The organism is Sphingobium ummariense RL-3, from assembly GCF_000447205.1.
In the GTDB taxonomy this organism is placed as follows: Bacteria; Pseudomonadota; Alphaproteobacteria; order Sphingomonadales; family Sphingomonadaceae; genus Sphingobium; species Sphingobium ummariense.
Map to the genome: position 1 here is coordinate 1 of NZ_AUWY01000123.1, position 57671 is coordinate 57671.

Consider the following 57671-nt stretch of genomic DNA (forward strand, 5'->3'; position numbering starts at 1 on the left):
CCCCCGCACGATCAGCGCGGGCGGCGCGCCCTCCATCTGGTCGAGCAGGAAGGGATAGTCCGGGTCGCCCATCAGCAGGTAGCGCCCGCCGAGCTTCCGGCTCGCCGCGATCTCCCTTTCGACCGTGGCTGCGTCGGCGACGCTCGCCTTGCCGCCGCCCCGCGCGGCGAGGTCGGGCAGCGCGCGCAGCGCCTCCCCCGCCGTGCCGAAGCGCGCCAGCAGCTGGCGATAACTGACAGGACCGATGCGCGGGGAACGGATCAGCCGCAACCGATCGAACCGCTCCCGCTCGCTCATTCGGCGGCGGCGTCCCTGGACTTGCCGACCTTGGGTTCCTGGCCCTTCGCCAGCCGGGCGATGTTGGCCCGGTGCCGCCACAGCACGATCAGCGCCAGCGCCAGCGTCACGGGCACGAGGTCGATCCGGCCAAAGGCCGCCATGGCGACCGGCGCGCTCACCGCTGCGGACATGCCGCCGACCGACGACCATTTCGTCCCGAACAGCGCGCCCAGCCATACGACCGCGAACACGATTCCGGCGGGCCAGTAGAGCGCCGTCACCACGCCCATCATCGTCGCCACGCCCTTGCCCCCGGCAAAGCGCAGCCAGACCGGATAGCAATGGCCGATAAAGGCCATCGCCCCCGCCATCGGCCCGCCGCCGTCAACCAGCGCGGCGCCGATCAGCACCGCCGCCGCGCCCTTCAGCAGGTCCAGCAGCAAGGTCGCGGCCGCCAGCCCCTTGCGCCCGGTGCGCAGCACGTTGGTCGCGCCGATATTGCCCGATCCGATCTGCCGCAGGTCGCCCGCGCCCGTGACCCGGGTCAGGATCAGGCCGAAGGGAATGGAGCCGAGCAGATAGCCCAGCAGCAGGAGGGACGCAGGAAGGAGCCAGGGAGGAATCATGATCAAACCGCCAAAGCGATTTCGAGGCAGGCGGGAACCGCCTGCCGGTTAAGAAATCGCGACAAACCAATGACCCTGATCGGTCGATCGATGAATCGGCTCGATCGATCAGGATTGCGGCGCGATCATAGCGGGAACGGCGCGGCGGGCAATGCCGAAGACGCGCGCCGAGAGCCATGAACGCAGCGGTCGCTCCACATGCCGCTCGACCGCCAGCGCGAACAGGAACAGGCCTCCGACGAAGGCCAGGCCCAGCATCGGCGAAGCGTGGACGTCCCACGCCCCCAGCGCCTTGGCCACGAACGCGGCGAAGGGAACCTGGAAAATATAGACGGGATAGGATGATCGCCCGAGGAGGATCGCGATCCGGCTTTCCCCTATGCCTGTCCGGCATCCCGCGCCGAGCAGGACTAGCAGTGGGCAGACCAGCATAGCCACCGTGAGGTCATAAACCGTCCGCGCGCCGCCCGAAACGTCCACAGCCAGCACGGCCAGCGTAAAAGCGCAGAGCAAGGGAAAGGACGGGCGCCATCGGACCGGCCCGACATGCGCGATCGCTATGCCCGCGCAAAAGGCGAACAGCGCCCGCGCCATCCCACCCGGCATCTGTCCCGCGCTGACGCCCAGGTTCAGCTGGCCGTAGTGCAAACCGGCGAACAGCATCGGCACGGCCGCGGCCGCCATCGTCCACCTCGTCCGGCGCGGATCTACGAAGGCTGCGCTGAAAGCGGCGAAACCCAGGCTCGCCCCGATTTCCAGCAGGATCGACCAGGCGACGAAGTTGAGTGGAAACAGGTCGTCCGACAGGCTCCATTCCAGCGGCAGGGGAAACAGCAGCAGGTTGGCGACGAACGACACAAGCCCATGGCCCTGAAGGTTGCTTTCTTCCCCCAGCAGCAGGACGTAGGCGAGGGCGCTGAGGCCGGAAACGAGATAGAGCGGATAGAGGCGCACGGTCCGCCGCAGCAGGAACGCGCCGATCCCCATGCCCTTCCGCAACCGGTCGGCATAGGCATGGAACAGCACGAAGCCGCTGATGCAGAAGAAGAGATCGACTGCGAGATAGGCGCTGGACATCACCGTCCCGCCGACGAAGGCCGGAACATGATAGATCGCCACCGCCAGCGCCGCGATGCCGCGCAGGCCATCGAGCGCCACGAACTGGTGGCGCCTCCCGCCGTCCCTGCCGATCGTCGAATGCATCCGTTCTCACCCCGCCCCTCCACCTAGCCCAGGCAGGGTTAATTTCCGGTAGTGCCCTATGCCACCGGTCCAGGCCGGCTGCCATGGCCCCGGCTTGACAGGTCCGTTATCGACCGCGACATGAATGCCGATAATGACGGTCGCTTCGGACGCTCCCATCCTCTTCTTCGATTCCGGTGTCGGCGGGCTCTCGATCCTCGCGCCGGCCCGCATCGCCCTGCCGACTGCGCCGATCGTCTATGCCGCCGACAGCGCCGGCTTCCCCTATGGCACCAAGAGCGAGGCGGAGATCGCCGCCCGCGTTCCTGCCCTGCTCGGCCGGCTGGTGGAGCGCTATCGCCCTCGCCTTGCCGTCATCGCCTGCAACACCGCCTCGACCATCGCCCTCCAGCATGTCCGCGCGGCGCTCGACATTCCGGTCGCCGGCACCGTGCCCGCGATCAAACCCGCCGCGCTCCAGTCGAAGAGCCGGGTCTTCGGCGTGCTCGGCACCGACGCCACGGTGCGCCAGCCCTATGTCGATCGTCTGGCGGCGGAACATGGCGCGGACTGCACCGTGCTGCGCCACGGCTCGGCCGCGCTGGTGCAACTGGCCGAGGCGAAACTGCGCGGCGAGCCGCTCGACCCCGCCGTGGCGCGCGACGCGCTTTCGGGCCTGCTCAATCAGCCGGGCGGCGACCGGATGGACACGGTGGTCCTCGCCTGCACCCATTTCCCGCTGGTGGAGGCGGAGCTGGCAGCCGCCGCGCCCCGTCCGCTGGCCTTTCTCCATGGTGGCGAAGGGATCGCCCGGCGCATCGCCTGGCTGACCCAGGGCCAGGACTGGCCCGCCTCGCCAGCACCCGGAACCGCCGTCTTCACTCGGCTGGACCAGGGGATCGAACTCTTGCGTCCCGCCCTCGCCGGCTACGGACTCGCCCGGATCGAAGCGCTCTGAAAGGGTGGGCCATTTGTCCAATGGCGCGCTGCGTCGATCACCCCGATAGGTATTTCTCCTGAAGGTTGCGAACGGTTATCGCTGGTAATGCTCTCCTCGCGCCTGTAAATGCCCGCTTGAGAGAGAGGGTGGCGCGCAGGGCGCGGCAAACGGAACGGAAGCGCGAGTGAACTACAAGCATATCTTCGCCCAGGCGATCGACCGGCTCCACAGCGAGGGCCGCTACCGGGTCTTCATCGACATCCTGCGCAACAAGGGCGCCTATCCCAACGCCCGCTGCTTCCACGGCCATAACGGCCCCAAGCCGATCACCGTCTGGTGCTCCAACGACTATCTCGCCATGGGACAGCATCCCAAGGTGATCGCCGCGATGGAGGAAGCCCTCCATGACGTCGGCGCCGGTTCGGGCGGCACCCGCAACATCGGCGGCAACACCCATTATCATGTCGACCTGGAGGCAGAGCTCGCCGACCTGCACGGCAAGGAAGCGGCGCTGCTCTTCACCTCGGGCTATGTCTCGAACGAGGCGACGCTCTCCACTCTCGCCAAGCTGCTGCCGGGCTGCATCGTCTTCTCCGACGAACTGAACCACGCCTCGATGATCGCGGGCATCCGCAATTCGGGTTGCGAGAAGCGCGTCTTCCGCCACAACGACGTCGATCACCTGCGCGAACTGCTCGCGGCCGAGGATCCCGACACGCCCAAGCTGATCGCGTTCGAAAGCGTCTATTCGATGGACGGCGACGTCGCGCCGATCGCCGCGCTGTGCGACCTGGCCGACGAGTTCAATGCCCTCACCTATCTGGACGAGGTCCACGCCGTCGGCATGTACGGCCCGCGCGGCGGCGGCATTTCGGAGCGGGACGAGGTGGCGGACCGCGTCACCATCATCGAAGGCACGCTGGGCAAGGCGTTCGGCGTCATGGGCGGCTATATCGCGGCCGACCAGATGATCGTCGACGTAATCCGCAGCTATGCCCCCGGCTTCATCTTCACCACCTCGCTCTCGCCCGTGCTGGTCGCCGGCGTGCTGGCGAGCGTGCGCCACCTCAAGGGGTCGAGCGAGGAGCGCGAGGGCCAGCAGGCGTCGGCCGCCCTGCTCAAGCAGCTCATGCGTGACGCCGGCCTGCCAGTGATGGACTCGGTCACGCATATCGTGCCGCTGATGGTCGGCGATCCGGTCAAGGCCAAGCGGATCAGCGATATCCTGCTTGCCGAATATGGCGCCTATGTGCAGCCGATCAACTATCCCACCGTTCCCCGCGGAACGGAGCGGCTGCGCTTCACCCCGGGTCCGGCGCATACGCCGGAGATGATGCAGGATCTGGTGAACGCGCTGGTGGAAATCTGGGATCGGCTGGAACTGGAGCTGATGGAACGCGCTGCGGCCTGACGCTTCGGCTCAGCCGCTGCGGGTACGGTTATAGTAAATGGAAAGCCCGCTCAGCGATCCGTTGCGCGTCTGGAACAGCTGGCTCGGCGTCTGTTGCAACAGCAGCCGCAACTTGCCCTTCCCTTCGAAGGCGGCGCGGAACACCGGCTCCAGGTGCCGGCTGGCGATCCGTTCGAACGCCCATCCGCACAGATAGATTCCATCCCAGGCGGTGAAGGTCAGCGTCACCGCCGCGCTGTACCGCCCCAGCAGGGTGGCGAACATCTCCTCCAACTCGCTTCCTGCCAGCGGCCGGTGCAGCGAATGGCCGTCCATCAGGTCGAACAGGATGTGCTCATAGGATAGGTCGCCATGGCGGGCGATGCACGCCTTTGCCATCGCCCAGTCGTCCTCGCTCTGGACGGCGAAGGGGGTATGCCCCGCTTCGCTTTCGATGATTTTCAGAAAGCCGTCACGCCGGTCCACGCAGGCCGCGCCCAGCCCGCCACGCCAGGCCGAGATGATCGCGTGCCGCCCCTTCTCGGACCGCGCTTGGTCGAGCGCCGAGCCGAAGGGCACGGCCTTGGGGCAGTCCGCCGTCGCCCATGCTGTTGCGGCCACATCGTTCAGCACGATCGGCTCGCCACCCGTCACGGCGCGCAGGCCCGACATGGAAATGAACCAACGCCCGTTGGTGGTCCGCACCGTCGTGCCGTTCACCGCGCCAGCGATGGACATGAACAGCCGACTGTCCCGCAGGCTCAGCCCGTGCATGGCCGCATAGCGCATCAGCGCGTCCGTAAATGTCGGACAATCCCCGGCGCCGAAGCGTTCGATCCCATGCACTTGCCCGGGCGTGATTGAAGGCAGGGCGAACTCCACCCCATCGGATCCGACGCAGGCCAGTATCGCCGGATTTCCCTGCCCTATGGACACTATCGCCGGCCGCACTGGCCACCCTCCCCCTGTTGCCGGCTATATGGCCGGGTAAGGGATGTGTAGCGATATCACCAGCCAAGGCAAATTGTTACAGCATAATGTATGGGAAATGCCGGTCGGATCATGATCTCGATTCAGGTCAGTTGGAAAGCGCCTGGCTTCAGGTCGCGGCGATCCGAGGGGTATCGGAAAGGATCAGCGTGCTCCGCACCGTATAGCCCCGATAGAGCGAGCGGTTCTCGCATCGGCCACCCCAATCGCGGGCGACGGCCTCCACGGCCGCGTTCATGTTCCGCCGCGGCGATACATGGAATTGCCCAAGCCATCCGAACAGCGCTCGCTTCCAGATTGCCGGCAACCCTTCCTGCTGCCCGAAATCGACGACCTCCAGCCGCCCGCCCGGCGAGACGCAGCGCGCAGCCTGGCGCAGCGCCGCCTCCCATGCGGGGATCATCGACAGCGCATAGCTGATGAACACCCGGTCGAAGGTCGAGTGGCCGAACAATGCCTGCGGATCGAAGTCGCAGGCGTCGCCCTGCGCCAGCACGACACGCCCGGTCATGCCGGCCTTCGCGACGGAGGCCCGCGCCGTTTCCAGCATCGCTTCCGAAATGTCGACGCCATACAGCCTCGCCCCTGGCCAGGCGTTGCCGGCGGCGATCAGGTTGCGCCCGGTGCCGCAGCCGATCTCCAGCACCGTCCCGCCGGGCGGTGGGGCGAGGTCGGCGATCAGCCCGTCGCGGCCGAGCAGATAATATTTGCGGGTCAGGTCATAGATATGGCGCTGATAGCGATAGACGCCGTCCATCAACCCGCCATGGCCCCCCGCCGCTGCCCCGGCCGTCACGCTCAATCCTTCAGCACATAGAGGTGGACGCCGCCATAGATGGCCGATCGGTCGCGCGCGGTATAATCCTTCGACGCCTCGGCCTGATAGGCCCAGCGGCCCAGCACCTCGTCCTTCACGCGACCCGGCAGGATGCTGGGCTCGCCCGCGGTGCGGAACAGCACCCGGGCGCCCGGCTTGGCCGTCCGCGTGATCTGCCCCCACAACGCGTTGAGCTGGTCGTCGTCCATCCAGTCCTGGGCGTCGAGCAGGATGTAGCGGTCGGCCGACTGCGCCGGCTGCGACGCCAGGAAATCGGTGAAGTTGACGTGGCGCACGTCCACCCGGTCCACCCGGTCGACCACCGCCTTGTGGTTGCCTGCCTGCAGATAGGGCGGCAGCGGCCCTTCCCCGCCGGCATAGCCGCGACCGAAGGCCTGCACCGCGAAATAATTGTCCTTGAGGTCGAAGTCGCAGGCCAGCTTCTCCAGCCGCGCCTTCAGCACGCCGTTCATCCGCTCGTCGCCGGCCAGCGCCTCGAACTGCGCGGGCGGGATGCCCAGGCCGAACAGCGAGGCGGGCTGGCTGGTAAGCCACCGGGTGAAGGGGCTGTCGAACACCGGCGCGAGTTCCGCCTCGAAGATCGCGCGCTGCTCCTCGCGCGACTGCGCGTCCAGCATCCGCTTCGGGTTCACCCCGTGCAGCCGCGCCAGCAGGTGCGCCGCGCCGATGAAACTGCCGAGCAGCCCATGCTTGTAGATACCGCGCGCGAAGCCGCCGATGCGGCGGCGGCCGATCAGGTCGCGCCCTTCCCAGTAGCGCCGCGTCGCCTCGTCCAGATGCGGCGCGACGAAGCTGCGATAGGCCGCGACGTTCAGCTTGCTGTCCGCCTGCGCGAAGAAGCGATGGAAGCGCGCATGGTCGGGCAGGGTCTTGGCCGCCGTCAGCTTCAGCCTGTTGAGCGCGATATGCGCGGTGTTGAGGTCGACCGCGGTGATCTTCGCCGGGTCGGCGGTCAGGTAGGACAGCACGTTGCAACCGCCCGAAGCGATGGTGACCACATGGGAGTCAGGCGTGATCGCCAGCGCTTCCATGTCGACTTCGGGATCTTCCCAGATCTGGGCATAGACCAGGCCCCGGAAGGCGAAGGTGAAAGCGCGCTCCAGCAGGCCCTGCCGGGAAAGATGCCGGTGCCGGTGCACCGCCTGCGCCACGCCCTTATGTGCCGAAGAAGCCATGTTCTACCCTTTGGTCCGCTCGATGGATCGCGTGGCCATAGGGCAATGGCGTGTCGCGGGCATGACGGACGCGTTACGATCCGGTGACGATGCGACCGGACTTGCGGAACCGCGGGCGCCGGTCCCATCTTATGCCTGCATGTCCGCCCAGCACTGGATCGAGCCGCATCCGACCGGCATCTACGTCCGCCCCGCCGACGCCTGGATCGATCCATCCACGCCCCGCGATCGGGCGCTGGTGACGCACGGCCATGCCGATCACGCGCGCGGGGGCCACGGCCATGTCTGGGCGACGCGCGAGACGCTGGCGATCATGGCGCTGCGCTACGGCACGGCGTCGGGCACGGCGGTCGATTATGGCGAGGAAATGCGGATCGGCGGGGTGACGATCCGTTACGTGCCCGCCGGCCATGTGCTCGGCTCGGCGCAGATCGTACTCGATCATGCGGGCGAGCGCGTGGTCGTGACCGGCGACTACAAGCGCCGGCCCGACCCCACCTGCACCCCGTTCGAGCCGGTGCCCTGCGACATCTTCGTGACGGAGGCGACCTTCGGCCTGCCCGTCTTCCGCCATCCCGATACCGGCAGCGAAGTCGACCGGCTGCTCGGCGCGCTCCACGCCCATCCCGACCGCTGCGTGCTGGTCGGCGCCTATGCGCTCGGCAAGGCGCAGCGCGTCATCACCGAATTGCGGGCGCGGGGCCATCGCGATCCGATCTATATCCACGGCGCGCTGGAGCGCATGTGCGCGCTTTACCAGGACTTCGGCGTAGAGTTGGGCGAACTGCGCGCGGCGACCGGCGTGCCGGCGAAGGAGATGCGCGGCCATATCGTGATCGCGCCGCCTTCCGCACTCAACGACCGCTGGAGCCGCCGCCTGCCCGATCCCATCACCGCCATGGCCTCGGGCTGGATGCGCGTGCGCCAGCGCGCCCGACAGAAGAATGTCGAGCTGCCGCTGGTCATCTCCGACCATGCCGACTGGGACGAACTGACGGATACCATCGCGGAACTGGCCCCGACGGAGACCTGGATCACCCACGGGCGGGAGGAAGCGCTGCTCCACTGGTGCATGACCCGCCAGATGCGCGCCCGCGCGCTGGCGCTGGTCGGGCGGGAAGACGAGGACGAGGGATGAGGGCCTTCTCCCAGCTCCTCGACGGCCTCGTCTACACCCGCTCGCGCAACGGCAAGCTGGACCTGATCGCCGACTATATGCGCCGCGCGCCCGATCCCGACCGGGGCTGGGCCTTGGCGGCGCTCACCGGCAATCTGGACCTCAAGGCGGTGAAGGCCTCCGCCATCGGCGAGATGATCCGCGACCGCACCGACCCCGTGCTGTTCGAGATGAGCCGGGACTATGTGGGCGACCTCGCCGAAACCGTCGCCCTGCTCTGGCCCAAGGCGGAGGACCAGCCGCCGGAGATCGACGACGGCTCGCTCACCCTGTCCGCCATCGTCGACCGCCTCCAGGGCGTGAGCCGCGCCGGCGCGCCCGCCGCGCTCGCGCAGATGATGCATCATCTCGACGCCTCGGGCCGCTTCGCCCTGCTGAAGCTCGCGACCGGCGGCCTGCGCGTCGGCATCTCCGCCCGCCTTGCCAAGACCGGCTTTGCCCAGGCCTTCGGCCTCGACGTCGACGATGTGGAGCAGGTCTGGCACGCCCTCTCCCCGCCCTATGCCGCGCTGTTCGACTGGGCGGAGGGGCGCTGCGAGCGGCCCGACCCCGCAGGCACCCCGCATTTCCGTCCCTTCATGCTGGCCCATCCGCTGGAGGCGGACAGCGTCGACCTGTCCGACTATGCCGCCGAATGGAAATGGGACGGCATCCGTGTCCAGATCGTCGGCACCGGCCAGGAAACGCGCCTCTATAGCCGCGCGGGCGACGACATCACCGGCAGCTTCCCCGACATAGCCGGGGCTTTTTCCGGCCATGCCGTGCTGGACGGCGAACTGCTGGTGAAGGGAGAGTTCCAGGGAGCCAAAGAGCATGGCGGCGCTGCAGCGAGCTTCAACGCCCTGCAACAGCGCCTCGGCCGCAAGGCCGTCAGCGCGAAGATGATGGTCGACTATCCCGCCTTCGTCCGCCTCTACGACCTGCTGCTGGAGGGCGACGAGGACGTGCGCGCCCTCCCCTGGACGCAGCGCCGCGCCCGACTCGAAGCCTTCCTGCCCACGCTCGATCCCACCCGCTTCGATCTCTCCGCTCTGATCGACGCGCCCGATTTCGACACGCTGGCCGACATCCGCGCCGGTGCCCGCGACGCCGCGATCGAGGGCGTGATGCTCAAGCGCCGCGACAGCCCCTATGTCGCCGGGCGCAAGGCGGCGCTCTGGTACAAGTGGAAGCGCGATCCGCTGACCGCCGACTGCGTGATGATGTACGCCCAGCGCGGCCACGGGAAGCGCTCGTCCTTCTATTCCGACTACACCTTCGGCTGCTGGACCGAGGACGGCGAGTTGCTGCCGGTGGGCAAGGCCTATAGCGGCTTCACCGACGAGGAGCTGAAATGGCTCGACCGTTTCGTGCGGACCAGCACCGTCAACCGCTTCGGCCCGGTGCGGGAGGTGGAAAAGACGCTGGTGCTGGAAGTAGCGTTCGATTCGATCCACGACAGCAAACGGCACAAGTCCGGGCTCGCCATGCGCTTCCCCCGCATCGCCCGCATCCGCCGGGACAAGCCCCCGCACGAGGCCGACCGCATTGAGACCTTGCGCCGGATGATTGCTTGAGGCAGATTGGAACAAAAGGAGATCATGCCATGACCTATCAGGGAAGCTGTCATTGCGGCGCCGTCACCTTCACCGTCGACACCGATCCTCCTGCCGAGGCGATGACCTGCAACTGCTCCCATTGCGCGCGCAAGGGCCTGACGCTGACCTTCGTGCCCGCCGCGCAGTTCACGCTGGAAAGCGGGCAGGATCATCTGCGTTCCTATGAATTCCACAAGCACAGGATCGATCATCAGTTCTGCGCGACCTGCGGCACCCAGCCCTTCGCCGCCAGCACCATGCCCGACGGAACCGAGATGCGCGCCGTCAACCTGCGCTGCGTACCCACGGTGGACATCGACGCGCTGACGATCACGAAGGTGGACGGCGCCAGCTTCTGATCGTCGCTGTCAATCTCTTGAAGCCGCAGGCCCCCTGCTCTAGGGCCCGGACATGCATGGCACGGGAACGGCAGGCGAATTGGATGTCGATGCGTTCCAGTCCTATGGCTGCTACGACCTGCTGACTCATGCCGGCGGTCGCCCCGAACTGCTGATCGCCGTCACGTCCATGGGCGTCCGGGGGGTACGGCCCGATTTCGAATGGGTCGGGACCACGCTGCTGAACGCGGCCGGGCGGCATGTCATGTTCCTGCGCGACAACGGCCAGTCATGGTTCAACGACGACAATGGCTGGGAAGAGCTGATCGCGGCAATCGGTGCCTATCGGATTGCCCATGGCATCGAACGGATGTTCGCCTTCGGCCTCAGCCTGGGCGCTTTCGGCGCAGCCCTGCTCGCCACGCGGCTGCCGCTGACCGGCGTGCTGCTGCTGGCGCCGCAGGCGAGCATCGGCCGGGAAGAAGCCGGATTCGACAACCGCTTCGCTGCGATGTGGGAAAGCATCGCCAGCCGCAATCGGCCGGACCTGTCCGGACTGCGCCACAGCGCGACCCGCATCATATGCTGTTTCTCCGTGGACGATGTGTTCGACCTCGCCCATGCCGAACTGCTGCGGAACTATGCCCCTCATGCCGAACTGCTGCCGATCCGCGGCGACCATAATCTCGGCAACGAGCTTCAATGGCGCCACCAGCACGATGCGATGCTGCACTATCTGATGGATGACGGCGCGCGGCCGGATCTTCGCCTGTTCCAGGGCGACCTGGACTTCGCCTTCAGCGTGGCGCCTCGTGTGCTGGCGGAAGATCGCTCCGGTTTTCAGGAGCATGTCGCCCATATGGTGCGCACTGACCGCGCCCATCATATTCCCGGCGCCCTGTTCCCGGAACTCAACCGCGCGCTGCGGCCGCCGCGCGGTTCGCTGCGCGCCGGCTTGCACAAGCTGCTCGGCTGGCGGGCCTATCCCGCCCAGCGCGGCATGTCCTTCCTCCTTGCAGCGCTGGAACCCTATCTGCATGACGGCTGGTCGGCCATCGACGACGGCGGCTTCTGGGCGGAAAGCCCACGGGCGCGCCTGCGCCTGCGCATGATCGATCCCGATCGGAAGTCTCCCTTCCGCCTCGCGATCGGCGGCAGGCTGAGGGCCGCTGGAGAAGAAGGCCGCATGCTGCGCGTCCGGCAGGGCAGGCGCCTGCTTGGCGAGGTGCAGGCGGCGGCAGGCGAGCCTTCCGGCGTCGGGTTGGTGGTCGAGGCGCGCGGACCGCTGATCGACCTGCGGTTCGAGACGGACCTCGACGCGTCCGGCGCCCCGCTGTTCTGGATCAACGAGCTGCGGGTCCTCTGCGATTGAGGCGCATGGGGTCGCGCCTTTGCGCTGTCACATGAAGATCCTATATGGGGCGCTTCGCGCGTCCGGCGCGTCCAAGCTATGGAGAAAAGATTGAGCAAGGTTCTGGTCATCGGCGCGGGCGGCGTCGGTTCCGTCGCGGTCCACAAGATGGCGATGAATCCCGATATTTTCAGCCATATCACGCTCGCCAGCCGCCGGATCGTCAGCTGCGAGAAGGTCGCCGAATCGGTGAAGGCGCGCACCGGCGTGACGATCGATGTGGCGCAGGTCGACGCCGACAATGTGGACGAGACCATCGCCCTCATCCAGAAGGTGCAGCCCAAGCTCGTCGTGAACCTGGCCCTGCCCTATCAGGACCTCGCGATCATGGACGCATGCCTCGCGACCAAGACCGATTATCTCGACACGGCCAATTACGAACCGCGCGACACCGCCAAGTTCGAATATGGCTGGCAATGGGCTTATCAGGATCGCTTCAAGGAAGCGGGCATCATGGCACTGCTCGGCTCCGGCTTCGACCCCGGCGTCACCAGCGTCTTCGCCAGCTACATCAAGAAGCATCTGCTCGACCGGATCGACACGCTCGATATCCTGGACTGCAATGGCGGCGACCATGGCCAGCATTTCGCCACCAACTTCAATCCGGAAATCAACATCCGCGAAGTGACCGCGCCCTCGCGCCACTGGGCCGACGGCGAATGGGTCGAAGGGCCGGCGCTCAGCCACAAGCAGGTGTTCGACTTCGACCAGGTGGGCGAGAAGAACATGTACCTCATGTATCATGAGGAACTGGAATCGCTTGCGAAATTCTATCCTGAGATCAAGCGCATCCGTTTCTGGATGACCTTCGGCGACGCCTATCTGAAGCATCTGGAGGTGCTCCAGAATGTAGGCATGACGCGGATCGACCCGGTCATCTACAACGGCCAGGAGATCATTCCGCTCCAGTTCCTCAAGGCCGTCCTCCCCGAGCCGTCGAGCCTCGGCCCGACCACCAAGGGCAAAACCAATATCGGCGACATCGCGACCGGCGAGAAGGACGGGCAGCAGAAGACGGTCTATGTCTACAATGTCTGCGACCATGAGGAGGCTTACGCCGAAACCGGCAACCAGGCGGTCAGCTACACCACGGGCGTGCCCGCGATGATCGGCGCCGCCATGATGCTGACCGGTGCCTGGCGTGGCGAAGGCGTGTTCAACATCGAGCAGTTCGATCCCGATCCCTTCATGGACATGCTGAACAAGCACGGCCTGCCCTGGCAGGTGAAGGAACTGGATAAGCCACTGGATTTCTGACCAAAATCCCCTCTCCCCTTCAGGGGAGAGGATTAGGGAGAGGCGGCCGCGAGAGCCGCTCTTTCCCGTTCATTCCCCTCTCCCAGGCCCTCTCCCCTGAAGGGGAGAGGGAGATTGGACGTGATATGGAAACCAGAGCCGGCGACCCCGCCGCCTTCGCCCGTTTCGACCTCGCCCGCGTGCCCTCGCCCGCCTTCGTGGTGGACGAGGCTGCGGTGCGTCGCAACCTCGCGATCCTGAAGGACGTCCGCGACCGCGCGGGTATCCGCATGCTCGGCGCACTCAAGGCCTTTTCCATGTGGTCGCTGGGCGGCGTGGTGGCGGAATATCTGGACGGCGTCTGCGCCTCCGGCCTCTACGAGGCGCGCCTTGGCCGGGAGGAATATGCGGGACCGGACGGCAAGCGCGAGGTCGCGACCTATTGCGCCGCCTACAAGGGCGAAGACCTGCCGGAAATCCTGCGCCTGTCGGACCATGTCATCTTCAACAGCCCGGGCCAGATCGCGCGCTTCCGCCCCATCCTCGACGCGGCGCGCAGCGACGGTGTGAACTTCGACATCGGGCTGCGCATCAACCCCCTCCACGCCGAGGGCGAGGTCGCGAAATACGACCCCTCCCAGCCGCACAGCCGCCTGGGCTTCCCCGTCGACCAGTTGAAGGCCGAGCATCTCGAAGGGGTCGATGGCCTTCATTTCCACAATCTGTGCGAACAGGATTTCCTGCCGCTGGAGCGCACCTGGGCCGCGATCGAATCGCGGATCATGCCCCATGTCGGGAAGCTCGCCTGGCTGAACTTCGGCGGCGGCCACCACATCACGCGCGCGGATTATCAGCGCGACCAGCTCGTCGCCTTTCTCCAGAGGATCAAGGCGCAGACCGGCGCCGAGCTCTATCTGGAGCCCGGCGAGGCGATGGCGCTCGACACCGGCATCCTGGTGGGCGAGATCCTGGACGTGATCGAAAACGGCATGCCCGTCGCCATCACCGACATCTCCGCCACCTGCCACATGCCCGACGTGATCGAGGCGCCCTATCGCCCCGCGATGCTGTTCGAGGAAGAGCATGGCCAGCCCACCCGACTCGGTGGTCCATCCTGCCTCGCGGGCGACATCATCGGCGACTATCGAGTCCCCGGGGGGGCCATTGCCGGCCGCCGCATCGCCTTCCTCGATCAGGCGCATTATTCGATGGTGAAGACCAACACCTTCAACGGCGTGCCTCTTCCCGGCATCTGGCTGTGGAACTCGGAAACCGATCAACTCACGGAAATCCGGCGCTTTTCCTACCAGGACTTCAAGTCCCGTCTCTCGTGACGCACATTTGATAGCCTCCCGCGCAACAAAATTTACACACGCGCTTTACAGGGGGGACCCCTCGGCATATATCGCTCGTCCGCTGCCCCATGGGACTTCCACCGCAAGGCAGCTTGTTTGCCACGACTACACTGGAGGTCCCTTGAGTTGCACAAGCATCATAGCGCGCTGGGGGTAGCGACCGCCCTCAAACCGGCAGCACCGGTAACGCTGATTCGTCCCCAGGCTGCGGCCCGGGCCGCCCGATTCTTCGCTGAGAAGTTTCCGGGCCGGTCCCTGTACGCTGTCAAGGCGAACCCGTCTCCCGACCTGATCCGTACGCTTTTCGATTCCGGGATCACGCATTTCGACGTGGCCTCGATCGCGGAAGTGCGGCTGGTGTCGGAAGCGCTGGATGGCCGGGGCAAGCTCTGCTTCATGCACCCGGTCAAGGCCGAGGAAGCGATCGCTGAAGCCTATCGCGACCATGGCGTGCGCACCTTCTCGCTCGATTCGATGGACGAGCTGGAAAAGATCATGCGCGCCACCGGCGACGCGACCGATCTGGAGCTGTGCGTGCGCCTGCGCGTCTCTTCCGAGCATTCGGAGCTGAGCCTGGCGTCGAAGTTCGGCGTCGAGCTGGGCGAGACCCGCGAGCTGCTCATGGCCACCCGCCAGGCGGCCGACGCGCTCGGCATCTGCTTCCACGTCGGCAGCCAGGCGATGAGCCCGCAGGCCTATAGCGACGCCATCGAGCGCGTCCGCGCGGCGATCGTCGACGCGGCGGTCACGGTCGACATCATCGATGTCGGCGGCGGCTTCCCGTCCGTCTATCCCGGCATGGAGCCACCCTCGCTGGAGCGCTATTTCGACGCGATCCATCGCGGCTTCGAAAGCCTGCCGATCAGCTATTCGGCGGAGCTGTGGTGCGAGCCGGGCCGCGCGCTGTCGGCGGAGTACAGCTCGGTCGTGGTGCGCGTGGAGCGCCGCCGCGGCGACGAGCTCTACATCAACGACGGCGCCTATGGCGCGCTGTTCGACGCGGCCCACATCGGCTGGCGCTTCCCCGTCGCGCTGCTGCGCGAGGAGGACAGCGAGGAGGAACTCACCGGCTTCTCCTTCTACGGCCCGACCTGCGACGACATGGACCATATGGTCGGTCCCTTCATGCTCCCTGCGGACGTGAAGGCGGGCGACTATATCGAGATCGGGATGCTCGGCGCCTATGGCGCGGCGATGCGGACCGGCTTCAACGGCTTCACGTCGGAAGCGGTGGTCGAGGTCGAGGACGAGCCGATGGCCAGCCTCTATGCCGAACGCATGCCGGAACGCCGCCGCGCGACGGTGATCAAGCTGGGCTGATACGGTTTCGCCTCCAGGAAAGAGACCCCCGCCGGTTCTGCCGCGCGGGGGTTTCCTTTGTTCAGCGCCGGAATATCCCCACCAGCTCGACATGGGTCGACCAGCGGAACTGCCCCACCGGTTTGACGCTCTCCAGACGGTAGCCGCCGGCAACCAGATGCACCGCATCCCGCGCAAAGCTGGCGGGATTGCACGAGACATAAGCGACGACCGGCACTCGCGCGGCGGCAAGCTGCATTGCCTGTTCCCGCGCACCCGCGCGTGGCGGATCGAGGACGATGGCGGCGAACCGATCCAGTTCCGCCGGTACCAGCGGCCGCCGGAACAGGTCGCGATGATCGGCCGCCAGCCGCCGCTGCGCCCGGTTGGCCCCCGCCTTCAGCGAGAGAACAAGGTCGCGCGCGCCCTCCGCCGCATAGACCGGCCGCGCCGTCGCCAGCGCCAGCGCGAAGGTGCCCAGGCCGCAGAACAGGTCGGCGATCGGCCCGGAAGGCGGCAGCGCAGCCGCGACCGCGTCCACCAGTGCCGCCTCCCCGTCCGGCGTGGCCTGGAGGAAGGCGAAGGGTGGAAAGCCCACCGCCACGCCGCCGAAGCTGACCGTGACCGGCTCTGGCTCCCAGCGCGTCTGCGGCCCGTCGCCCTCGTCGATGGTCAGCCGCGCCAGCCCATGATCCTGGCCGAAAGCGCCCAATGCCTCGTCGGCCGCCAGCCCCCCGACCCGCACGCCTTCCAGCAGCAGGTCGACGCCCTGGTCGGTCAGCGACATCTTCACATGCGCCGCCCGCTTGTCGGGCAGGATGGCGCCCAGTAGGCCGCGCAACGGCGCGAGCAGGGCGAACAGCCGAGAATCGAGGATTTCGCACACCGAAAGATCGACCAGCGCATGGCTGCCGGACTCGGCGAAGCCGATGACCACCCGCTTGCCCTGCCGGACGGCCCGCAGCGCAGCGCGGCGACGGGCACGAGGCGGCGAGATATGCGGTCCCAGCACGGTACCGGCCGCGATTCCCTGCCCTGCCAATGCCCCGATAACGCGCGCGCTCACGAAATCGGCATAGCTCGGATCGTCCACATGCTGGAGCGCGCAGCCCCCGCAGGCCGGGAAGTGAATGCAGGGCGGCGCGGCGTGATGCGGGCCAGGCAGCACGGCGCCGTCCGCCGCGATGCGGTCCCCCGGCGCAGCGAGCGGAAAATGGCGGCCATCGGCGGTCACGCCGTCGCCCTTTGCGGCGATGCGCAGGATGATGTCGGGATCGGTCACAGCCGCGAGGCGATAGCCGCTGGCAGCGTTCCGATCAAATCGTCCGCGATGAAGGCGGGGCCGGCACGCCGCGCCGCCTCGCCATGCAGCCACACCGCCTCGCAGGCGGCGCGGAAGGGATCGCCCGTCACCGCCAGCCTTCCGGCCGCAAGGCCCGCAAGCACGTCCCCGGTCCCCGCCGTGGACAGCCAGGAGGAAAAGCCGCGCGTCACCGCCGCCCGGCCATCGGGCGCGGCGATCACGCTGTCCGGTCCCTTGTAGATCACCACCGCCTGCGTCAGCCGCGCCGCCTCCAGCGCCCGGTCGATCTTGCTGCCCGGCAGATCGCCGAACAGCCGGACGAACTCCCCCTCATGCGGCGTGAGGATCGCTCCGGCGGGAATGGCGTCCCGCCCCTTCTCCCCGAGCAGGGTGAGCGCATCCGCGTCGAGCACGATCCGATGCCCGCTCGCCAGCGCCGCCTCCATCCGTGCGCGCCCATCTTCGTCGCGGCCAAGCCCCGGTCCCACCAGAACCGTGGCAATCCGCTTGTCGCTCACTGCCTCGGTGATGTCGGCGGGCGCAACAACGTGGCGGTGAACGATGGCATCCGGCCCGGAGCCGGCCACCACTGCGGCAAAATGCCGGATCGACCCCGCGCCCGAATGCGCCGCCGCGCGCGCCGCGAGCAAGCTCGCCCCGGCCATGCCCCCGCCAATGACGGCAACCAGCCCACGCGTATATTTATGCGCCTCCGGCTCAGGCGCTTGCAGATCGGGCACCGCAAGGCTGTGGATCGCGGAAGGAACAGGGATGCCGATATCCGCACACACCAGCCGATCGAACCGATCTGCCGCCGGGTGAAGCAGATGGGCGGGCTTCAGCGCTCCCAACGCGATGCAGGTGCCGAAGTGCGGCACCGGTGACAGGAGGGCGCCATCATCGGTCGCCACGCCGCTTGGCAGGTCGATGCTGTGGCTGAGACTCGCCCGGCAGACCAGTTCGTCCAGCTTTCCGGCGACCTTCTCGTCCAGCCCGCGCGTCAGGCCCGTGCCGAACAGCGCGTCGACCAGCTGAGCCGCCGGAGCAGCATCGGCCAGGCTCTCTACCGGCCCATCCCACGCCCCCCGCGCGCGCTTGCTGGATTCCGTACGGCTCTCGCCGAGCGCCGCCACGCGCACAGGCACGCCCCGCCCGCGCAGCAGCCGGGCGATGACGAAACCGTCTCCGCCATTATTCCCCGGCCCGCACAGGACCAGCGTCTCGCGCCTGCCCCCGGCTCGCCAGATCACCTCCGCGGCGGCGGCCCCCGCCCGCTCCATCAGGTCATATTCGGGAACGCCGGCATCGAACGCCGCCTGCTCGGCCGCCCGCATCGCCGCCGCCGTCAGCACGGGCAGGCCCTGCATCACTGTCCCTTTGCAATGGTGGCGGGCAGCCGATAGCGATCCCCGCCCACGCTCACCTCGATCCGGCCCTGCCCGACGATCTTCACCTTCGCCTGCTCCGCCCCGTCGGCAGGCATCAGTCCGTGGCCATCATCGACGATGCGGAACCGGCGGAAGCCCCCATCCGGGTGCCGCAGGGTCAGCAGCTTGCCGTCGCGCTCGATCAGGCAGTCTCGCGCCCAGTCGGCCTCCGGCCCGATGGCGCATTCGGCGTGTCCGTCGTCGGGCTCACTACCGTTGCCCACCACAGGCGCCTCGCCGCAGGCCGAAAGGGCGAGGCACAGCAGCCCCGCCCCCAAGATCGTCTCAGATATCCGCGAATACATGGGTTTCGGCCTTCGCTCCGGGATGCGTCACCGCACCCTTGTAGGCCGGACCCACATTCTGTGCATAGCGCCACAAGGCGCCCGCCTGATAATCGTTGCGGCGCGGCTCCCAGGCCTTGCGGCGCTCCTCCAGCACCGCCGGATCGACCAGCAGGTCGATGGTGCCGGCTTCCGCGTCGATCGCGATCTGGTCACCATCCTCGACGAGCGCGATCGGGCCGCCATCCGCCGCCTCCGGCCCGACATGGCCGATGCAGAAGCCGCGCGTGCCGCCGGAAAAACGCCCGTCGGTGATAAGCGCCACCTTCTCCCCCAACCCCTGGCCGTAGAGTGCAGCGGTCGTCGACAGCATCTCGCGCATGCCCGGGCCGCCCTTGGGGCCTTCATAGCGAATGACGACCACGGTGCCTTCCTTGATCGCGTTCGCCTCGACGGCGGCGAAGGCGTCCTCCTCTCGCTCGAACACCTTGGCCGTGCCGGTGAACTGGAGCCGGTGCATGCCGGCGACCTTCACGATCGCACCCTCGGGCGCCAGCGACCCCTTCAGCCCCACGACGCCGCCGGTCGGGGTGATCGGCGTCTTCGCGTCATAGATTACCTTCTGGTCGGGGTTCCACGTGACCTCGTCGATATTCTCGCCCAGCGTCTTGCCCGTCACCGTCATGCAGTCGAGGTGCAGGAAGCCCTCGGCCGCCAGCGTCTTCATCAGCATGTAGATGCCGCCCGCATCGTGCATGTCCCTCGCGACATAGCGCCCGCCCGGCTTCAGGTCGGCGATATAGGGCGTGGTCTTGAAGATCTCGGCCACGTCGAACAGATCGAAATCGATGCCGCACTCGTTCGCCATGGCAGGCAGGTGCAGCGCGCCATTGGTGGAGCCGCCGGTCGCCGCGACGATCCGCGCCGCGTTCACGAACGCTTCCTTCGTGCAGATGTCCCGGGGACGCAGATTCTTCGCAATCAATTCCATGACCTGACGCCCTGCCGCCACCGCGATCTCCTCGCGCGACTTGTAAGGAGCCGGCGCCATATTGCTGTTCGGCAGGGATAATCCGATCGCCTCGCCGACGCAGGCCATGGTGTTGGCGGTATATTGGCCGCCGCAGGCGCCATGGCCGGGGCACGCCGCCTTCTCGATCGCCGTCACCTCGGACAGCGGGCAATTGCCGGCGGCATAGCGCCCCACCACCTCGAACACGTCGATGACGGTCAGGTCGCGCTCCTGATAGCGGCCGGGCAGGATCGACCCGCCATAGACGAAGATCGACGGCACGTTGAGCCGCAGCATCGCCATCATCATGCCGGGCAGCGACTTGTCGCAGCCCGCGAAGGTGACGAGCGCATCATAGCAATGGCCGCGCACCGACAGCTCGACCGAATCCGCGATCACCTCGCGGCTGACCAGCGAGCTCTTCATGCCCTGGTGCCCCATGGCGATGCCGTCAGTGACGGTGATGGTGTTGAACCGGCGGGGCATCCCGCCCGCCTCGTTGACGCCACGGCGGCACCAATCGGCCTGCATGTCCAGCGTGGTGTTGCATGGCGCGCTGTCGTTGCCGGCGGACGCGATGCCTACGAAGGGCCGGGCGATCTCTTCTTCGGTAAGGCCCATCGCGTAATAATAGCTGCGGTGCGGCGCGCTCTCCACGCCGACCGAGACGTAGCGGCTCGGCAGCTTGGACTTGTCGAATGTGTGAGACATGAGAAACCTACCCTTCTGGAGCGCGCGCTATTTCCAAAAATATGCGATTCACGCAAGTCTGTTGCGACATTCCAGCGCAATGGGACCCAAAATTTCCGCAAAGCGCTTCTGTCCCGCAGGATCGCCGACCAGATCCTGCCGCATTTCCACCCCCAGATAGGGAATGCCGCCCGCTTCGGCATGGCGGTTCATGGTCGCGTTGAGCAATCTGCCGGAATAGGGCTGCTGGTCGCCGACCTTCAGGCCCGCCGCTTCCAGCAGCGGGATGGCGATCCGTGCTGCGCGGTCGTCCTCATTGTAGAGCACGCCGATGTCCCACGGCCGCTTCTGATCGGGATCGCTGGCGAGCCGGGGCGTGAAGCTGTGTACCGACAGGATGAAGGGTGACGTCATGCCGTCGAGCAGTTGCTCGACGCGCTGATGATAGGGGTGGTGGAAGCGCATCATCCGCTCCGTCAGGTCGGCGTCGCGATTGCCGGGAACGGCATGGCCATCGCTCATCACGGGCAGCAGGCCGGGCGCATCCTCCTCGCGGTTGAGGTCGATGACGAGGCGCGATACGCCGCCCAGGATCGCCGTGCAGCCCAGCTGATCCGCCAGCGCGGCGGACACCTCCGCCACGCCGATGTCGACGGCGATGTGCTCGCGCAGCAGCGCCGCTTCTATGCCAAGGTCGATATCGGCCGGCACATGCGAAGAGGCATGGTCGGCGATGATCAGCAGGTCCAGCGTCCCGCCGTCGATCTGCGTGAAGGCCTCGCTCATCCCTTGATCCTCGTCGCCATGGTCCACCAATCGGGATGCGCAGCGCGTATGTTCGTCGTAGCCGCATCCCGCTGCGCCGCATCGTCGAACAGGGCAAAGCAGGTCGCACCGGAACCCGACATGCGTGCGAGCCGCACCCCCGCTTGCGAGCGCAACCGCGCCAACACGTCGGAGATAACGGGCGCAAGCGCAATTGCAGGATTTTCCAGGTCGTTACGGCCCATCTCTACCAACTCATCGAATCTCTCTGCGACAAGAGCGCCGCGATCCTTCCGGTCCCAGACGGCAAAGACTGGTCCGGTCGGCACTGCCACGCCAGGATTGACCAGCAGCATCGGCCGCTCGCTCAACCCCTCGATGGCGCAGGCCTCCAGCCCTTCGCCCCGCCCCGTCACCCGCTGCGTGACGCTGCGCAGGCAAGCCGGCACGTCCGATCCCAGCTCCAGCGCCAGCCTTTCCAGCACGATCTGGTCCACGGAAGCATCCCACAGCCGCACCAGAAGCCGCAGCGCCGCCGCGGCGTCGGCCGATCCGCCGCCGATGCCCGACGCCACAGGCAAGCTCTTGAAAAGATGTAGCTTTGCACCTCTCCGCTCCCCCAGGAAGGCCTGCAGTTTAATGGCCGCCTCGCTGACCAGGTTGCCCGCACCATTTCCCAGCCCGGCCCCGAACGGCCCGTCGACGCTGAGCGCGATCATCCCGTCGTCCGTCGCGAAACCGCTCAGCCGATCGCCGTCTTCGGCAAAGACGAACAGGCTCTCCAGTTCATGAAAGCCATCGTCCCGCCGCCTCCGCACATGAAGCGCCAGGTTGACCTTGGCATAGGCGATTTCCGTGATTGGATCGGCAACAGTCACGACGGATGCGCTGTCCGCTTCAGGGTGCGGCATATTCGGGCTTCATTCCCTCTCTGGCCTTGGCCGCCAACCGCTCGGCGGCGTCCCCCTCGGCGAACACCGCCGCCGCGCGCCACGCATAGCGCGCCTCATAGCGCCGTCCGGCCGCCCACAGTGCATCGCCCAGATGCTCGTTGATCGTCACATCGGTGGGCGCGCCGGCCGCCGCGCGCTCCAGCACGGGCACCGCCGCCTGGACGTCACCGGTCACGAACTGCGCCCAGCCCAGCGAATCAGTGATCGACGAATCCGTCGGTTTCAGCGCACTCGCTCTCTTCAGCAGCGCCAGCGCCTCCTCCACATTCTGCCGCCGCTCGACCTGCGCATAGCCCAGATAATTGAGCAGCACCGGCTCGTCCGGCGCCAGCTTCAGTGCCCGCTGCAATACCGCGCGCGCCTCCTCCCAGCGCTTGCCCTGCTCCAGCGCGCTGCCCTCGAACAGCAGCAGCAGCCAGGGGACGGCGTCGGGCTGGTAGCGCGCCTGCGCCTGGCGAAAGGCGGCCGCCGCGCCGTCGAAATCACGCACATCCGCCAGCAGGCGGCCAAGCCGCACATACCGCTCCGCCTCTGCGCCGGGTACGGCTGCAAGCGATTGCGCCAGCGCGATCGCGCCCGGCTTGTCACCGGCTTCGGCCATCGCATCGACCATCTCGCCCTGGGCCAGCGGCGCATGCCAGCTCTTCGCCGGTACCTTGCGCGCCTCTTCGGCGCCAAAGACCGGCAGCCCCCCGGCGGTCAGCAGACGCGCGGCGACGATATGGGGTTCGGCGCCCAGAGGATCCGCAAAGGTCGCGATCCGCGCCAGTCTCGTGCCCATCGCCCTCCCGCTGTCGTCGGTCGCTATATCGACGCCCAACCGCGCGAGCAGCTGTGCAAAACCCCGGGCCGGCGAGAAGGGCGCGCCGGCCGCATTCTTTCGGCCGCGCAGGATGTCCGCCCGTGCCACTGCATAATTGGCATCGTCCCCCGCGAGCAGCGCCAGCGCCTCCGCCTTCGCGCCCCGCGCGGCGAGTTGGCCGGCAAAGGTCAACCGTAATGCCGCGGCATCGCTGATCCGCAACGCCAGGGCTCGCTCCATAGCCGGCCGCGCCGTGTTCAAATCTCCCTTGGCCAGAGCCAGCAGCGCCGTCTGCTCGTCCGCATATCGGCGCGCGAGCGGGGCGAAGCGATCCTTGGGATCCAGCACGGGCGGCGCATAGGCGCCAGTGGCGCCGGCCGTAATCCAGCTCCGCACCATCGGCGCCAGGAAGGCGAAATTCCCTTCCTCCACCATCCGATCGGTGAAGGCGCCCGCCGCCGTCCAGTCCTTGCGTTCCAGCGCGTCGCCGATACGCAGCAGTGTGCCGTCCCGCGGCAGCAGCCCTTCGTCGTCCAGCAGCGCGGCGGACTTCAGCGCCAGCGCCTTGTCCCCGCTTTCCAAGGCCTGGAAATAGGATCGGCGCGCGATATCCATGCTGGTTGGATCGGCGGCCAGCGCCTGGCGATAGCTGGACACCGCCAGTCCCAGCTCTCCCTCCCCGTCCGCCAGCCGCGCACGCGCATAGGTACGCAGCGCGCCGTCGGGATCGACCGATGCGCCGGCCGCGGCCGGCAGCACCAGCAGGCAGGACAGGATCAGGCGCTTACATGTTCGGATAATTCGGTCCTCCGCCGCCCTCTGGTACTACCCAGTTGATGTTCTGGGTCGGATCCTTGATGTCACACGTCTTGCAATGGACACAATTCTGCGCGTTGATCTGGAACCGGGGCTCGCCTTCGTCCAAACCCACCACCTCATAGACGCCTGCCGGACAATAGCGTTGCGCCGGCTCGTCATAAAGGGGGAGGTTGTAGCTGATCGGGATCGTCGGGTCCTTCAGCTGCAGGTGGACCGGCTGATCCTCTTCATGATTGGTGTTCGACAGGAACACAGAGGACAGCCGGTCGAAGCTGATGATGCCGTCGGGCTTGGGATAGGCGATCTTCTCACACGCGTCCTTGGGCCAGATCTTCTCATTGTCCGGCTTGTGCTTCATCGTGAAGGGCAGGCCGATCTTCAGCGTGCGCATCCACATGTCGATGCCCGCGAGCAGCGTGCCGATCGTGTTGCCGAACTTGCTGAGCAGCGGCTCGGCATTCTTGACCAGTTGCAGTTCCGTCGCGATCCAGCTCGACCGCAGCCGGTCCTCATAGTCGTGCAGCACGTCGCGCGACCGTTCGTCCAGGATCGCCTCGAACGCCGCCTCCGCCGCAAGCATACCCGACTTCATCGCCGTATGCGTGCCCTTGATGCGCGGCACGTTGACGAAGCCCGCCGAGCAGCCGATCAGCGCCCCGCCGGGAAAGACCAGCTTCGGGACCGATTGCCAGCCGCCTTCATTGATCGCGCGCGCGCCGTAGGAAACGCGACGTCCGCCTTCCAGATATTCGCGGATCGCCGGATGCTGCTTCCAGCGCTGGAACTCCTCGAACGGGTAAAGGTGGGGGTTGCGGTAGCCAAGGCCCACCACGAAGCCCAGCGCCACCTGCCCGTTCGCCTGGTGATAAAGGAAGCCACCGCCATAGGCGTCGGTCAACGGCCAGCCTTGGGTATGGATGACGAGGCCGGGCTGGTGCTTTGCGGGGTCGATGTCCCACAGTTCCTTCATGCCCAGGCCATAGACCTGCGGCTGGCTGTCTGCGTCCAAGTCGAACTGGCGCTTGAGGATCTTGGTAAGGTGCCCGCGCGCGCCTTCCGCGAAGAAGGTGTATCGGGCATGCAGTTCCAGCCCCGGCTGCCAGTCCGGCTTCTTCTCGCCGTCGCGGGCGATGCCCATGTCGCCGGTGGCGACCCCCTTCACGCTGCCATCCTCGTTGTAGAGGATCTCGGCTGCGGCGAAGCCGGGGAAGATCTCGACGCCCAGCCCCTCGGCCTGCTCGGCCAGCCAGCGGCAGAGATTGCCCAGCGATCCGGTAAAGGTGCCCTTGTTGTGCATCCAGCCCGGGGTCATGATGTGCGGCATCGTCATCTTGCCGCTCTTGGTCAGAAACCAGTGGCGGTTGTCCGTGACGGGCACCTGCCCCATCGGGCAGCCGTCTTCCTTCCAGCTCGGCAGCAGCTCGTCGAGCGCCTTGGGATCGACCACCGCGCCGGACAGGATATGAGCGCCGATCTCGGACCCCTTTTCCAGCACGCACACCGTCAGCTCGCGCCCAGCCTCATTCGCCAGCTGCTTCAGCCGGATGGCCGCGGAAAGGCCCGCCGGGCCGCCCCCCACAATGACGATGTCATAAGGCATCGATTCCCGTTCGCTCATAATCCCTCCATAGCGAGCGTCCCCGATGGCCTTCCCTCTCCCATCCGGTCGCCGTGTTACACTAACATTCTGCCACAAGCGGCGATGAAGATTCTTGACCACGGCGTCAACCTCTGGCCCTAGAGGAGGATGCGGGGTGCAATGCAGGTTACCGAGGCCGCGGCTGCCGGCGCCTATCTGGCGTGGTGGGCTCAGGCAGGCGTCGATTGCGCGACGGGAGAGGCGCCGGTCAACTGGCTGCGCCCTTCACCCATGCCGCGCGCGGGGCAGTCGGCACCCTCCATCGCCCCTATTGCTGAAAAGCCCCGAACGCTGGAAGCGTTCCAGCAATGGCTCGCAACTGATCCCGCCCAGCCGGAACGTGGCTGGCACGGTCAGCCGATCCTCCCCACGGGTCCTGCCATGGCAAGACTGATGGTGGTCACCGACATGCCGGATCCCGCTGACGTAGCAGCGGCAAGCCTGCTTGCCGAACGCGCCGGACTGCTGCTGGACGCCATGCTGGCCGCCATCGGACTGGCACGCGGCGACATCTATCTCACTTCCCTTTTCCTGTCGCGTGCACCGGGCGGCATGGTAGAAGCGGCCGACCTGGGCGTCGCCGCGGAACGCATGCGCTCCCATGTCGCCCTGGCGGCCCCCCGACGCCTGTTGATACTGGGCGACCGGACCACCCGTGCCTTGATGCCGTCGAACGACAGCCGGCCCGCCGATGCTTTACGCCCCTTTAACCATGATGGCGGCACTGTGCCCGCTCTCGCCACATTCCATCCGCGCCTCCTGCTGGGCCAGCCGGCAGCGAAGGCGGAATGCTGGCGCGTCCTGCAAAGCCTGATCGAGGAAGACCATCCGTGATACGCGCCGCGACCCGCTTCTCCCGTCCGGCCCTGCTCGGCCTGGCAATGGCGGCCGCCCTGCCGGCCCATGCGGAAAATACGGAGGCGCTGCCATCTCTCCCCGCCGTTTCGGCGCCCACGTCCCCGTTGCAGATCAGTGATGCCGACAAAGGCCGCTACGGTGCCATCTTTGCCGCGCTGAAAGCGGAGAAATGGGCGGATGCCAAGGCAATGATCCTGGCGCTGGACGAGAAGGACGCGGTTCGCTCGCTCGCCCTTTCGGAGCTGTACCTTGCGAAGAACTCGCCGCGCGTAGAGCTGTTCGACCTGCTCGACCTCGTTAACAAGGCAGCCTGGTTGCCCAAGGCAGACCAGCTTTCCCGCTTGGCACAGAAGCGCGGCGCGACCATCCTGCCCCCCCTGCCGCAGGTGCAGAAACTGGTCTGGCTGGGGGCGGCGCCCCGCCGCCAATATGTCGCGGCGACGAAGACCGACATACTGGCCCAGGCGCTTGCCGGCCGCATCCAAACTTTCGTCAAGAATGACGATCCGGCCGGTGCCGAAGCATTGCTCGCCACCGGGGAGACGGGACTGACGCCCGAGGGGCTGACCGAGGTTCGTCAGCGGGTAGCCTGGGCCTATTATATCGAGAATGACGATGCGAACGCGCGTCGTTTGGCGGCGCGAGCGCTCGAGACGCGAACCGGCGGCGACTGGACGGTGCAGGCGCACTGGACCACGGGCCTTGCCGCCTGGCGCCAGAATGACTGCCGCACCGCTGCGCCGGCCTTCGCCAACGTCGCCGCGCTCGCATCGGACGCCGATATGCGCTCGGCCGGCGCCTATTGGGCCTCGCGCGCCTACATGGTCTGCGGCGAGCCGGAGAAGGTCGAGAACCTGCTGAAGGTCGCCGCCCGGTCGGAGGAGACCTTCTACGGTTTACTTGCCCGCGAATCGCTCGGCATGCCGCTCGGCGGCGCTCCCGTGGGGCCGCGATTCGGCGCGATCGAATGGCAGCAGCTGAAGGACAGCCCCAATGCCCGCGCCGCCATTGCCATGGCCGCGATCGGCGAGACGGGTCGCGCCGACGAACTGCTCCGCTACCAGGCGAAGATCGGCAGCGCGCAGCAATATGACGCGCTGCTGCGCCTGACGAGCGCGCTCAACATGCCGCAGACCCAGCTCTGGCTCGCCCATAACGGCCCTGCCGGCAAACAGCCCGACAGCTTCGCCCGCTTTCCCGCGCCCGATTGGCGACCCGACGGCGGCTGGCGCGTCGACCCGGCGCTGGTGTTCGCCCACACCCTGCAGGAATCCGGCTTTCGCGCCGACGCCGTCAGTTCAGCCGGCGCGCGTGGCCTGATGCAGGTCCGGCCCGGCACCGCCAGCGATGTCGGCATGACCGCCGCCTCGCAGCTGTTCGTCCCTTCGACCAACATGGAGTACGGCCAGCGTTATCTGGAAAGCCTGCGCGACATGGGCGCCACAGGCGGGCTGCTGCCCAAGGTGATGGCGGCCTATAATGCCGGGCCGCTGCCGGTCGAGCGCTGGAACAGCGAAGTGAAGGACAAGGGCGATCCACTGCTCTTCATCGAATCGCTGCCCTATTATGAGACCCGCGCCTATGTGAACATCGTCATGCGCAATTACTGGATGTATCAGATCCAGGCCAAGGGCGCGGCCGATTGCCTGACCGGCATGGCACAGGGCCTGTGGCCCACCTTCCCCGGCGCCAAGGGGGTGAAGCTCGTCCGCCTCAGCAGGGCGGACGGCAGCAGCGTCGTGGCGGCGGGCGGCTCCGACTGATGCCGATCGACGAAAGCCGGGCGTTCGTCCCGGTGCGCATCGCGGTCCTTACCGTTTCTGACAGCCGCACGGCGGCAGACGACCGATCGGGCGACGCGCTCGTGGATCGGCTGACCGCCGCCGGCCATGTCCTGGCCGACCGCCGCATCGAGCGGGACGACAAATCCGTGATCGTGGCCCGCCTGCACGCCTGGATCGACGATCCGGAAGTGGATGTCATCCTGACCACCGGCGGCACCGGCGTTACCGGCCGCGACGTGACGCCCGAAGCGCTCGCCCAGGTCCAGGACAAGGAAATTCCCGGTTTCGGCGAGCTCTTCCGCTGGCTCAGCTACCAGACGATCGGCACTTCCACCATCCAGTCCCGCGCCACCGCCTGCGTCGCGCGCGGCACCTATATCTTCGCGTTGCCCGGCTCGACTGGCGCGGTGAAGGACGCCTGGGACGGCATACTCTCGACCCAGCTGGACAGCCGCTTCCGCCCCTGCAATTTCGTGGAGCTGATGCCGCGCCTGCTGGAACGATAAAGCCGGCGGCGGGATGCCGGTCAGTTCGATGCCATCCTATGATTGGCGGCACCGACACGGCCCAAGGGACCATCCGGCTCACTGCTTTCCCAATACACGCTCCAAGTATGAGCCCGCGACGGATATGACCGACACGCCCTTTCCCGCCGACCAGCGCCTTTCGCATGACGAGCTTGCCGCCTTCCTGAACCAGGCCTTCCCGGCCGGCGCCCGCCGCCTACTCGGCGATCTGGTTACGGTCAAACCCGGCCACGTCCGCATGGCCCTCGATCCGGATGCCGACATGCTGAGACCGGGAGGTATCGTGTCTGGGCCGGCGCAGATGGGCCTCGTGGACGTGGCAGCCTATGCCGTCATCCTGGCCCATATCGGCCCAGTCGCAATGGCAGTGACCAGCACTCTGTCGATCAGCTTCCTGCGCGCAGCTCAAGCACGCTTGATCCACGCCGATGCCTGCCTGCTCAAGCTGGGCCGAAGGCTGGCCACCGTGGACGTGCGCCTGTGGCAGGACAGCGAGGATCGGCTGATCGCCCAGTCGACGGTCGGCTATGCGCTGCCCTGATCCTCACGCCTCCTTCACATAGACCCCCAGCTCCAACCCATCGGGATCGGTGAAATGGAATCGCCGCCCGCCCGGAAAGGCGAAGATGTCTCGGCTCAGGTGCCCGCCCGCGGCGATCACCGCCGCGCGCGAAGCCTCGATATCCTCGACCTCGATCACCGGTAGAATACGCAGCGTCCGGTCGTCGACGGTGGCGTTGATGCCCAGCTGGCACGGCTCCTCCTCATGCGCCGCATAGTCCGGTCCGTAATCGGTGAAGCGCCAGCCGAACGCCGCGGCATAAAAGGCGACCGTGTCCGGCGCCGACGCCACCGGCAGCTCCACATAGTTCAGAACAGCCATATTCCATCTCCTTCCTTCGTCCGCTTGCGATTATGTTCCTGATATGTTCTAATTGCAACATGGTTCACGAGAAGGGTAGAGGCGCGACGTTGAACGGCGAGAGCCGCCGCTTCAACCTGCCGGAACGGCAGGCGGACGGCGACTGGCTCGATGCCCTTACCGACATTGACGGTGAGCCTGCGCGCCTGCGGACGGAAGTGACGGTCGAGCGGCCGCGCACGATCATCAGCCGCAACTCGTCGCCTGACATCGCCTTCTCGCAGTCGATCAACGCTTATCGGGGCTGCGAGCATGGCTGCATCTACTGCTTCGCACGGCCCACCCACGCCTATCACGATCTCTCACCCGGCCTGGATTTCGAAACGAAGCTTTTCGTCAAGCCCGAAGCCGCCACGCTGCTCCGCACCGAGCTGGGGAAAAAGAACTACACCGTCTCTCCCATCGCCATGGGGACCAACACCGACCCTTATCAGCCGATCGAGAAGGATTGGAGGATCACCCGGCAAGTCCTTGAAGTCTTCGCCGAAACCCGTCACCCGACCTATATCACCACCAAGTCGGATCGGATTCTGCAGGATATCGACCTGCTGGCCGACCTTGCCCGCGACCGGCTGGTGGCGGTGATGATCTCCGTAACCTCGCTCGATCCGAAAATCGCCCGCACGCTGGAACCGCGCGCGCCCCATCCTCTGCGCCGCATAGAGGCGATCCGCAGGCTCGCCGCCGCCGGCATCCCGGTGTCGGCGAATATGGCGCCGATCGTGCCGGCCATTACCGATCATGAGATAGAGAGCGTCGTCGCCCGGGTGGCGGAAGCGGGAGCACGCGATATCAGCTATATCCTCGTCCGCCTGCCCCATGAGGTCGCGCCGTTGTTCCGCGCCTGGCTGGAAGAGCATTATCCGGATCGCGCGGCCAAGGTTATGGGCATCATCCGCGACATACGCGGCGGACGCGACAACGACCCCGATTTCGGCACGCGGATGCGTGGCCAGGGGGTCTGGCCCGCGCTTATCCGCACCCGTTTCCTGCGCGCGCGCCGGCAGGCCGGCTTGGGCGGTGACCGGCTGACGCTACGCAGGGATCTCTTCCGTCCGCCGGAGAGCACGCAATTGCGGCTCTTTTGAAGGCAGGCCCCGGCTCGCTCCGCCATTCACCGCTTGTTCAATGCCGTTCGCCTATGCCATGCTTCATGACAATGACCAGCAGGAGCCTGATTTTCGGCCTAGGCGCCGCTTTGGCTGCAGCCGCGATGATCCCCGTCGCCGATGCCGGAGGCCGCCGTGACGAGCAAGATGCTGCGCGCCGCGCGATGCTGGAGGGGCAGGTGATGCCCTTCGCCATGATCAAGCGGCGCGTGGATGCGCAGATGGCCGGCGCCACCTATGTCGGCAGCGAGTTCAATCCTTCGACCAACCGCTATCGCCTGAAATATGTGAAAGATGGCAAGGTGATGTGGGTTGATGCGGACGGCCGGACAGGCGATATCATTGGTTGGGCGCGCTGAGGCGCGCGGGCAAAGAGAATAGAAAAGAGGCCTTATGCGTCTACTCATCGTCGAGGATGAACCCAGCCTCGGTCAGCAGCTCCGGAACACATTGGAGGGCGCGGGCTACGCCGTCGACCTCGCGACGGATGGCGAGGATGGGCATTTCCTGGGCTCGACCGAAAGCTATGACGCAGTGGTGCTGGACCTCGGCCTGCCGACGATCGACGGCCTGACCGTGCTGGACCGCTGGCGCAAGGAAGGCCGGAGCTTTCCCGTGCTCGTGCTGACAGCACGCGACAGCTGGTCCGACAAGGTGGCGGGGCTCGATGCGGGCGCCGACGACTATCTCGCAAAGCCCTTCCAGAGCGAGGAGCTGATCGCCCGCCTGCGCGCGCTGATTCGCCGTGCCTCCGGCAACGCTTCCAGCGAGCTGACCGCCGGCGACGTACGGCTCGATACCCGCAGCGGAAAGGTGACCCTGAAGGGCGAGCCGGTGAAGCTTACCGCGCAGGAATACAAACTCCTCTCCTACCTCCTCCACCACAAGGGGAAGGTGGTGAGCCGCACCGAACTGATCGAGCATATCTATGATCAGGATTTCGATCGCGATTCTAACACCATCGAAGTTTTCGTGACGCGCATCCGCAAGAAGCTGGGCGCCGACGTCATCACCACCATACGGGGTCTGGGCTACAGCCTGGACGAACCGGGACGCTGATCCGGGCTTTCTCCGTTCGCCCTGAGCCTGTCGGAGGACATGCAGGGGCTTCGGCTGGTTCTGCCATCACGACCCTGGGGCACTCTGGACAGGCATGACCGATCCCCAATCCCCTCCCCCCGTCCGTTCCACGGGTTCCATCAGCCGGCGGATGATCGGCATCGCCGCGCTGTGGATCAGCGTGCTGCTGCTGGGCGGCGGCGTGGCGCTGGACCGTGTGCTGGCCGACGCGGTCACGCGCAATTTCGACGACGGCATGAACTATGTGCTGACCGCGATGATCGCCGCCGCGGAGATCGGGCCTGACGGGGAAGTGCTGTTCAACCGCGCGCTGGCCGACCAGCGGTTCCTGGAACCCAATAGCGGACTCTATTACCAGGTCAGCGCCCGCGGTCATGAGGACTGGCGCTCCCGCTCGCTCTGGGATCGCGCGCTCAAGGTTCCGCAGGAGCATGCCGACCGCAACTTCCACGTCTATGACAGCAAGCAGTTTCCCGGGGAGGATCTGCGCATTATGGAACGCACCGTGATCCTGCCGGGATCGGACACGCGCTGGATGTTCATGGTCGCGCAAGCGCGCGAAGGGCTGGATGCGCAGATCAAGACGTTGCGAACGACCCTGTTCCACAGCTTCGCCATGCTCGCGCTCGGGCTGATCGTGCTGGCGACGCTGCAGACCATCTACGGCCTGCGTCCGTTGCGCAAAGTGCGGCAGGAAATCGTGCGGATGCGCACCGGCGAAAAGAGCCGCGTCACCGAGCCGATGCCGGCAGAGGTGCTGCCGATGGTCGAGGAACTGAACGCGCTGCTTGCCCATAATGAGCGTCAGGCTGAGGAGGCCCGCACCCATGCGGGCAACCTCGCCCATGCGCTCAAGACGCCGCTCACCGTCATCATGAACGCCGCCACCGCGCAGGCGGCGGACCTAGGCGAAACCGTGATCCGTGAAGCGACGACGATGCGGCGGCAGGTCGACCATCATCTTGCCCGGGCCCGCGCGGTCGGCAGACGCGGCGCGGCCCAGAGCCGTGCGGAGGTATGGGCGAGCCTCCAGGCAGTCGAGCGCGCCGTCCAGCGCCTCTATCCCGAGGTACGGATCGACATGGACGGCGACAAGATCGCCGCCGTGCGGGTCGAGCGACAGGACCTGGACGAAATGCTGGGGAATCTGATCGAAAACGCCGCCAAATATGGCGGCGGCAGCGTCTTCACCACCGTCGGCCGAGCGGGCACCATGGTGGAGATCGTGGTGGAGGACGATGGCGCCGGCATTCCCGAAACCGAGCGGGTACGCATTTTTGATCGGGGCGTGCGGCTCGATTCGGGTAAGCCCGGCACGGGCCTTGGCCTTGCCATTGTTCGCGATGTGGCGGAGATCTACGGCGGCTCAGTAGCGCTGGAAGAGAGCGAGGATCTGGGCGGGCTGCTGGCACGCCTTCGGCTACCGGCCGCCTGATGCGCCGGCCGTTTTACTTGGTCACGGGGCTGCTGTCGGTCGCATTGGGAACCATCGGCGCTTTCCTTCCTCTGCTGCCGACCGTGCCCTTCATGATCCTTGCGGCTTTCTGTTTCGCACGGTCCAGCCCTGCGCTTGAGCGCCGGTTGCTGGACCATCGCCATTTCGGCCCGCATATCCGGCGCTGGCGCGAGAAGGGCGCGATCAGCCGCCGAGGCAAGAAGGCGGCCCTCGCAGCCTTCGCCTTCAGCATCGTGCTGGCACTGCTTTTTTCCCCTTTCCCATGGTTTCTTGTCCCAGTCGCGGCAGCGCTGATCGGCGGGACATGGATATGGACACGGCCGGAAGCGTGAACGGGGCAAGGATCGGCTGACAGGCTTCGGCCTGACGAATTTTTTGCACGCGCGGGCTGACAAGCCCCGCCCCTCCCACTAGCGTCGCGGCAGTTGAAAATCGGGCAAAAAAATCGGGGTCTGCCATGAAAATGATCGCGCGCTTCTTGTTGTCTGTGGCGATGGTGGGAGGGATCAGCAGCATGCCCGCTTTCGCCCAACCGAAGCAGGTTCTGACGCATGAAACGCTGTGGATGATGAAGCGGGTGGGTGCACCGGTCGTCAGCCCGGACGGCAGATGGGTGATCTATTCGCTCAACGAACCGTCCTATGAAAAGGACGGCGCGATCATCGATCTGTGGATCGTACCTACGGACGGATCAGCCGTGCCGCGCCGCCTGACCCAGACCAAGGCGGCCGAGAGCGACCCGGCCTGGGCGCCCGACAGCCGTCGGATCGCCTTTTCCACCAAGCGCGAAGGCGATGATCTCGCGCAGATCTATGTGCTCGACCTTGCGGGGGGAGACGCCAAACGTGTCACCAGCGCGCCCACGGGGGCAGCTCGTCCGCTCTGGCGCCCCGATGGACAGGCCATCCTGTTCGAAAGCCTCGTCTATCCCGGCGCCATGGACGCCGCTGCCAACAAGCAGGCCGCCGAAGAGCGCAAGGCCCGCAAGTTCAACATGCGCGTCTACGAACATTTCCCGATCCGCTACTGGAACGAATGGATCGACGACCGCCGCCCGAGCCTTTGGATCCAGCCGCTGGCAGAGGGCGCGACGGCGCGCGACATCCTCTCTCCCACCAAGCTGGCACAGGCCGAAGGATTCGGCGGCAGCGCCCAGGGTGACGGCGGCACGACACTTGCACCGGCCTGGAGCCCGGACGGCAAGGAAGTGATCTTCACCGCCACCACGGAACGATGGAATGCCGCCTTTGCCCGTGTGAATTTCGGCCTATACCGCATGTCTGCCGAGGGCGGCGAGCCGACGCTGGTGACCCCGACGCCTGGCGAATATGGCGACCCCAAATTCACGCCCGACGGCAAGAGCCTGCTCTTCAAGTTCAACACCCAGGGGGAGGAGGTCTATGACTTGGCGCGACTACACCGCGTCTCGTGGCCAGCGGGCGGTGCCGCGACGCCGCTGACCGGCGCGTTCGACCGCGAAGTGGACAGCTTCGCCATAACGCCTGACAGCCGCACCCTCTATCTGACGGTGCCCGACGCGAGCCTGGAAAATCTCTATCGCCTGCCCGTGTCCGGCGGAACGCCGGAGCTGGTGATTGCGCCCAAGATAGGCGGCTACAGCGCCATCGACATTCCCTCCGACACCAAGTCGACGCAGTTGTTCGCCAGCTATGGCAGCTCGGTAAACCCCGCGGAAATCGTTCGGATCGACCCCGGCACAAAACGACACAGCAACATCACCAACGTCAATACCGCGCTGGCGGCCAGCATCGACTGGTCCAGCCCTCAGCATTTCTGGTTCACCAGCGACAAGGGGCGGCGCATCCACAACATGATCGTAACGCCGCCCGCTTTCGATCCGGCGAGGAAATATCCTCTGATGGTGCTGATGCACGGCGGGCCGGCCTCGTCCAACACCGACCAGATCGGCCTGCGCTGGAACTATCATCTGCTCGCCAGCGCCGGCTATGTCGTGCTGCTGACCGACTATACGGGCTCGACCGGCTATGGCGAGGCCTTCTCCCGCGCGATCAAGCTCGATCCGCTGCGCGGCCCGGCCGAGGAAATCAACCAGGCGGTGGACGAAGCCGGCAAGCGCTTCGCCTTTATCGACACAGCCAATGCCTGCGCCGGCGGGGCTAGCTATGGCGGCCACCTCGCCAACTGGATGGAAGCGACGACAACGCGCTACAAGTGCATCGTCAGTCACGCCGGCGAGGTCGATCTGCTGACCCAATGGGCCACCAGCGATTTCAACTATGGTCGGGAAATCGCCAGCGGCGGCCCGCCCTGGGGCGACAGCAAGGTGTGGCGCGATCAGAGCCCCATCACCTATGGCAAAGATTGGAAGACGCCGATGCTGCTGACCGCCGGCGAGCGCGATTTCCGCGTGCCGATGTCGAACACGCTGGAAACCTGGTCGACTCTGCAGCGGATGCAGGTGCCCAGCCGCCTGCTGATCTTCCCCGATGCCTGGCACTGGATCACCAAGCCCGAGGATAGCCGGCAGTTCTATCGCGAGGTCCAAGGGTGGCTCGCTCATTATCTGGAGGGCGCACCGGCGGTGAAAGGCGGGCCGATCCCTGCGCCAGACGGATCAAAGGCGCCCTGATCCTGGCGCAAGATGGTGCGAAAGGGTTTCAGGGCTGAACGAAGACCAGATCCCCACCCTTCATGACCATCCGGACGCGGCGCAAGGCTCTGATGTCGCTGGTGGGATCGCCTTCCACGGCGATGATGTCGGCGAGCATGCCGGGCTTCACCGCGCCCAGCCGATCGGACAGGCGGAACCATCGGGCGTTGCCTGATGTCGCCGCGACGATCACCTGGGCGGGGCTCATGCCACCAGCGACCATCAGTTCCATCTCGCGGGCATTGTCACCATGCGCGAACACGCCTACGTCGCCTCCCATGCAGATGGGCACGCCGGCCGCCAGCGCCATGCTAAAGCTGCGACGATTGATCTGGACCGACGGCGGAACAGGCTCCCGTCCGTCCCAGCCTCGATAGCGGGACGTCGCATCAGACGCGGCGAGGGTCGGGCACAGCGCGATCCCCTTTGCCGCCATGGCGGCGAAAATCTCAGGAGTTCCGCCATATCCATGCTCGATCGTGTCCACGCCGGCCTCGATGGCGCGCCGCATCCCTTCCGCGGTCGAAGCATGGACCGCGACAGGTCGGCCCGCATCATGCGCCGCCGCGACCGCAGCCTTGATCTCTTCGAGGCTCAACGTCGCACGGCTTTCCTCGCCGGGACGCCAGCGATAATCGGCATAGAGCTTTATCCAGTCCGCCCCGGCGGCGATCTGGCGTCGCACCGCCGCCACGATGGAATCGACACCGGAAACTTCCTCGGCACCCTGGGGAACGGATATGCCGGGTTCGAACCCCTTGGGCCCATAGGCGCCGAGCGCCACGATGGCGCGAGTGGCAACGCTGATGCGAGGCCCCGGCACGATGCCTTGCTCGATCGCCGAGCGAAGTCCGACATCGGCGTAGCCGGCGCCCTCCGTGCCCAGATCGCGCTCGCTGGTGAAGCCCGCGAGCAATGTGGCGCGCGCATGCGACACCGCCCGTGCAGTGCGGAGCGCCAACGGTTCGTGGAGAATCTGATCGTCCCAACTGGTCTCGTTATAGGGGTGGAGGAACAGATGGCTGTGTCCTTCGATCATGCCGGGCATCAGCGTATCGCCGGACAGTTCGATTTGCCTGGCTTCGGGAGGCACCGGCAGGTCGGGGCCCACGGCGACGATACTGTCACCGCGCACCAGCACTTGCCAGCCAGGATGGCGCTTGCCATCGACGCCATCAAACACCGCGACCGGCTTGAGCAGAATTGCCGGCGCTTCCGCCGCAAACGCTACGCTCCCCTGCCCTGCCAGCATGAGCGCCAGTATCACAAGCCAGCCGCGCATCGTTTTTCCCCCGCTCCGTTCCAGAAAACCCTGCATAAGCAGCTTTCGCGCAGGAGACCATTGCCATGCCCGGCCGCCAGAGCTGTCGTGCTGGACTGGCTCGGTACGAGACCAAAGCATTGCCCGCCCAGTCTCCTCTGGGCTAATGTGCCAAGGTGGCAGACCTCCCGCCCCTCAAGGTCAAGATCCAGATCCGTTGCGGCGGGGAAATCGCGCTGGGTCCGGGCAAGGCCGACCTACTCGATGCCATCCTCCGCGAAGGCTCGATCTCCGCGGCAGGGCGCTTGCTCGGCATGAGCTACCGCCGGACCTGGATGCTGGTGGACACCATGAACCGCTGTTGGGACCGACCACTGGTGGAGACGGTTGCCGGGGGCAGCAAGGGTGGCGGCGCAAGGCTGACCGACTTCGGCATCGCCATGCTCGGCCATTATCGTGCGCTTCAGCGCATGGCCGCTTCCCTCGCCGCGAGCGAGGAATGGGAGGCAATGCGAACGGGATTGCGGGAACAGCCGCGCACCACGCAGAAAGATGACGCGGCAGGCTGACCGGCACTGGTCCTCCTGTGCAAATCGTCATATCCATCGAAATACAACGCTTCAGGATAGACCAATGCACGCCTTCCTCCGACGGGTCATCGCTCCCGTTCTGCTCTGGCTCGCAGTCGCTCCGCCTGCTATGGCGCAGCAGCAGCAAGGGCCGCTGGTCCTTGCCGCCGCCAGCCTGCAGGAATCGCTCAGCCAGGCGGCGTCGATTTGGGTGGCCCAGGGCCATCCCCGGCCGGTCCTTTCCTTCGCCGCCTCTTCCGCTCTCGCCCGCCAGATCGAGGCAGGGGCACCCGCCGACCTCTTCGTCTCGGCCGATGAGCCGTGGATGGACGCGGTGGCGAGCAAGGGGCTAATCGTCGCGGGAAGCAGGACAACCTTCCTCGCCAATCGGCTCGTGCTCGTCGCCCCGGCGGACAGCCGGGCAAGCCTCCGGATCCTGCCGCGCTTTCCGCTCGCACGAGCGCTTGGGCGCGGGCGGCTCGCCATGGCCGATCCGGATGCCGTTCCCGCAGGCCGATATGGCAAGGCCGCGCTGGAGAAGCTGGGAGTCTGGTCGACCGTCGCCGGAAAAATCGCGCGCGCCGAGAATGTCCGCGCCGCGCTCGCGCTGGTGGAGCGGCAGGAAGCGCCGTTCGGGATCGTCTATGCGACCGATGCCAAGGCTTCGGCAAAGGTGCGCGTCGCCGGCATCTTCCCCGAGGACAGCCATCCCGCGATCATCTACCCCATTGCCCGCCTGCGGACCTCCAAGCATCGGGATGCGGAAGCCTTCCGCCACTTCCTTCTGTCGCCGCAGGGCATGGCGATCTTCGCCCGTCACGGCTTCACCCCGTACCAGGCGCGCCATGCTCAGCGCCGATGAATGGGACATCCTGCTCCTGTCGCTGAAGGTCAGCGCCGCGGCGGTGCTGGGCGCGCTGCCGCTTGCGTTTGGCCTCGCATGGCTGCTCGCGCGCGGTCGCTTTCCCGGAAAGATCCTGCTCGACGGCCTAGTTCACCTGCCGCTGGTCCTGCCGCCTGTCGTGACCGGCTGGCTGCTGCTGCTGGCGTTTGGCAACAACGGACCGGCCGGGCGCTGGTTTGCCGAATGGCTAGGAATCAGCTTCATGTTCCGCTGGACCGGCGCTGCGCTGGCGGCGGCGGTGATGGCTCTGCCGCTGATGGTCCGCGCCATGCGCCTGTCGATCGAGGCGGTCGACCGGCGGCTGGAGGGCGCTGCGCGAACGCTCGGCGCGTCGGCATGGCGCGCCTTCCTGACAATCACCGTGCCGCTCAGTCTTCCCGGTATCCTCGCCGGATTGGTGCTGGGCTTCGCCCGCTCGATCGGGGAGTTTGGCGCCACGATTACCTTCGTTTCCAACATCCCCGGCGAAACGCGGACGCTGCCGATCGCCATCTATTCCGCGCTCCAGGTTCCGGGCAGCGAAGCAGTGGTGCAGCGGCTCGCCCTCATCTCCGTACTGCTGTCGCTGGGTGCGTTGCTCGCCTCGGAGATGCTGGCGCGGCGGTCAAGTGGCGGCAGGGCGAACCATGGCTTTTGACGTCGATGTCCGCCGCCGCATGGGCGACCGGCAGATCGAGGCGCGCTTTCGCGCCGGGCCGGGCCTGACCGCGCTGTTCGGCCCGTCGGGAGCAGGCAAAACCAGCATCCTCGCCATGGTCGCCGGGCTGCTGCGCCCCGACGCCGGGCGGATTTGCGTCGATGGCGACCTGCTGTTCGACGGCGCCGTCGGCATCGACCTTCCCCCCGAACGGCGCAAGCTCGGCTATGTTTTCCAGGACGCGCGGCTCTTCCCCCATCGGCGGGTGCGCGCCAACCTGTTGTACGGCCATCGACTGGTCGATTCCGCCGACCGCTGGATGACACTGGAAGATGCGATTGCCTTCCTTGGCATCGGCCATCTGCTCGACCGCTGGCCCCGCACGCTTTCCGGCGGAGAGGCTCAGCGCGTCGCGATCGGCCGGGCATTGCTGCGCGGCCCGCGTTTCCTGCTGATGGACGAGCCGCTATCCTCACTCGATACCGCGCGGCGCGAGGAGGTGATGACAGTCATCGAACGCATCCGGGACGAACTCCGCCTCCCGATCCTCTATGTCAGCCATGACCGGACCGAAGTCGATCGCCTCGCCACCACCGTGATCCCGCTGGGCTCGAAACCCTGACCGGAACCGACGTCGCTCTCGCCATTGCGCGAGGCGATCACCATCGACGCCGGCGCTTCAAGGCGATCTGGGTGAACGGAACCGTTGTTAAAAAGCGAAGGCACCGTGAGCAGGAGTGCTGACTCCGCCGAGGTACAGATACTCTACAGCCGGGCAGTCGATCCCTATTTCAACCTGCAGGCCGGCGTCCGCCAGGATCTGGAAAAGGGCCCCGGCGCACCTATGCGACCATCGGGGTCGAAGGGCTCGCGCCCCGCCTCTTCGAGATCGAAGGCGCGCTGTTCCTGTCCGACAAGGGCGATGTAAGCGCGCGGTTCGAAGACTATCACGACATGCGCCTCACCCAGCGCCTTGTTCTTCAGTCCCGTGCCGAACTGAGCCTTGCGACACAGGATGTGCCCGAAGCCAGCATCGGCGCGGGACTGACCGACGTCGAGTTCGGCGTCCGCCTGCATTACGAGGTCAGTCGCCGCTTCGCGCCCTATATCGGCCTGTCCCACCAGCGAAGCGTCGGGAAGACGGCCCGCCTATCCCGCGCCGCAGGAGAAGATCCCCGCGCGACGAGTTTCGTCGCCGGCCTCCGCTTCTGGTTCTAGCGCGCCCGTCCTTCCATGCGCCGTCGATGGCGGGAGATGACAAAGCCGTCCCGCTCTGGCATCGGCCGTGACACGCATGAGGGACGACATATGACGAGCATCGGGATTTTCGGCGCGGCGGGACGGATGGGTCGTGCGATCGCACAGGCGGCAGCGGACGACGGCCTGACCGTTTCCGGAGGCACCGATCGCACGGCAAGCGGGGAGTTGCTGCCGGGTGTGGCGATCCGCAACGATCCTGGTGCGCTGGCGCAGGCGAGCGATGTCCTGATCGACTTTTCGGTGCCTGCGGCCCTCTCCGCCCATCTCGACGCTGCCGTCGCGGCCGGCAGGCCCATGCTGATCGGAACCACCGGGCTGGAGCCCGCGCACCACGCGCTGATCGACGCGGCGGCCCTGCGCATTCCCGTCCTCCAGACCGGCAACACCTCGCTGGGGGTCAACTTGCTCGCCGCGCTGGTCGAGCAGGCAGCCGCCCGGCTCGGCGACGACTGGGACATCGAGATCGTCGAAATGCACCATCGTTACAAGGTCGATGCGCCCTCGGGCACGGCTCTGCTGCTGGGCGAGGCGGCAGCGCGCGGACGCGGCATCACGCTTGCCGATCATGGCGAGCGCGGTCGGGACGGCATAACGGGTGCGCGGGCGAAGGGAGCGATCGGCTTCGCATCGCTTCGCGGCGGATCGGTGGCGGGCGACCATCAGGTGATTCTGGCGACCGAAGGAGAACGCATCGAACTCGGCCACCGCGCCGAAAGCCGCCTGATCTTCGCGCGCGGCGCGGTCCGGGGCGCGCAATGGCTACTCGGCCAGTCCGCCGGACGCTACGACATGAAGGCGGTGTTGGACCTCTGACGCGATGAACAAAGCGCAGATCTTCGACTTCTTCAGCCGCCTGGCCGAGGCCAATCCTGCCCCGCGCACGGAACTGGACTATGGCAATGACTATCAGTTACTGGTCGCCGTGGTCCTCTCCGCCCAGGCGACCGATGCCGGAGTGAACAAGGCGACGCGCCGGCTTTTCGAGGAGGTGAAGACCCCCGCCCAGATGGTCGCGCTCGGGGAGGATGGGCTGAAGCAGCATATCAAGACGATCGGCCTCTTCAACGCCAAGGCGAAGAATGTCATCGCCCTGTCGGAAATCCTGGAGCGCGACTTCGGCGGGGAGGTTCCGCAAGACCGCGACGTGCTGACCACCCTGCCCGGCGTCGGCCGCAAGACGGCTAATGTCGTGATGAACACGGCCTTCGGGCAGGAAACCTTCGCGGTCGACACCCATATCTTCCGCGTCGGCAACCGCACCGGCCTCGCACCCGGCAAGACACCGCTTGCGGTCGAGCTGAAGCTGGAAAAGCGTGTGCCCGGTCCCTTCCGCCGCGACGCGCACCACTGGCTGATCCTGCACGGACGCTATGTCTGCAAGGCGCGCAAGCCGGAATGCTGGCGCTGCATCGTCGCGGACCTTTGCCGCTACAAGCCCAAGACGCCACCCCCTGTGACGAAGTCCGCTCCCTGACATTCTCTCTGCGTTCAGCTTGGCCGTGCTATACGGTTGCCAGCCATGCGCACCGTCCTTTCCGCATGGAAGGAGAGACAATCATGTCCGCATATCCGCGTCCCGCCGCCCGCAGCCTCACCTTCGCTCTCGCCATCGCCTGCGCCGTCACCCCCGCCATCGCGAAGGAAGCGGCCGATAACCTGGTCCCTGCTGGCGCAGCCGTCGACTGCATCCCGATCAACACCATCCGCCAGACCAATGTGCGCGATGACCAGACGATCGACTTCATCACGAACGGGAACAAGATCTATCGGAACACCCTCCCCATCAGCTGCCCCAGCCTGGGCTTCGAAAAGCGCTTCCTCTATCGTACCAGCCTGTCGCGCCTGTGCTCTGTAGATGTGATCCGGGTGCTCTACAATGCCGGGACGGGTGTAATGCCCGGCGCCGGCTGCGGCCTGGGCAAGTTCCAGCCGATGCAGAAGGCGCCGAAATAAGATTGCAGGAGGGCGCATTTGGTGCTGGCGCCCTCACCCGGCCTTTGCTAAGCGGCCATTCGCTTCGGCGAACACGCACCCGTAGCTCAGCTGGATGGAGCGTCGCCCTCCGAAGGTTTACGTCCGACGCGAGAGCAGCGATTTTATACCGGATTTGCGCGGGTTTAGGAAGGCAGAAGAAAGGAAGGACGAAAAATCACCAAAATCTCACCGTGATCGGACAGCCGATTTTGATCATGGATTGACGTTTTTCGGCGCAAATCATACGGCTTCACGCCCTACGCACCCATAGCTCAGCTGGATAGAGCGCTGCCCTCCGAAGGCAGAGGCCAGAGGTTCGAATCCTCTTGGGTGCGCCAAAACTCACCAATAAAATCAGTAGGTTGAGAGGAAAACCGCCTCTCCCGCCAGGTCCCCCGCCAAACCGAAAACTCACCAGCTTTGGCCGTGACGACTGCAAAAACCCCGGATTTCAGCCAGAATTGCCTCGGGTCAAACTCACCAACAGCGAAAACTCGTCTGAGAAGCGTTCTTGCCAGCGATCGGAACGCGACTGAGGGTGACAGAGAGCGATGCGCTTCCCTTCGGGACCGGCGCTCTAACTCCGCTGATGAGGTGGACGCCCCCTCTTTCGGCATCGGCATGCCATAGTGTCGGCCGTCGAAGGTCCGTCACTAACAGAGGAGCCGTCCACTATGGATGTACCACGATCGGGTTTGATATCGCCAAGGGTGTTTTTCAGGTTCACGGAGTCAATGGCGCTGGGGAAGTCACGCTTCGGCGTTGAATATCCCATGCCCAGGTGCTGACGCTGTTCAAGCATTTGCCGCCGTGCCTGGTCGGCATGGAAGCCTGCGGCACCGCGCCTCATTGGGCGCGGGCGATCTCGGCGCTGACGCATGATGTGCGCCTCATCTCGCCGGCCTACGTCAAGCCTTACGTGAAGCGGTCCAAGACCGACGCCGCCGACGCGGCGGTGATCTGCGAGGCGGTCAGTCGGCCCCAGATGCGGTTCGTGCCGGTCAAGAGCCCCGACGACCAAGCCCTCGCGCTGTCCTACAAGACTCGCAGCCTGATGGTGGCGCAACGCACGGCGGCCGTTAACACGATGCGAGCCCACCTCAGCGAGTTCGGCATCATCTCGCGTCAGGGACTGATCGGCTCGGCCGAACTCGTCTCGCTGACCAGGAACGGCGAGGAACGCCTGCCAGACCTGGCGCGCGAGAACCTTGCCGAGGTCGCCGACCTGATCGAAGCGGTGGAAGCCAAGATCGCGCAACTCGACGCGAAGCTGGCGGACATTGTCAAGAAGGATGAGCGATGCCGCCGCCTCATCAAGGTGCCCGGCATCGGGCCAGTAGCCGCCGGCACGCTGATCGCGCTTTCCGGCGACATGAAGCGCTTCCGCAGCGGACGTGATTATGCCGCCCGGCTCGGTCTGACACCACGCCAGAACTCCAGTGGCGAGCGCGTGCGGATCGGCAGGATGAGCAAGGCCGGGAACCGAGATTTGCGCGTGCTGCTCGTTCTCGCCCAGATGTCAGTGATTCGCCGGGCAAGGTCCAATCCGCCACGGATATCCACATGGGTGCTGGACCTGATGAAGCGACGCCCGTCACTTGTGGTCGCAGTGGCCATGGCCGCGAAAACCGCCGGCATCATTTGGGCGATGCTGACGCGTGGCGAGGAATTATAAGCTGCAGACCGCATAACGCGGTGCGCTAAAGAGACCCTGCAGTGCTGAAGCGCCAAGGGTAGTGAGGCAATTGCTCAGGAGATGATGACGAACCGGTTGTGCACCGGGGATCGGCAAAACCCGCAAAGCGTACGGCGCTTCGAGCGCGTTCCGCTGATTGGGAGTTGCTCCGCGGACTTCATCAGGGCCCGCGATCTCGGATCGATCTGGGCCCTGCAGATTGCGAAGATGTTCGGCGCCACCGCCGTCATCACGTCGTCTTCCGATGAAAAGCTCGAACGGGCGGAGCTATTAGGCGCCGACCATGTCTTGAACTATCGCACCGTCTCCGACTGGGGTAAGGCGGTGCGTGACAGGACCGGCGGCTGGGGCGTCGATCTTGTGCTGGAAGTCGGCGGCCCGGCCACGATGGCGCAGTCCGCGGAAGCCGTTCGCATCGGCGGCCACATCGCCATGATTGAGGGGCTTGCGGGCTATGAAGGCGGCCTTCCCGTTCTGGCGATGATGATGAAGCAGGCGCGAGCGCAGGGATTGATCGTGGGTAGCCGGAAGCAGCAACAAGACTTTGTACGTGCAATAGATGCCAATGGTCTCCGGCCTGTCATCGACCGACGGTTCCACTGGAAAAGCTGGCAGACGCTTTCCGGTGCGAGATCACCGGCGGGCATTTCGACAAAATCGGCGTCGAGTGGTAGCGGTCGCCCCACCCTTTCTACCGCGATGAGTCGTGACGCTTACAGCGATGTGCAATGAAGGTTGCTGTCACTTCTTACATCGCTGCTTGGCCGGGGATTGTTTTGTGCCATGCGGCTCACGATGGACTGGCCAGAAAACTGCACGGCCTATGTCGCCCACAGCCGGCGTTGCTCTATCGAGCACTCGGCCCCGCGCTATAGTCGCAGCACTGGTCGTTCATGCGGCGGCATGAAATGCAAACGCCGCTCGCTCAGAGAGTCCATTACTGAACTGATGGGGTGGATGCCCCCTTCATCCGGCATCGTATGATGCCTGACCGGCGCGATGCAGCGCTGGAGATGGAGGAGCACATGACCGACGTTCACATTCTCGCGATCGACCTAGCCAAGCGCAGCTTCCAGATCTGCGCCACCGCGGCGGGAGGGGCGGTTCTATTTAACCGGATGATTTCGCGCGCGAAGCTCGAGACGGTTCCGCGCGAGCAGACACCTTGCATTGTGGCGATGGAGGCGTGCGCGACGAGCCATTTCTGGGGACGGTTTGCGCAAGGCCTTGGCCACGAGGTGCGGCTGATCCCGCCGATCTACGTGAAGCCGTTCGTCAAACGACAGAAGAACGATGCGGCGGATGCGGCTGCGATCGCCGAAGCCGCGCTGCGGCCGAACTTACATTTCGTGGCGGTCAAGAGCGCGGAGCATCAGGCCCGCGCAGTCGCATTCCGGACCCACCAGTCCTTTGTCGGGCAGCGCACCCAACTGATCAACGCCCTGCGGGGACATCTTGGCGAGTTCGGGCTCGTGGTTGCGCAAGGGCCGACAGGTCTCAAGACCGTCGCTGGCATGATCGACGACAACGCGACTGAACTCCCTGACGCTGTGCGCGATATCGTTCGTCTTTACCTCGATCAGATCGCGGTGCTCACGCAGAAGATTGACGATCTGCACTTCAAGCTGCGCGCCGCGATCAAGGTCGACGACGCGATGCGTCGGCTCTGCACAGTGCCGGGAGTCGGCCCGGTGACCGCGGGTGCGATAATGGCATTCGCACCCGATTTGCGCGCCTTCGCCAGCGGCCGAAACTTCGCCGCCTGGCTCGGCTTGGTCCCGCGGCAGCGATCGACCGGCGGCAAGACGCGACTCGGCGGCGTAAGCAAGATGGGCCAGGCCGATATCCGCAAGCTGCTGATTGTTGGCGCGATGAGCAGGATCCGCTGGATCATCCGGCGCGGCGTGTTGCCCGACAGTTGGCTCGGCCGCATACTGGGGCGCAAGCCGCGCATGGTGGCGGCCGTCGCGCTGGCCAACAAAATGGCGCGCATGATCTGGGCGATGATGACGCGCGAACAGAATTACCGGATGGCGTGACGCGCTTGCCCCCCACACAAGGGCGACGCGGGGAGCGCTTAGGGGCTGACAACCCCGACAAGGAGATCGACAGACGATTATGCGGCAAGGACTTCAATGTTCCAGGGCGAGCAAACCAGGCCCGGCGCTCGAGCAATAAAGCTCTCTGAACCGATGTGGACCTCGTTCTTCGAACTGCATACCGGCCCGTGGCGAATATCAGGCCACAATATGAGGCCTGACACACGAGCGATAGAAGCGCCAAGCTGTCCCAACCGTCTGAAAATCACCTTGCAAAACTGGGGGCATCCACACACGCCCTCCCGCAGCGGTGGCGCAGATCTGGAAGCTGCGCTTGGCTAGGTCGATCGCGAGAATGTGAACGTCGGTCATGTGCTCCTCCATCTCCAGCGCTGCATCGCGCCGGTCAGGCATCATACGATGCCGGACGAAGGGGGCATCCACCCCATCAGTTCAAACCGCGACAAGCAGGAGGTCAGACGTTGGGCCAACAACAGGAGTGGAGAACAGCCACCTGCCCTTCCGACGACGAGAGCGAGCCATGCTGCGCTTCAGGCAGATGAAGGCGCTACAGAAGTTCGCCTCCGTCCACACTAACCTTCACAACCACTTCTCACTGGAACGCCACCTCGTCGATCGAAAGACCTATAAGGAAAGACGCTCGGCCGCCGTGGCCGAGTGGCGGTCGCTGGCAAGCTAGCCCCCTGGCCTGCCCCACCCGAAGTGCATCCGGTGGAGACGAGTTCGCATTCGACTGACAGCTCCTTCCTGACCCAAGCTCGACCGATTTATGAGGCGCGGAACTGTCAGATGACGTCCATCTTTACCGTTGCAAAGGCGGATAGGGCGACCGAAAGAGGGGCAATGAAATACTGGCAATCCTTCGTTGCAGCCGGCCTTGTTTCCCTTCTAGCTTTTGGAAATCCCAGCCGGGCGCAGTCCTCACCCGCCGAACTGTACGGTGACCTTTTCCGCCGCGTTCAACTGGAAAAGCTGTTCCCTGACGGCAAGACCTTTGTCGATGCCGTGCCGCGGTTGGCCCCCGGCGCGGTCATGACGGCCTATCGGCAGCAGCAGCCCCGCGACAAGGATGCGCTGCGCGCCTTCGTGCTGCGCCATTTCCGGGTGCCCGGTATCAACGATCATGATGCGTCCAACCTGCGCGACCATGTGCGCGCGCTCTGGCCGGTACTGGTCCGCCAGCCTGTCGAACGGCAGGCGGGCAGTTCCGAGCTGCCCCTGCCCGCCCCCTTCATCGTTCCGGGCGGACGCTTCCGCGAAATCTACTATTGGGACAGCTATTTCACCATGCTGGGCCTCGCGGTCGATGGGCAGCAGCCATTGATCGAAAGCATGCTGGTGGATTTCACCGCCACGGTCGAAACCTATGGCCATATCCCCAACGGGATGCGGACCTATTATCTCAGCCGGTCGCAGCCGCCCTTTTATGCGCTGATGTTGGACCTGTCGAAGGATGATACGCCCGCGATCGCCGCGCGCCGGTTGGCGGCGCTGCGGCAGGAACATGCCTATTGGATGAAGGGCGCTCGCTGCGCCGTCGCGAGCGGCGCATGCGAGCGGGTCGTGCGAATGCCCGACGGCACGTTGCTCAACCGCTATTGGGACGACAAGGACGCGCCCCGCGACGAATCCTATGCGGAGGATGTGGCCACCGCTGCGGAAGCCGGCAGCGACAAGGCGACGACCTACCGGCATCTGCGCGCGGGCGCGGAAAGCGGATGGGATTTCAGCTCGCGCTGGTTCGGCGACGGGCGCTCCATCGCCACGATCCACACGACGGACATTGTTCCGGTGGATCTCAACAGCCTGATGCTGGCGATGGAGCAACGGATTGAGGTCCGATGCCGCAAGGTGGGCGACACCGCCTGCGCCACGGAATTTGCCGGGCTGGCGCGCAAGCGCAAGGCAGCGATGGACCGCTATCTTTGGGTCGGCCGAGAAGGGCGCTACGCCGACTGGGACAGCAAGACCCGCCGTCCCACGCCAGTGCTGTCGGCTGCGACTCTTTATCCCCTGTTCGTCGGTGCGGCCTCCCCCGCGCAGGTTAGCGCGGTCGCCGCGACCGTGCACGCGAAGCTGCTCGGCCGGGGCGGCCTGCGCACCACGCCCAACCAGACCGGCCAGCAATGGGACCAGCCCAATGGCTGGGCGCCGCTGCAGTGGGTGGCGATCGACGGACTGGCGCGCAATGGACAGGCGGCCCTGGCGCGAGACATCGCCGGACGCTGGATCGGCACGGTCGCGGCCGCCTATGCCGAAACGGGTAAAATGCTGGAAAAATATGACGTGGAGGAAAGGAAGCCCGGCGGCGGCGGCGAATATCCGCTGCAGGACGGCTTCGGCTGGACCAACGGCGTGACCAGCGCGATCCTTGAGCGCTACCCCGACATCGCCACGGATCTGGACCAGGCGGAGACAAGAGCCGCCGCCCAATAGCAAAGGAGGCCAGACGATCGGATCGTCTGGCCTCCTTTTTTTGCGTTTCGCGACAGGGGCGCCGGTCAGCAAACCGGCGCACCCGTCATGCCGTCAGAAGCTGTAAGCCGCGCTGAACCGGAAGGACCGGCCCAGGATCGGGCGCGCCAAGATCGTGCCCGAACCCTGCGACCCGATGATACGCGGATTGCCTTCGGTCAGGCCCAGCTCGTCGGTCAGATTGTTGCCCGTCACCGCCAGCTTCAGGCGCTGATTGACCTCGACCGAAACGCCCGCGTCCAGCTGGTAATAGTTGGGCAGCAGCTGCGCATTTTCCGGATCGGAGAAGCGGTCGCCCGTATATTGCAGCGTGGCGAAGATGGACGGGCGGAAATTGCCGACCTCCAGTTCGTAGCTGGGCGTCACGCGCCACATCCACTTGGGTTGCCGCTGCACGCGGTTGCCCGTATTGTCGATGGTGCCGTTGCCGCTGAAGAAGCCGCGATAGGTGCCGTCGAGATAGGTGCCCGCCGCCGCGATGCTGAAGCCCGCGAACGGACGGATCACGCCCTCCAGCTCGACGCCGGTCGCCTTCGCGCCGCCGACCGACTCGTTGGGCACGCCGTTGATGATCTGCGTCGTGGCCAACCCGTCGAACTTGTTGTGGAACAAGGTCGCATAGAGATTGACCAGCGGGGTCGAGACCTTGAGCCCGCCTTCGTAGGTGTCGACCTTCGAGATCAAGGTCAGGCCCTCGCGCAGATTATCGAATTGCGGGAAGCTGTTGCCCCGGCTGTAGCGAGCGAAGACGCCGACCTGATTGGTGAAGTCGTAATTGCCACCCACCGTCCACGACCAGCGCGACCCGCCATAGTCGATGCGGTTGGCGCGGCCCAGCTGGACCGTCCGGTCATAGAGCGTGGCGGCGCTGCCGTCCCGGTCGAACGCGGCCCCGGACGTGGCGACGTCGCCCGTCACCTCGTGCCGCTGCCAGCGCAGGCCGCCGTCGACGCGCAGCTTGTCGGTGATCTGCAGTTCGTCCACTGCGTAGAAGGCAATGTCGCGCCCTTCATAACGGCCGCTCACCAGGAAGCTGTCGCCGGAGGTGAAGCCGTCGCGCGTGGCCACGCGGCCGTCGCCCAGCGTCAGATTCAGGCGGCGTGCATTGGGTTCCGCCGTCAGCAGCACGTCGTTGCCCAGCGCCCAGGTGTCGCGCGTGGTGTAGTTGGCAAGGTAGAAGCCGCCGGTCAGCTTGTTGCCGCCCGCGCTGAATTCCAACGCCAGGTCGTTGACGAAGGCGTCGATCCGCTTGCGCACATCCCAGATGCCCGCGCGCATGACTTGCGTTTCGCCCGGCGCCGCAGCGCCGTCCGATGCGAAGGTCAGGCTGCCCACGGTCGATCCCGCGCCGCCCAGCGCCACCGCCATGTCGGCGGCGCTCATCGGCGCGTCAGTCGGCACCAAGCCGACCGTGTTGGCCGTGCCCCACAGATAGCTGGCCCGTTCGCGCAGGCGCAGATTATCGACCAGCTCATAATCGAAGCTCAGGCCCAGATTGCCGATCTTCGCGCCACGCCCGTCCGCCAGGTCGACGGTGCGGCCGGCATTGTTGGTGGTGATGCGTGTATCCCGGCTGGCGAGCGCGCCGGTGCCATGGTCGAAATTGGCGAACTGGCTGATCTTGCTGCCGTCCTGGACGACCGGGATGGGCAGCAGCCACTGGCCATGATCATTGAGATAGCGGCCGTAGATGAGCACCGAGCCGCGCCCGTCAAAGTCGTGACGGATGTTCGCGGTCACCTGTCCACCCTTTTCGGCGCGGAACCGCGGATCGCGGATGCCGTTGCCCTGGGCGTAATAGCCGCCGACCATGAAGGTCGTATCCTGGCTGATCGGGCCGGAAATCCAGGCGTCGCCGCGCACCTCGTCGTAATCGGTGTAGGACAGCTTGGCGAAGCCCTTCAGCATATCGCCGCCTTCGCGCTGCTGCACGTTGACGGTCAGGCCCGGCTGCCCGTTCGAAAACAGCGAGCCGGTGCCGCCGCGCACGGCTTCCACGCGCTCGACGGTCTCGTCGAGGCGGATAAGCTGCGAATTTTCGAGGAAGGACAGGGTTGGCGGCGGGAAGAAGGGAACGCCGCCCAGCTGGAAGGTGACGAACTGCGCGTCGCCGCCCGACGGATAGCCGCGCACGAAGATGTTCGCGCCATTCTGGCCGCCTGAGCTTTCGGCGCTGACGCCCGGAATGGTGCGCAGCAGGTCGGCCGTGCTGTTGGGCGCGGCGCGGGCAATCGCCTCGGCGCCAAGGCTGGTCACGGCGAAGGCCGCGTCCTGACGCCGGGTGCCGCCGCCAGCCGTGCCGACGACGACGATGTCCGCCTGACTTTCGTCGGCAGCGGCTTGGGCGTCGTCCTGCGGCGCGGTCTGCGCGTTCGCGGCCGTGCCGGCCGCGAAGAGAGCAAAGGGTGTGACACCTGCCAGAAGCCATCTGCAAGCGGATGTACGGTTGGTCTGCATTATTTTGTCCTCCTGTGCCTCCGGCATTCTCGATGGAGCCGGATCGCAATCATGCTTGGGAAGTCGTCGTGCGATATCTTCCACTGCCCACTTTGTATCACGGGCGTAACGGCGTCCTGAAGGCTCAATGGAGCGATCGCAATATAGTTTCGCACCTATTTCAATTCCATAGCCACGTGTGACATTGGTGCATCACAAGGCTCGCACGATGTTGAAGAGGGGGCGGCTGCATACTGGCGACAACGCCCAGATTGATGCCGATGGAGGGCCGCGGATCGTTGACCGACTGAAGGATGGGCATGTCAAAGCAATCGACGGTACGGTAACGGCGCACATGAGCAAGCACCCCGCCAGCCCATTCCGGTATTTCAACTCGTCGCCCGAGGTGATCCGCCTAGTGGTGCTGATGTATGCCCGGTACCCGCTATCTCTTTGGAACGTAGAGGATCTGTTTTTCGAGCGCGGTATCGACATATGTCGTGAGACGGTGCGGCTCTGGTGGAACAGGTTCGGTCCGCTTTTCGCCAGCAACGTTCGCCGACAGCGGATCAGCCGGATAAGAGGCTTTCGCCACTGGCGCTGACACCTCGATGAGATGTATGTGAAGATCAACGGCGAGATGGTCTACCTCTGGCGCGCCGTCGATCATGAGGGCGAGATTCTCGAGAGCTATCTCACGAAAACCCCGCGACAAGAAGGCGACGCTTGCCTTCATGAAGAAGACGCTGAAGCGGCATGGATCACCTGAAGCGATCACCACGGATGGCCTGCGCTCCTATAGCGCGGCCATGAATAAGCTAGGGAACCGCGGCAAGCAGGAGGTCGGACGCCGGGCCAACAACAGGGTGGAGAACAGCAACCTCCCCCTCCGACGACGAGAGCGGGCGATGCTCCGCTTCATGCAGATGAAGGCCCTGCAGAAGTTCGCTTCCGTACATGCCAACCTCCACAACCACTTCTCACTGAAACGCCATCGCGGAGTGGCGGTCGGTCGCGAGCTAGGCCCCTGCCCTTCCCAACCCCGTGCATCCAGTGGAGACGAGTCCGCGTTAGGCTGACGGCTCCCTCGGCATCTGTCTGGACGCGCAACTGATCGCGGTTGCGCTGGGTGCCGATGTGTTCCCCTCCGGCGTGAAGGAAATCGGCTTCGCCGGCATCACCCTGACGCCCACAGGCCTCGAAAGCCCGCTTCGGCATCTCGCAGGTCTACCGGTGCTGCACTGGCATGGCGACACTTACATCCTCCCGAACGGCGCCGTGAACCTCGCATCATCGGCGCTCATCGTGCTGAGCATATTGGCCGACGCATCGAGCGCCCAGATGCATGGGCGATGCCATGGGCTATAGAGTAGGCGCGTCCCCCGTCGCTGGCAAAGCCGTCCATTTTTCATCGCCCCCCGCATTGGCGATGACGGTTTCGACGAAGCCCACGGTTTTCAGACCGTCCTCGACCGAGGGGAACCAGGCTTCACCGCCTCGGATGCGCGCAGCGAAGGCGCGATAGAGATTGGCGAACGCCTCGATATAGCCTTCGGGATGGCCGCTCGGGGTCCGCAGCAGCGGCAATGTCGAAGGCAGCAAGCCGGGGCCGGCCGCGCGCAGGATTTCAGCGGGCCGATCCAGCCAGCGCAGGATCAGCGTGTTCGGCTCCATCTGAGACCATTCCAGCCCCCCATGTTCGCCATGGATGCGCAGCTTCAGGCCGTTTTCGTCACCCGCCGCGACCTGCGTCGCCTTGAGGATGCCGCGCGCGCCATTGTCGAGGCGCAGCAGGACATTGACGTCGTCGTCGAGCCGGCGCCCCTCGACATGAATGCTAAGATCGGCGCAGATTTCGCTGACGCGCAGGCCCGAAACATGCTCGGCGAGGTGGAAGGCATGCGTGCCGATATCGCCCAGGCAACCGCCCAGGCCCGCACGGGCGGGATCGGTGCGCCATTCGGCCTGCTTATTTCCGTCGCGGTCGATTGCCCGGCTGAGCCAGCCCTGCGAATATTCGACCTGCACCAGCCTTATCCTGCCAAGGTTGCCGCGCGCGACGCGTGCCCGCGCCTCCTCCACCAGCGGATAGCCGCTATAGGTGAAGGCGAGGCCGAAATACCGGCCCGACCGGGCGGCCGCGGCTGCAATCCTGCGCGCTTCGGCCAGATCGAGCGCCATGGGCTTTTCGCAGAAGACGTGGAAGCCCGCGTCGAGCGCCGCGATCGCCATCGGCGCGTGAAGATGATTCGGCGTCACGATCGACAGGGCATCGATCCGCTCGTCCGCCGGCAGCGTCCGTTCCCCCGCCAGCAGCGCGTCGCACGAATCATAGGTGCGGGCCGGGTCGATGCCCAGCGCCTCGCCCGATCGCCGGTTGCGATCCGCATCGCCGCTGAAGGCACCGGCGACCAGCCGCCAGTCGCCGTCCAGCGCCGCCGCGGCGCGGTGGATCGCCCCGATAAAGGCGCCTTCGCCGCCGCCGATCATGCCCAGACGCAACGCTTTTCCCGCCATCCCCTTCTCCTTTTCCCATCAGTACCGACAGACCGTTCATTCTGCCTCTTGATCTTCCGGTCATATTAGAACAGTTTACCGGTAAATTCCACCAATAGACAAGGCGGAGAGTCGAGGGTGCACAGGAAAATGGGCTTTGGCCTGGCAGCGTTCGCAACGGGCGCGGTGACGATCCCCGCCATGCCGAGCCAAGCGCAGAGCGTGCCGGCGCCGCCGGTCTTCAATGCCTGCCACGCCTGTCACAGCGTGCAGCCCGGCGGCAAAAGCGGCCTTGGCCCCAATCTCGTCGGCGTCGTCGGCCGCACCGCAGGCACTTTGCCCGGCTTCAATTATTCTCCCGCGCTCAAGGCGTCGAAGCTGAAATGGGACGAGAAGGCCCTGGACGAATATCTGGCCTCACCGACCAGGAAGGTGCCCGGCAGCCGCATGCCCATCTCCACCCCCGATCCGGCCAAGCGCGCGGCGATCATCACCTATCTTAAGAGCGTAAAATGACGGAGGCAAAGGGCGCGATGCGCGGCCCCGCCATCTTCCTGGCGCAGTTCATGGACGATGCCCCCCCGTTCGATAATCTGGACAATGCCGCGCGCTGGATGGCGCAGGCGGGCTACAAGGGTATTCAGGTGCCCAGCAACGACCCGCGCTGCATGGACCTGGCCCTGGCGGCGGAAAGCCAGGATTATTGCGACGATCTGGCCGGCCGCTGCCGCGAGGCCGGCGTCGAGATTTCGGAGCTGTCGAGCCATCTGCAGGGGCAGCTCGTCGCGGTGCACCCGGCCTATGATGCGGCGTTCGATGCTTTCGCGCCGGCTGAACTGCGCGGCAAGCCGGCCGAGCGGCAGGCCTGGGCGGTCGAGCAGCTGAAGCTGGCGGCGGTGGCCAGCCGGCGGCTGGGGCTGAAGGCGCATGCGACCTTCTCCGGTGCGCTCGCCTGGCCCTTCGTCTATCCTTGGCCGCAGCGGCCGGCGGGTCTGGTGGAAGAAGCCTTTGCCGAACTGGGCCGGCGCTGGCGGCCGATCCTGGATGCGTTCGAGGAACAGGGCATCGACCTCTGTTTCGAACTGCATCCGGGCGAGGATCTGCATGACGGCCTGACCTTCGAGCGCTTCCTGGCGGCGGTCGATGGCCACCAGCGCGCCAACATCCTCTATGATCCCAGCCATTTCGTGCTGCAGGCGATGGACTATCTGCAGTTCATCGACATGTATCACGATCGCATCAGGATGTTCCACGTCAAGGATGCGGAGCTCAACCCGACCGGCCGCGCGGGCGTCTATGGCGGCTATGCCGACTGGGTCGACCGGCCCGGCCGTTTCCGCTCGCTGGGCGACGGCCAGGTCGACTTCACCGGCATATTCTCGCGCCTGACCCAATATGGCTATGACGGCTGGGCGGTGCTGGAATGGGAATGTTGCCTAAAGCATCCCGAAGATGGCGCGCGCGAAGGCGCGCCCTTCATCGAGGCGCACATGATCCGCCGGCCCGAACGGGCCTTCGACGATTTCGCAGGGGGCGGTGACCCCGCCAACAACCGGCGCTGGCTGGGGCTCAGCTGACGCCGCAACCGACGATCGACACATGTCCCGACCGGAAGGCCGGCGGGACCAAATGGAGAGGAGCCGACATGACGGCGATTAACCGGCACAGACTTTTCTGGCTGAGCGTCCTGGCGCTGTTCACCGCCTCGATGAGCGCATCTTTGCGCGCGGCGGTGGCGAGCAGCCTGAAGGCGGAATGGATCGACCCGATCGCCCCGATCGCGGCCGGCGAAATGATCGGCGCGGCTTTGGGATCGGCCTTCCTCGGCTTTTCCATCACCGTCTTCGTCGTCAGCGCCTTTCTCGATGCGATCGGCATCAGGCGCGTGCTGATTGGCTGCGGCATCGCCTTCCTGATCGGCACGACGCTGATCGTGGGCGCGGGCGGCATGGCGACCGGCATGACCGTCTATCACCTCGTGTGGCTGGGCATGCTCCTCTCGGGGATCGGCTGGGGCCTTGCCGAAGCGTCGATCAATCCGCTCACCGCCCGCCTCTATCCCGAAGACACGACCCACCGCCTGAACGTGCTGCACGCCTGGTATCCCGGCGGCCTGATCGTCGGCGGCCTTGCAGGCGTGCTTCTCGCCTCGACACTTCCGTGGCAGGCGATCATGGCGCTGGCCTATATACCCGCCATCGGCGTCGTGCTGATCGCCACCACCACCAGCTTCCCGGCGCCGTCCACCACCGCAGGCAGCGGCGCGATGAAGGACATGATGCTGGAGGTGGTCCGCCGCCCCAGCTTCTTCATCTGGTTCGGCGCGATGTTCCTGACCGCTTCGTCTGAACTGGCGCCGGGCCAGTGGCTCGACGTCGCGCTCAGCAACCGGGTCGGCATGCGCGGCATCCTGCTGCTGGTCTATGTCAGCGCACTGATGTTCGTGTTCCGCCATTTTGCCGGGCGGATCGCCGGGCGCTTGTCCAACCCCGGCCTGCTCTGGGTATCGAGCCTGCTCGCCGCGATCGGCCTGTTCATGCTGTCGCAGGCGCAGTCGCCCGCCTCCGCCATCCTTGCCTCGACCATCTGGGGCCTGGGCGTATGCGCCATGTGGCCGACGATGCTGGCGTCGGTGGCGGAACGCTATCCGCGCGGCGACGCTTGGGCGCTGGGGCTGGTCGGTTCGGCCGGCGCGCTCGCCAGCTTCTTCGTGCTGCCGCGTCTGGGCGAGATGTTCGACCAGGCGAAGGTGGAGCTGGCCGGTGGCCCCGAAGCCTTCACCCGCCTGACCGGGCCGGCGCTGCGCACGGTGGAGGATGCGGCCGCATCGCAATCCTTCGCCCGCCTGACCTTCGTGCCCCTGGTCCTGCTGGTCGTGTTCGGCCTGATCTGGCTGTCCGACCGGCGCGCCGGTCGCCGGGCGGAGGCCGTGGCATGAAGCTGTCGCGCAGAAACCTGATCGCCGCCGGCATCGCCGCGGCCGCCAGCCCCGCCATCGCTGCTGCGGCCGGCCAGGGATCCTCCAATGCCGCCCGCTTCTCGCTCGGCTACGCCCCGCACGAAGGCAGCTTCGCCAGCCGGGGCGGATTGCTGGAGCAGATCGCCTATGCCGCCGACCAGGGCTTTCGCGCCTGGGAGGATAATGAGGCCCGCAAGCGTCCGGTCGAACAGCAGGAAGCCATGGCAAAGGCGCTGGCGCAGCGCGGCATGACCATGGGCGTGTTCGTCGCCAGCATGCCCAAATGGGCGGAGTTCCGCCCGTTGCTGGGCAGCAATGACGACGCCGAGCGCGAAGCTTTCCTGGCCGACATCCGCACATCGGTGGAGGTCGCCAAGCGGCTGAACGCGAAACATGCGACCGTCGTCACCGGCTTCATGGACCGCAAGGTGCCGCAGGATATCCAGACCGGCCGGATCATCGATTGCATGCGCCGCGCCGGCGATATCGTCGCGCCGCACGGCCTGACGCTGGTGATGGAGCCGCTCAATACCCGGACCAACCATCCCGGCGTCTATATGCAGTCGATCGCCCAGGGCTATGCGGTGGCGCGCGGCGCCAACAGTCCGGGCGTCAAGATATTGGCAGACCTCTATCATGAGCAGATCCAGTCCGGGAACCTGATCCCGACGCTGGAGGCCTGCTGGGCGGAGGTCGGCTATATCCAGTTCGGCGACAATCCCGGCCGCAAGGAACCGGGTACCGGCGAGATCAACTACGCCAATATCGTGCGCTGGCTGCGGGCACGCAACTATGGCGGCGTGATCGGCATGGAACATGGCAATTCGCTGGCCGGACGCGAGGGCGAGGACCGGCTGGTGGCCGCCTATCGCGCCATCGACCAAATATAAGATGAGAGGAGGACGAGGATGAAAATCATCCCGACTGGCTTTGCAGGGACGGGTATCGCGCTGGCCACGGCTCTGCTGGTGGGCACACCGGCGCAGGCGCAAGACAAGCCTGGCAAGCTGGGCTTCAAGGACACGCCGATCCTGCCCGGTGGCAACTGGCACGTCCATGATCCCGATCG

Annotated in this window: 52 protein-coding genes, 1 tRNA gene and 5 pseudogenes (1 of these 58 running past the window's edge); 40 read left to right on the top strand and 18 right to left on the bottom strand. The window is 65.8% G+C overall.

Features of this window, described 5'->3' with window-relative positions; genetic code table 11:
- The 3 genes and pseudogenes from M529_RS0125110 to M529_RS44295 all read right to left on the bottom strand — a co-directional run.
- Positions 1–297 (bottom strand): annotated as a pseudogene (locus M529_RS0125110) (DNA-processing protein DprA); the annotation flags it as partial.
- On the bottom strand, positions 294–905 hold the full coding sequence (gene plsY / locus M529_RS44290; RefSeq protein ID WP_031295542.1) for a glycerol-3-phosphate 1-O-acyltransferase PlsY: 612 nt from the start codon (positions 903–905) through the stop codon (positions 294–296). The pseudogene M529_RS0125110 and the gene plsY, both read right to left, overlap by 4 nt.
- Positions 906–1013: 108 nt before the next feature.
- On the bottom strand, positions 1014–2108 hold the full coding sequence (locus M529_RS44295) for an acyltransferase family protein (protein WP_021319661.1): 1095 nt from the start codon (positions 2106–2108) through the stop codon (positions 1014–1016).
- A 133-nt stretch (positions 2109–2241) separates the two neighbouring features.
- On the opposite strand from M529_RS44295, the gene murI reads away from it, so the two are divergent.
- Together murI and hemA are read left to right on the top strand one after the other, a co-directional pair.
- The gene (gene murI, locus M529_RS44300; RefSeq protein WP_021319662.1) at positions 2242–3045 is read left to right on the top strand and encodes a glutamate racemase; all 804 of its coding nucleotides are present in this window, start codon (positions 2242–2244) and stop codon (positions 3043–3045) included.
- A gap of 166 nt (positions 3046–3211) precedes the next feature.
- On the top strand, positions 3212–4438 hold the full coding sequence (hemA, locus tag M529_RS44305; protein WP_021319663.1) for a 5-aminolevulinate synthase: 1227 nt from the start codon (positions 3212–3214) through the stop codon (positions 4436–4438).
- A gap of 9 nt (positions 4439–4447) precedes the next feature.
- Here hemA and M529_RS44310 read toward each other — a convergent pair whose 3' ends face one another.
- From M529_RS44310 to M529_RS44320, 3 genes are all read right to left on the bottom strand, one after another.
- Positions 4448–5368, bottom strand: a complete 921-nt coding sequence (locus M529_RS44310) for a glucokinase (RefSeq protein WP_084491314.1) — start codon at positions 5366–5368, stop codon at positions 4448–4450.
- Positions 5369–5516: 148 nt separating this feature from the next.
- Positions 5517–6164 (bottom strand): class I SAM-dependent methyltransferase, encoded by a 648-nt coding sequence (locus M529_RS44315; RefSeq protein ID WP_031295544.1) that lies wholly within the window; start codon positions 6162–6164, stop codon positions 5517–5519.
- A gap of 41 nt (positions 6165–6205) precedes the next feature.
- Complete coding sequence (locus M529_RS44320; protein WP_021319666.1) at positions 6206–7420, bottom strand: DUF3419 family protein; 1215 nt, start codon at positions 7418–7420, stop codon at positions 6206–6208.
- Positions 7421–7559: 139 nt separating this feature from the next.
- Between M529_RS44320 and M529_RS44325 the strand changes: the two genes are divergently transcribed.
- From M529_RS44325 to M529_RS44355, 7 genes are all read left to right on the top strand, one after another.
- Entirely contained in the window at positions 7560–8558 is a 999-nt protein-coding gene (locus M529_RS44325; RefSeq protein ID WP_031295545.1) for a ligase-associated DNA damage response exonuclease, read from the top strand.
- Entirely contained in the window at positions 8555–10153 is a 1599-nt protein-coding gene (locus M529_RS44330; protein WP_021319668.1) for a cisplatin damage response ATP-dependent DNA ligase, read from the top strand. Before M529_RS44325 ends, M529_RS44330 begins: the two co-directional genes overlap by 4 nt.
- Positions 10154–10182: 29 nt before the next feature.
- Positions 10183–10533 (top strand): GFA family protein, encoded by a 351-nt coding sequence (locus M529_RS44335; protein ID WP_021319669.1) that lies wholly within the window; start codon positions 10183–10185, stop codon positions 10531–10533.
- Between the two features lie 52 nt (positions 10534–10585).
- Positions 10586–11884: an alpha/beta fold hydrolase gene (locus M529_RS44340; protein WP_021319670.1), complete on the top strand. Its 1299-nt coding sequence runs from the start codon at positions 10586–10588 to the stop codon at positions 11882–11884.
- A gap of 90 nt (positions 11885–11974) precedes the next feature.
- Positions 11975–13180, top strand: coding sequence for a saccharopine dehydrogenase family protein (locus M529_RS44345; protein ID WP_021319671.1), 1206 nt, complete (start codon positions 11975–11977; stop codon positions 13178–13180).
- Positions 13181–13305: 125 nt separating this feature from the next.
- The gene (locus M529_RS44350; RefSeq protein WP_021319672.1) at positions 13306–14493 is read left to right on the top strand and encodes a carboxynorspermidine decarboxylase; all 1188 of its coding nucleotides are present in this window, start codon (positions 13306–13308) and stop codon (positions 14491–14493) included.
- Positions 14494–14640: 147 nt separating this feature from the next.
- Entirely contained in the window at positions 14641–15834 is a 1194-nt protein-coding gene (locus M529_RS44355) for a type III PLP-dependent enzyme (RefSeq protein WP_021319673.1), read from the top strand.
- Positions 15835–15895: 61 nt separating this feature from the next.
- Here the strand turns inward: M529_RS44355 and M529_RS44360 are convergent, their stop codons facing one another.
- The 8 genes from M529_RS44360 to M529_RS44395 are packed head-to-tail and all read right to left on the bottom strand — an operon-like array spanning position 15896 to position 25486.
- Complete coding sequence (locus tag M529_RS44360) at positions 15896–17095, bottom strand: class I SAM-dependent RNA methyltransferase (RefSeq protein WP_021319674.1); 1200 nt, start codon at positions 17093–17095, stop codon at positions 15896–15898.
- Positions 17092–18483: an NAD(P)H-hydrate dehydratase gene (locus tag M529_RS44365; protein ID WP_021319675.1), complete on the bottom strand. Its 1392-nt coding sequence runs from the start codon at positions 18481–18483 to the stop codon at positions 17092–17094. The genes M529_RS44360 and M529_RS44365 overlap by 4 nt, the downstream gene beginning before the upstream one ends.
- A complete protein-coding gene (locus M529_RS44370; RefSeq protein WP_021319676.1) occupies positions 18483–18848 on the bottom strand; it encodes a hypothetical protein in 366 nt (121 codons plus the stop codon). Before M529_RS44370 ends, M529_RS44365 begins: the two co-directional genes overlap by 1 nt.
- Positions 18829–20550, bottom strand: coding sequence for a dihydroxy-acid dehydratase (ilvD, locus tag M529_RS44375; RefSeq protein WP_021319677.1), 1722 nt, complete (start codon positions 20548–20550; stop codon positions 18829–18831). The genes M529_RS44370 and ilvD overlap by 20 nt, the downstream gene beginning before the upstream one ends.
- A gap of 48 nt (positions 20551–20598) precedes the next feature.
- Positions 20599–21315: an N-formylglutamate amidohydrolase gene (locus M529_RS44380; RefSeq protein WP_021319678.1), complete on the bottom strand. Its 717-nt coding sequence runs from the start codon at positions 21313–21315 to the stop codon at positions 20599–20601.
- Positions 21312–22205, bottom strand: a complete 894-nt coding sequence (locus tag M529_RS44385; RefSeq protein WP_021319679.1) for a 4-(cytidine 5'-diphospho)-2-C-methyl-D-erythritol kinase — start codon at positions 22203–22205, stop codon at positions 21312–21314. The genes M529_RS44380 and M529_RS44385 overlap by 4 nt, the downstream gene beginning before the upstream one ends.
- Positions 22192–23814, bottom strand: coding sequence for a tetratricopeptide repeat protein (locus M529_RS44390; RefSeq protein WP_031295546.1), 1623 nt, complete (start codon positions 23812–23814; stop codon positions 22192–22194). The genes M529_RS44385 and M529_RS44390 overlap by 14 nt, the downstream gene beginning before the upstream one ends.
- Before the next feature lie 19 nt (positions 23815–23833).
- Positions 23834–25486 carry an electron transfer flavoprotein-ubiquinone oxidoreductase gene (locus M529_RS44395; RefSeq protein ID WP_021319681.1) on the bottom strand — a complete coding sequence of 551 codons (1653 nt, stop codon included), beginning with the start codon at positions 25484–25486 and terminating at the stop codon, positions 23834–23836.
- Positions 25487–25615: 129 nt separating this feature from the next.
- On the opposite strand from M529_RS44395, the gene M529_RS44400 reads away from it, so the two are divergent.
- The 4 genes from M529_RS44400 to M529_RS44415 all read left to right on the top strand — a co-directional run bounded on the left by M529_RS44400 (position 25616) and on the right by M529_RS44415 (position 29217).
- The gene (locus M529_RS44400) at positions 25616–26341 is read left to right on the top strand and encodes a uracil-DNA glycosylase family protein (protein ID WP_236617736.1); all 726 of its coding nucleotides are present in this window, start codon (positions 25616–25618) and stop codon (positions 26339–26341) included.
- Entirely contained in the window at positions 26338–28128 is a 1791-nt protein-coding gene (locus M529_RS44405) for a lytic transglycosylase domain-containing protein (RefSeq protein ID WP_021319683.1), read from the top strand. The genes M529_RS44400 and M529_RS44405 overlap by 4 nt, the downstream gene beginning before the upstream one ends.
- Positions 28128–28655 (top strand): molybdenum cofactor biosynthesis protein B, encoded by a 528-nt coding sequence (moaB, locus tag M529_RS44410; protein WP_021319684.1) that lies wholly within the window; start codon positions 28128–28130, stop codon positions 28653–28655. The genes M529_RS44405 and moaB overlap by 1 nt, the downstream gene beginning before the upstream one ends.
- 124 nt (positions 28656–28779) lie before the next feature.
- A complete protein-coding gene (locus M529_RS44415) occupies positions 28780–29217 on the top strand; it encodes a PaaI family thioesterase (RefSeq protein WP_021319685.1) in 438 nt (145 codons plus the stop codon).
- A gap of 3 nt (positions 29218–29220) precedes the next feature.
- Here the strand turns inward: M529_RS44415 and M529_RS44420 are convergent, their stop codons facing one another.
- Entirely contained in the window at positions 29221–29559 is a 339-nt protein-coding gene (locus tag M529_RS44420; protein WP_021319686.1) for a VOC family protein, read from the bottom strand.
- Between the two features lie 59 nt (positions 29560–29618).
- On the opposite strand from M529_RS44420, the gene M529_RS44425 reads away from it, so the two are divergent.
- The 6 genes and pseudogenes from M529_RS44425 to M529_RS44450 all read left to right on the top strand — a co-directional run bounded on the left by M529_RS44425 (position 29619) and on the right by M529_RS44450 (position 35854).
- Positions 29619–30686 (top strand): PA0069 family radical SAM protein, encoded by a 1068-nt coding sequence (locus M529_RS44425; RefSeq protein ID WP_031295548.1) that lies wholly within the window; start codon positions 29619–29621, stop codon positions 30684–30686.
- 40 nt (positions 30687–30726) lie between these two features.
- A pseudogene (locus M529_RS44430) lies at positions 30727–31066 on the top strand (hypothetical protein).
- 34 nt (positions 31067–31100) lie between these two features.
- On the top strand, positions 31101–31766 hold the full coding sequence (locus M529_RS44435; protein WP_021319689.1) for a response regulator transcription factor: 666 nt from the start codon (positions 31101–31103) through the stop codon (positions 31764–31766).
- 151 nt (positions 31767–31917) lie between these two features.
- Positions 31918–33222: a sensor histidine kinase gene (locus tag M529_RS44440; RefSeq protein WP_021319690.1), complete on the top strand. Its 1305-nt coding sequence runs from the start codon at positions 31918–31920 to the stop codon at positions 33220–33222.
- Positions 33222–33575 carry a YbaN family protein gene (locus M529_RS44445; RefSeq protein WP_021319691.1) on the top strand — a complete coding sequence of 118 codons (354 nt, stop codon included), beginning with the start codon at positions 33222–33224 and terminating at the stop codon, positions 33573–33575. Before M529_RS44440 ends, M529_RS44445 begins: the two co-directional genes overlap by 1 nt.
- Positions 33576–33706: 131 nt before the next feature.
- Entirely contained in the window at positions 33707–35854 is a 2148-nt protein-coding gene (locus M529_RS44450) for a dipeptidyl-peptidase 5 (RefSeq protein WP_236617737.1), read from the top strand.
- Between the two features lie 28 nt (positions 35855–35882).
- On the opposite strand, the gene M529_RS44455 is transcribed toward M529_RS44450, so the two are convergent.
- Positions 35883–37157 carry a metal-dependent hydrolase family protein gene (locus M529_RS44455; protein WP_021319693.1) on the bottom strand — a complete coding sequence of 425 codons (1275 nt, stop codon included), beginning with the start codon at positions 37155–37157 and terminating at the stop codon, positions 35883–35885.
- Positions 37158–37312: 155 nt separating this feature from the next.
- Between M529_RS44455 and M529_RS44460 the strand changes: the two genes are divergently transcribed.
- The 14 genes and pseudogenes from M529_RS44460 to treF all read left to right on the top strand — a co-directional run bounded on the left by M529_RS44460 (position 37313) and on the right by treF (position 48672).
- The gene (locus M529_RS44460; protein ID WP_021319694.1) at positions 37313–37705 is read left to right on the top strand and encodes a winged helix-turn-helix domain-containing protein; all 393 of its coding nucleotides are present in this window, start codon (positions 37313–37315) and stop codon (positions 37703–37705) included.
- A gap of 64 nt (positions 37706–37769) precedes the next feature.
- Positions 37770–38567, top strand: a complete 798-nt coding sequence (gene modA / locus M529_RS44465; protein ID WP_021319695.1) for a molybdate ABC transporter substrate-binding protein — start codon at positions 37770–37772, stop codon at positions 38565–38567.
- Entirely contained in the window at positions 38551–39246 is a 696-nt protein-coding gene (modB, locus tag M529_RS44470) for a molybdate ABC transporter permease subunit (RefSeq protein WP_021319696.1), read from the top strand. The genes modA and modB overlap by 17 nt, the downstream gene beginning before the upstream one ends.
- Complete coding sequence (locus M529_RS44475) at positions 39236–39868, top strand: molybdenum ABC transporter ATP-binding protein (protein WP_021319697.1); 633 nt, start codon at positions 39236–39238, stop codon at positions 39866–39868. The genes modB and M529_RS44475 overlap by 11 nt, the downstream gene beginning before the upstream one ends.
- Positions 39869–39979: 111 nt before the next feature.
- Positions 39980–40464, top strand: a pseudogene (locus tag M529_RS48685) (copper resistance protein B); the annotation flags it as partial.
- 90 nt (positions 40465–40554) lie between these two features.
- The gene (dapB, locus tag M529_RS44485; protein WP_021319700.1) at positions 40555–41319 is read left to right on the top strand and encodes a 4-hydroxy-tetrahydrodipicolinate reductase; all 765 of its coding nucleotides are present in this window, start codon (positions 40555–40557) and stop codon (positions 41317–41319) included.
- A 4-nt stretch (positions 41320–41323) separates the two neighbouring features.
- Positions 41324–41980: an endonuclease III gene (nth, locus tag M529_RS44490; protein ID WP_021319701.1), complete on the top strand. Its 657-nt coding sequence runs from the start codon at positions 41324–41326 to the stop codon at positions 41978–41980.
- A gap of 83 nt (positions 41981–42063) precedes the next feature.
- Positions 42064–42459 carry a hypothetical protein gene (locus tag M529_RS44495; protein ID WP_021319702.1) on the top strand — a complete coding sequence of 132 codons (396 nt, stop codon included), beginning with the start codon at positions 42064–42066 and terminating at the stop codon, positions 42457–42459.
- A 282-nt stretch (positions 42460–42741) separates the two neighbouring features.
- Positions 42742–42818 (top strand) — tRNA-Arg (locus M529_RS44500).
- Between the two features lie 443 nt (positions 42819–43261).
- On the top strand, positions 43262–44155 hold the full coding sequence (locus M529_RS44505; RefSeq protein WP_021319703.1) for an IS110 family RNA-guided transposase: 894 nt from the start codon (positions 43262–43264) through the stop codon (positions 44153–44155).
- A gap of 81 nt (positions 44156–44236) precedes the next feature.
- The gene (locus tag M529_RS44510) at positions 44237–44908 is read left to right on the top strand and encodes a zinc-binding dehydrogenase (protein WP_021319704.1); all 672 of its coding nucleotides are present in this window, start codon (positions 44237–44239) and stop codon (positions 44906–44908) included.
- Between the two features lie 293 nt (positions 44909–45201).
- Complete coding sequence (locus M529_RS44515) at positions 45202–46215, top strand: IS110 family RNA-guided transposase (protein ID WP_031295553.1); 1014 nt, start codon at positions 45202–45204, stop codon at positions 46213–46215.
- Between the two features lie 480 nt (positions 46216–46695).
- Positions 46696–46915 (top strand): annotated as a pseudogene (locus M529_RS49470) (IS6 family transposase); the annotation flags it as partial.
- Positions 46916–47079: 164 nt separating this feature from the next.
- Positions 47080–48672 carry an alpha,alpha-trehalase TreF gene (treF, locus tag M529_RS44530; RefSeq protein ID WP_021319708.1) on the top strand — a complete coding sequence of 531 codons (1593 nt, stop codon included), beginning with the start codon at positions 47080–47082 and terminating at the stop codon, positions 48670–48672.
- Between the two features lie 93 nt (positions 48673–48765).
- On the opposite strand, the gene M529_RS44535 is transcribed toward treF, so the two are convergent.
- The gene (locus M529_RS44535) at positions 48766–51168 is read right to left on the bottom strand and encodes a TonB-dependent receptor (protein WP_021319709.1); all 2403 of its coding nucleotides are present in this window, start codon (positions 51166–51168) and stop codon (positions 48766–48768) included.
- Between the two features lie 334 nt (positions 51169–51502).
- Between M529_RS44535 and M529_RS50805 the strand changes: the two are divergent.
- Positions 51503–52142 (top strand): annotated as a pseudogene (locus tag M529_RS50805) (IS6 family transposase); the annotation flags it as partial.
- Positions 52143–52299: 157 nt separating this feature from the next.
- Positions 52300–52515 (top strand): type 1 glutamine amidotransferase family protein, encoded by a 216-nt coding sequence (locus M529_RS44545; RefSeq protein WP_161626380.1) that lies wholly within the window; start codon positions 52300–52302, stop codon positions 52513–52515.
- On the opposite strand, the gene M529_RS44550 is transcribed toward M529_RS44545, so the two are convergent.
- Positions 52510–53664 (bottom strand): Gfo/Idh/MocA family protein, encoded by a 1155-nt coding sequence (locus M529_RS44550; protein ID WP_021319713.1) that lies wholly within the window; start codon positions 53662–53664, stop codon positions 52510–52512. The genes M529_RS44545 and M529_RS44550 overlap by 6 nt on opposite strands.
- Before the next feature lie 117 nt (positions 53665–53781).
- Between M529_RS44550 and M529_RS44555 the strand changes: the two genes are divergently transcribed.
- From M529_RS44555 to M529_RS44575, 5 genes are all read left to right on the top strand, one after another.
- Complete coding sequence (locus tag M529_RS44555; protein ID WP_408021315.1) at positions 53782–54159, top strand: c-type cytochrome; 378 nt, start codon at positions 53782–53784, stop codon at positions 54157–54159.
- The gene (locus tag M529_RS44560) at positions 54156–55220 is read left to right on the top strand and encodes a sugar phosphate isomerase/epimerase family protein (protein ID WP_021319715.1); all 1065 of its coding nucleotides are present in this window, start codon (positions 54156–54158) and stop codon (positions 55218–55220) included. Before M529_RS44555 ends, M529_RS44560 begins: the two co-directional genes overlap by 4 nt.
- Before the next feature lie 68 nt (positions 55221–55288).
- Positions 55289–56581 (top strand): MFS transporter, encoded by a 1293-nt coding sequence (locus M529_RS44565; protein ID WP_021319716.1) that lies wholly within the window; start codon positions 55289–55291, stop codon positions 56579–56581.
- Positions 56578–57492, top strand: a complete 915-nt coding sequence (locus M529_RS44570) for a hydroxypyruvate isomerase family protein (protein ID WP_021319717.1) — start codon at positions 56578–56580, stop codon at positions 57490–57492. Before M529_RS44565 ends, M529_RS44570 begins: the two co-directional genes overlap by 4 nt.
- An 18-nt stretch (positions 57493–57510) precedes the next feature.
- Positions 57511–57671, top strand: partial view of a 3-keto-disaccharide hydrolase gene (locus tag M529_RS44575; RefSeq protein ID WP_021319718.1) — the start only. It continues 691 nt past the right edge of the window; the window shows 161 of its 852 coding nt (coding positions 1–161); it begins with the start codon at positions 57511–57513; its stop codon lies beyond the right edge, outside the window.

Bases quoted from the DNA above. Each gene is read 5' to 3' on its own strand.
- M529_RS44400 (WP_236617736.1), top strand. From the start codon at position 25,616: ATGCGGGGTGCAATGCAGGTTACCGAGGCCGCGGCTGCCGGCGCCTAT.
- M529_RS44325 (WP_031295545.1), top strand. From the start codon at position 7,560: ATGTCCGCCCAGCACTGGATCGAGCCGCATCCGACCGGCATCTACGTC.
- M529_RS44395 (WP_021319681.1), bottom strand. From the start codon at position 25,486: ATGAGCGAACGGGAATCGATGCCTTATGACATCGTCATTGTGGGGGGC.
- M529_RS44365 (WP_021319675.1), bottom strand. From the start codon at position 18,483: ATGCAGGGCCTGCCCGTGCTGACGGCGGCGGCGATGCGGGCGGCCGAG.
- M529_RS44570 (WP_021319717.1), top strand. From the start codon at position 56,578: ATGAAGCTGTCGCGCAGAAACCTGATCGCCGCCGGCATCGCCGCGGCC.
- M529_RS44450 (WP_236617737.1), top strand. From the start codon at position 33,707: ATGATCGCGCGCTTCTTGTTGTCTGTGGCGATGGTGGGAGGGATCAGC.
- M529_RS44340 (WP_021319670.1), top strand. From the start codon at position 10,586: ATGCATGGCACGGGAACGGCAGGCGAATTGGATGTCGATGCGTTCCAG.
- M529_RS44380 (WP_021319678.1), bottom strand. From the start codon at position 21,315: ATGAGCGAGGCCTTCACGCAGATCGACGGCGGGACGCTGGACCTGCTG.
- modB (WP_021319696.1), top strand. From the start codon at position 38,551: ATGCTCAGCGCCGATGAATGGGACATCCTGCTCCTGTCGCTGAAGGTC.
- M529_RS44385 (WP_021319679.1), bottom strand. From the start codon at position 22,205: ATGCCGCACCCTGAAGCGGACAGCGCATCCGTCGTGACTGTTGCCGAT.
- M529_RS44510 (WP_021319704.1), top strand. From the start codon at position 44,237: ATGATGACGAACCGGTTGTGCACCGGGGATCGGCAAAACCCGCAAAGC.
- M529_RS44315 (WP_031295544.1), bottom strand. From the start codon at position 6,164: ATGGACGGCGTCTATCGCTATCAGCGCCATATCTATGACCTGACCCGC.
- M529_RS44550 (WP_021319713.1), bottom strand. From the start codon at position 53,664: ATGGCGGGAAAAGCGTTGCGTCTGGGCATGATCGGCGGCGGCGAAGGC.
- M529_RS44420 (WP_021319686.1), bottom strand. From the start codon at position 29,559: ATGGCTGTTCTGAACTATGTGGAGCTGCCGGTGGCGTCGGCGCCGGAC.
- M529_RS44445 (WP_021319691.1), top strand. From the start codon at position 33,222: ATGCGCCGGCCGTTTTACTTGGTCACGGGGCTGCTGTCGGTCGCATTG.
- M529_RS44440 (WP_021319690.1), top strand. From the start codon at position 31,918: ATGATCGGCATCGCCGCGCTGTGGATCAGCGTGCTGCTGCTGGGCGGC.
- M529_RS44335 (WP_021319669.1), top strand. From the start codon at position 10,183: ATGACCTATCAGGGAAGCTGTCATTGCGGCGCCGTCACCTTCACCGTC.
- nth (WP_021319701.1), top strand. From the start codon at position 41,324: ATGAACAAAGCGCAGATCTTCGACTTCTTCAGCCGCCTGGCCGAGGCC.
- M529_RS44320 (WP_021319666.1), bottom strand. From the start codon at position 7,420: ATGGCTTCTTCGGCACATAAGGGCGTGGCGCAGGCGGTGCACCGGCAC.
- M529_RS44475 (WP_021319697.1), top strand. From the start codon at position 39,236: ATGGCTTTTGACGTCGATGTCCGCCGCCGCATGGGCGACCGGCAGATC.
- M529_RS44560 (WP_021319715.1), top strand. From the start codon at position 54,156: ATGACGGAGGCAAAGGGCGCGATGCGCGGCCCCGCCATCTTCCTGGCG.
- M529_RS44330 (WP_021319668.1), top strand. From the start codon at position 8,555: ATGAGGGCCTTCTCCCAGCTCCTCGACGGCCTCGTCTACACCCGCTCG.
- M529_RS44455 (WP_021319693.1), bottom strand. From the start codon at position 37,157: ATGCGCGGCTGGCTTGTGATACTGGCGCTCATGCTGGCAGGGCAGGGG.
- M529_RS44515 (WP_031295553.1), top strand. From the start codon at position 45,202: ATGACCGACGTTCACATTCTCGCGATCGACCTAGCCAAGCGCAGCTTC.
- M529_RS44295 (WP_021319661.1), bottom strand. From the start codon at position 2,108: ATGCATTCGACGATCGGCAGGGACGGCGGGAGGCGCCACCAGTTCGTG.
- M529_RS44495 (WP_021319702.1), top strand. From the start codon at position 42,064: ATGTCCGCATATCCGCGTCCCGCCGCCCGCAGCCTCACCTTCGCTCTC.
- moaB (WP_021319684.1), top strand. From the start codon at position 28,128: ATGCCGATCGACGAAAGCCGGGCGTTCGTCCCGGTGCGCATCGCGGTC.
- ilvD (WP_021319677.1), bottom strand. From the start codon at position 20,550: ATGTCTCACACATTCGACAAGTCCAAGCTGCCGAGCCGCTACGTCTCG.
- dapB (WP_021319700.1), top strand. From the start codon at position 40,555: ATGACGAGCATCGGGATTTTCGGCGCGGCGGGACGGATGGGTCGTGCG.
- M529_RS44535 (WP_021319709.1), bottom strand. From the start codon at position 51,168: ATGCAGACCAACCGTACATCCGCTTGCAGATGGCTTCTGGCAGGTGTC.
- M529_RS44415 (WP_021319685.1), top strand. From the start codon at position 28,780: ATGACCGACACGCCCTTTCCCGCCGACCAGCGCCTTTCGCATGACGAG.
- modA (WP_021319695.1), top strand. From the start codon at position 37,770: ATGCACGCCTTCCTCCGACGGGTCATCGCTCCCGTTCTGCTCTGGCTC.
- M529_RS44350 (WP_021319672.1), top strand. From the start codon at position 13,306: ATGGAAACCAGAGCCGGCGACCCCGCCGCCTTCGCCCGTTTCGACCTC.
- M529_RS44435 (WP_021319689.1), top strand. From the start codon at position 31,101: ATGCGTCTACTCATCGTCGAGGATGAACCCAGCCTCGGTCAGCAGCTC.
- murI (WP_021319662.1), top strand. From the start codon at position 2,242: ATGACGGTCGCTTCGGACGCTCCCATCCTCTTCTTCGATTCCGGTGTC.
- M529_RS44370 (WP_021319676.1), bottom strand. From the start codon at position 18,848: ATGTATTCGCGGATATCTGAGACGATCTTGGGGGCGGGGCTGCTGTGC.
- plsY (WP_031295542.1), bottom strand. From the start codon at position 905: ATGATTCCTCCCTGGCTCCTTCCTGCGTCCCTCCTGCTGCTGGGCTAT.
- treF (WP_021319708.1), top strand. From the start codon at position 47,080: ATGAAATACTGGCAATCCTTCGTTGCAGCCGGCCTTGTTTCCCTTCTA.
- M529_RS44565 (WP_021319716.1), top strand. From the start codon at position 55,289: ATGACGGCGATTAACCGGCACAGACTTTTCTGGCTGAGCGTCCTGGCG.
- M529_RS44425 (WP_031295548.1), top strand. From the start codon at position 29,619: ATGGTTCACGAGAAGGGTAGAGGCGCGACGTTGAACGGCGAGAGCCGC.